The following is a 54,159-nucleotide window of genomic DNA, read 5'->3' on the forward strand; positions in this document are numbered from 1 at the left end:
CATCTGCACCGTCCACGGCCCCAACACCGGCCACGACCAGGACCAGGAGCAGCCGCACGCCGAGGCGGTCCGCGCGTGAGCCGGGCGGCCGACGGCCCGCACCCGCACCCGCTCACCCCGGCCGACCTCCCGGCCGGGGACGAGTGGCTGTCGGGCTGCGGGGAGTGCCACATCCCGATCCAGGGAGGCGCCGCGGGTCTCGCCGCGCACCGCCGCACGGTCCACGACCCCCGCCGCGACTACGGCGACCGCCGCATCCCCATCACGGTCCGCCTCGACCTCGGCTTCTGACCCGAAGGAGATCCGTCCATGCCCATGACCGAGACCGCCCGCGCGTACTACGACGCCCACACCCAGGCCCTGCGCGACCACGGCGTGATGAACGCCGCCCGCCTGTGGCCGAACCAGGCGCTGCAGTACACCACCGTCAACGGCGCCAAGTTCCTGCCGTTCCCGTCCCGCCTGCCCGCCCGGTCCGTGGCCCCGGCCGTCCGCTCCGCGCTGAAGAAGCACCTGGTGCACGAGTACGACGTCGCCGCCCGCGACGGCTCCCCGCTGCACATCGTCTACATCCGGCACGCCCCCGACACCTGGTCCGGCGGCGAGGCCGTGATCGACGTCTACGAGGTCCCGACCGCGGCTGAGTGATGGTCCTCCGTGCCGCCCCTGCCCCTGCCGACACCGGCCGGGGCCGGGACGGTCGCGGTGGTCCCTCACCAGCGCGAGCACGAGAGGAGCTGGACGTCATGGCCAAGGACTACTTCGAGGTGGACGTCCCCATACGAAACACCGAGGGCCTGCGCGGCGTGCACGTCTTCACCGGCCAGGCCGACAGCGACAGCGCCGCCATCAAGGCCGCCCACGAGGTCTACGACGCGGCCCGCGCCGCAGCAGCGGCCGGACTCGAGATCCCTCACGGGCGCCCGGACGGCTGGGGCGCCTGCGGATACCGGCCCGGCTGGGAACTGGACTGGGCCGCTGCAGAAGCAGGCCTCTGGAAGAGCCCGTACAGCTGGCTCACCCGCCAGCCCTTCGAGCTGTAGCTCTGCCCCGGGACAGACACACATCGGCGTCCAAACCAACGCGCCTGCCCCGGGCCTTCCCTCCCGTACAAGACGAGACGGAGACCCAAGTATGTCCTCCCACCACGACGTCGACCACGACCTCGCCTACCCCGAACCGCCGGCCTCCCCGCTCTGGCACCGCCACGGTCCCAAGCCTCGGCCGGTCACCCCCGGCCAGCAGCAGCGCAACTGCGAGCTGCTGCTCCGCGCCCAGCACACCCCCCGACCCCGCAACCCGCGCACCGGCAAGACCCGGACGGAGACCCGATGATGACCAGCTCCCAGACCCACTTCGCCATAGACGGCTACCTCGACGCGATCCCCGCCCCCGGCACCAGCTGGGGCACCGCAACGTTCGACCTGGTCCACTCCCCCGGCGACGCGCACCAGCTCATCCCCGACGCCCCCGACACCGTGTACGCCTGCACCACCTCCGACCCCCGCATCACCGACGCGCTGCTGCGCGAGATCCAGCCCGGCGACCTCCTCCGTGTCACCGGCACTCTCCTCCCGCCCGACACCCCGAGCGCCCCGGCCCGCCTCACCGTCGACGCCCTGGAGGTCCTGGACGCGGCCCCGCTCCCCGTGCTGCACGACCTCGTCCTCGAGCGCTGGGGCAACTACGCGACCGTCTTCGACGCCGACCGCGATAGCGTCCCGGTGTTCACCGTGGACGGGACGTGGATCGGCGAAGCCGCCAGCCCCGACGCCATCACCGACCTCATCAACGCCTACGAGAACCGCACCGCGCCATGACCACCAAGCGCTCCTCCGCCGGCGGCCTCCGCGGCTCCTGGCCTGCCGACGAGGACGCCGCCGACCAGCGTGCCCAAGGCACCGACGCCCGCGTCGTCATGGGCCTCGCCAGCGACCAGTTCCTCGTCGGCACCGACACCACCGACCTCTGACCGAGAGAGACGAACATGACCGAGACCGGCACCGAGCCCGAGACCGTCCGCTACACCGCCGACGTCGTCGCCATCACCCCGAGCCGCCACGTCCTGCTAATCGACATCCGCAACGCATTCCACTGGCTGTAGAACTCCGCCGCTAACTCGCTCAAAGGGACGGACCGCCAGGACAGCCACAATTCACCTTGCTGTAGTCAGGTTCACGGCCGTCGGCGAGCTGCTTCAAGCCGTTCTTGAAGTGACACAGCACGTCCTCGGTGTCGGCCGCGTCCAGCCGCTTCCGTAGAACTTTCGGCAGCTCGTCCATGGGTATCCGGTCCGTCCAGGGAAGCCGATTCATGATCTTCGCCAGGTGAACGGCGCCCTCGGCCGTACCGGCGTGGAGGTAGACCTCCTCGGGGACAAGCCTAGGTTCAAGACCGAATCCGAGGCGCTGGGTGAAGTCGTACACCGACAGGTCACCGATGCCGACGATGCGAGGTGATGCCTCCTTCGCCCTCTCAATCAGGCGGTAGCTTTCCGCGAACGACGTCGCCGTCTCCAGTTTCCATGCCCAGTCGCGCAGGCGATCGGAACAGTCCGGCAGCGCGTCCGGATACTTCCGGCCCTTGTTGGGTATCGGGAGCTGGTGGTCGTGGAGGCGGATGCCGTCCGGCATGAGGCCTGCACCGACGAGGGCGGCGCGTTGGGCGAACGGCTTGACCTTCGAGTACTCCTCCAACTCAGCCAGTGCATCCGCCCTGTGCACCTCGATGTAGTGCTTCGCCATGGACTTCAGGTGCTTCTTGACCCACGTGTCCACAGATCCCCCTTCTCTTCATGCCACGCCGATGGCGAGCGTAGGCGGTCCCAGCGATACGGCTGCAGCTCGCCCCGACCTATGGGCGCCGTCGGGCAGGCCGTTGGGACGGGACCGGCCCGTTTGTCTGTGGCGGGCCATTACCGCGTGCCGGTGTGGACCCCCCTCACCGACACCGTGACCGCATCCCTCAGCTTGATCACCACCAACCCCCGGGTAGGAGGCCCGGTGACCCGCCGAGGATTCCGCCGCTGCGCCTTGGCGCCCTGCCCTGCCCTGCGCTCGCCCTCGAGAACCAGGTTGTCCTCGAGGCGTCCCGCGCGATGCTCGCGGCCGTACGCGAACCTGAGCCCTGAAGCTGCCGTCGGTCTTGATCTCCCCGAAGCATCGGCATGCCACTGGTGTGATCGGCAGGACCGGCAAGACCCGCACACACGAAGGCCCCTGCTTCCCGCCGCAACGGCACGAAGTAGGGGCCTTCGTGCGTTGTCGGGCCCGTGGGAGCCCGCGATGTCTGCATCCAGGCATCGGCGCTTGACGAGGGGAGTCTGCGGTCGGATGAGTGCCTACTGATAACGGCGTTATCAGTAGGCGCCGTCGTGATCGGTGCACATATAGGTGAGAACTGGGAGCGATCCCTAGCGAGTCGGTCCCCACAGGTCCAGCTGAGTTAGTAAGGTGCCTCCATGGTCACCCAAATCCCCTCCGGAAACAGAGAGAAAGTTGTCTCCAAGCTGCCAGTCGAGCTGCGCCAGGACCTGAAGGTGAGAGCAGCCGAGCTCGGCGTGGACATCCAGGACGCCGTCACCGAAGGAATCGACGCCTGGCGTAACTCCCCCGGGACACACGAACTCATCGACACGGCCGGCTCCGTGACGTTCTCGACCTGGCTCTTCCCCGGCCAGTGGGAGGACCTTAAGGCGACTTGCGGCGAGCGTGGAATCCCCTTCGTGCAAGGGCTCGCCCAGTCGATCGCCCTGTGGCTGGAGACGCACCCCTCCCCCAAGTACAGGCCGGTCACCGGCATCCCCCGTCGCATCGTGGTGTGCAACCAGAAGGGCGGCGTCGGGAAGACCGCAATCTCTGCCGGCGTCGGCGAAGCGCTGGCGGAAGGGGAGCACTTCGTCACCGTTGCCAAGAGCACCGAGACGCTCATCGAGGAGTTCCGCGGCTTGGGGCTGCGCGTACTGCTCGTCGACTACGACCCTCAGGGCCACCTCACCAAGCAGCTCGGCCTTCAGAGCCTGCCCGCGAAGGGCCCCAGCCTGGCCAAGTTCATGGCCGGACAGATCAAGGACTCCTCGATCAGGGACCTCGTAGCGGTCGTCGAAGACGACCGCTACGGCGACCGCCTGCACGTCCTGCCGTCCTGCCCAGACGCCTTCCTGCTCGACATCATGATCGCGATGGACCGCAACCGGCAGGCGACGCTCGAGCGAGCCCTCGAGCCCCTCGAGAAGGACTACGACGTCATCGTCGTCGACTCCCCCCCGAGCCTCGGAGTCGGCATGGACGCCGCGATCTACTACGGCCGGCGCCGTGAAGGCGAATCCAAGGACCAGTCCGGCGTAATGATCATCGTGCAGGCAGAGGACTCGTCAGCAGATGCCTTCGAGCTGCTGATAGAGCAGATCGAATCCGGCAAGACGGACTGGCGGATCGACGTCGAGTACCTCGGCCTCGTCGTCAACATGTACGACGCCCGCGACGGCTACGTCGTCACCTCCTCCCTCCGGGAATGGGAATCCCTCGGCGACCCCAGAGTCCTCACCAAGGTCGCCCGCCTCAAGGAACAGCGCGAGGCCGTCCGCAACAAAGCGCCGCTTCTCTCCTACGCACCCGAGTGCGACCAGGCCATGAGCATGCGCAAGATCGTCCGGGAGATCACGTGAGTACCCGCCAGTCCGCCGCAGACCGCGTCGGGAGCTCCAGCAGCTTCGGCCGGGCAGCCCTCGCCCGCAGCACCCGCGGCCAGCTCATCGCAGCCGCAACAGGAGAGGACGCCGAAGAGGCCGTCTCCGAGGTCAGCCTGGACCGCATCAGCCCGAACCCCGACAACCCCCGCGACAGCCTTGGGGACATTGACGGGCTGGCTTCGAGCCTTGCTGAGATCGGCCTCGTCCAGGCGATCACAATCGCCAACGTCGATGCCTACCTGAGGGATCGTCCGGGCCGACAGCACGAACTTGCCGCCGGAGCCCGATACGTCGTCGTCGATGGACACCGACGCCTTGCCGCGGCCCACGCCGCCGGCCTCGAGTCGATCCGGGTCACTGTCAACGACGACCTGACCGCCACGGACGAGAAACTGCTCGAAGCCGCGTTTGTTGCCAACGCGCAGCGCGAGAATCTGACTGACCTGGAGGAGGCGCAAGCGCTCAGCCAGCTCGTTGCGCTGTACGGCTCACAGCACAAGGCGGCCAAAAGACTTGGTGTCAGCCAGCCGTACATCTCACAGAGGCTCTCCCTGCTGTCCCTGGCCCCTGACCTCCAGGCAGACCTCGAGGCCGGACGACGCAAGGTAGAGCACGTACGGGGGTTGGCCAAGCTGACCCCTGACGAGCAGCGGGCGGCAGCCAACGAACGAGCCGAAGCGGCGGGCACCCAGCCCCGCCGGCGTAGCTCCGTTCCTCCTCAAGCAGCGGCACCGACGGAGTCCACTGATAACGCCGTTATCACCGAGGCATCAGCTCCCGCACCTCACACCAGCCACGCATCTGGCAGTGTGGGTACTAGTCCGGGTTCCGGCAGTGTCGAGCGCGGCACGCCCGTGAGCGACAGCGCCGAGGCGCCTGCAGCCCCCGAGTCGGCTGATAACGGCGTTATCAGCAAGGGGGAGGGGGACGCCCACCTGGTGGACATCCGGCGGATTCCCCGGGTCCCATGGCACGACGGCCAGGCAGTCGCGGAGCTGGTGCTCGAGAAGATGGACTCGGCTCAGCGTGCGGTACTCATCGAGAAGCTCATCGAAGCACACGGTGACAAGTAGTCGAACCCAGATGGTGTCCGAGGCCCGTCTCGCCTGCGAGACGGGCCTCGACCCGTTTGGGGACGCCTTCCACGACGCGTTGTGCTCGCCGTGCCAGGGCGCATAAGGAGCCAGACCGAAGTTCAACGGCACCGCGCGCAGCGACCACGGAGCGGACGTCCCGCTCTTCGTCGCCTCCTGCAAGTTCACTAAGCAGGCCCGCGCCTTCGCTGCCTGCCACGGCTTGGTCCTCGTCGACGTGTACCTCCTCGGCTTCTGGAACAGCGGCACCGCCCTTACCGCGCTGCTCGACCTGGACATCAACCGGTCCGGAACGAACCGGAAACTGTCCCCCGACAAGTGAGCTCCTGCCGCTCAGCAGCCTGCGTCGGTGCCCTTCCACCCGTTCCCGAGCCCGCGGTGTCGGGGCTGCGATGCCGGGACGGCAGGCGTCGGGCGGGTGTTCAGCGCGGCGGCCATTTGCACGGCTGCGTGGGGGACAGGCCGACGGCAACCTGTTTGTGACCCGTGCGTACGTACCCGGCCCGTAGCCGGCCAGGGCCACCGCGAGGGAGGCCGCCGCCGTCTTGGCCGACCCTGCGCCCCCGCCGGGGGTCGTCCTCGATGGCAGGCGTCTGGCGGCGGAGTTCGCGGCGGCGGCGAGGAGCACGGCGAGGGCCTGGGCGTCAGCCGCGTTCAGCGTGACGGTTGATCGCTGCTGCCGGTCCCGAGTCGACGGCCCTGCCCGTGAGTCAGGGCGCTGATGATTGCGTGCTGCGCCGGTCGTGGGTGTTCTGACGGAGCTGCCCGGTGTGGTGGGTGAGGGTGTCGATGCGTTCGGCGAGGTGGGCGTCCTGGGGTCGCAGGTGTGCTCGGGTGGCGGCCAGGGGTTGGACCAGGCGGGCGGCGTCGTCGTCGGCGAGGGCCTGGTTCAGCTCGCCGACTGCGTGGTCGGCGCTGGCGGGGAGGCCGGTGAGGGCGGTGATCTGTCCGGCGAGGCGGCGCAGGTCGGCTGCGTTGTCGCGGGCCCAGGCAGTCACGGTGCGGTCGGCGGCGCGGGTGTCGCGGGTGGCCTGGACGCGTTCCTCGCCGGTGCTTCCGGCCGTGCCGGGGCGCAGGCGCAGGTAGCGGCGTTCGGCGGCCTGGCGGCTGGCGACGCCGAGGGGGCCGGCGAGGTCCGCCCAGCTGGCTCCGTGCCCGCGGGCGGTTTCGATCAGTTGGCTCTCCCAGCCGGCGAGTTGCTCGCGGACCTCGCGCAGCATGAGCAGCGCGGCCAGCGCCGGGTGCGGACCGGAGGCCGCGGCGGCCGGGGCTGCTGTTGTGGGCTGCTGTGCCTGTTCCACGGACCGGTTGATGGCTTCCAGGGCTGCTGCGGCGGCGTGGAAGGACACGGGTGCGGGGGGTGTGTCTGCTGGGGTCACGGCTCACTCCGTCGTCTTGTCATCCTCCAGATGACTCCTTGCTTGTCATCGTTTCGATGACATGTTACAACGGTGGCACGTTGAAAGCGCATTGGCAGTTTCTGCCTGAACCAACTGGAGGTGTTTCGCGATGTTGATGCGCACTGACCCGTTCCGCGAGATGGACCGGATCGTCCAGCAGCTGTCGGGTACGTCGGGGACGTGGTCGAAGCCCTCGGTCATGCCGATGGACGCCTACCGTGACGGCGACGCGTACGTGATCGCGTTCGACCTGCCCGGCGTGAGCACCGAGGCGATCGACATTGATGTCGAGCGGAACATGCTGACCGTCAAGGCGGAGCGCCGCCCGGCCCTGAAGGCCGACTCCGTGAAGATGGAGCTCTCCGAGCGGCCGCTGGGTGTCTTCTCTCGCCAGATCATGCTGGCCGACACCCTGGACACCGAGCACATCGAGGCGGACTACGACGCGGGCGTGCTGACCCTGCGCATCCCGATCGCCGAGCGTGCCAAGCCCCGCAAGATCAGCATCCGCGCCGACGCCGGCCCCAAGCAGATCTCCGCCTGAGGTCTGCGCAACAGCAGCCAGCAGAGGGCGGGCAAGAGCCGATCCCCCTCCGGCACCCCCCCTCCGGCACCCGCCCTCCGCCCCCTTCCTTGACCTGCTTCACCCCTCTTCCCGGAGGTGATGTCGATGTCGATGCGCAGGGAGTCGTTCCTGGCCCACGTCCAGGAACGCGGCGAGTACAAAACCCCTGAGGAAGCCGACCGCGTCGCCCGTGTCGTCTTGGCGCTGCTCGGCGCGCACCTGGTCGGCACGGTCCGGGCCGAGCTCGCCGCCCGGCTCCCCGAGACCTACGCCCTGATCCTCCTCAACCCGCTGCAGGCCGCTGAACCGCTCTCGCCTGAGCGGTTCGTGCGGGCGACCGCGGCCTGGATCGAAGGGGCCACCGAGGAGACCGCCCTGTGGGACATCGGCGCGGTCCTGTCCACCGCGGCCGCCGCCGCTGGCGATGTCCTCACCCGCGAGGTCCTCCTCCAGCTCCCGCCCGGCTACGACCTCCTCTTCGGCCACCCCCAGCCCACCTGAACGCAACCGGCCCATGGCCGGACCTTCCGCACAGAAAGGCAACCACAGCCGTGTACGACCAGCCTCGAGCGAACGCCTCCCAGCCGGCCATGACGTTCGACCAGGTGCTGGAACGCGTGCGCTACGAGGGCGCCTATCCCACCCGCGAACGCGCCGCCGAAGCCGTCCACCAGGTCCTGTCCGCCCTCGGCCGCCAGCTCACCGGCGACGAACGCGTCGACCTCGCCCAGGTGCTGCCCGTCGAAGCCGCCCTCGCCCTGACCGCCCAGATCCCCGCCACCGAGCACCTCACCGGCTGGGGCTTCGTCAAGGACCTCGCCACCCGCACCGGGGTGAGCCCGGCCGTCGCCCGCTGGGACACCGGCGCCGTCCTCGCTGTCGTCACCCGCCTGACGGGCCCCGACCTCCTCGCCCGCATCCTCGGCCAGCTCCCCGACGACTACGCCCTCCTCTTCGGCCAGGCACAGCTGCGCCGTCCCGCGCCCGCCGCCGCCTGACCGGCTGCCCGGCCCCCGAGCACAAACGAAACGGGTCCGGGACCGCTACTGCGGTCCCGGACCCGTCGCGTGAGGCGGAGTCTCAGTGCTTGAAGGTGTCCTTGATCCTCTCCTTGGCCTGGCGGGCGTCGCCCTTGGCCTGCTCAGCGCGGCCCTCGGCGGTCAGCCGCTCGTTGCCCGTCAGGCGGCCGGCGGTCTCCTTGAGCTTGCCCGTGCCCTGCTCGACCTTCGCTTCGGCCTTCTGCTCACCAGACACAGCTGATCACTCCCTGCTCCGTGGAAAGGTCTTACGGGGCCGCGTATGACCGCTGGGCCCCTTCCTAAACGAAGGGGGGCGCCATCACGGCCCCACGCACGTGGCCGGCGGGCGCGACGGTGTCAGGCTGGCTGCGTCAGCACGTGGCCGGCGTGGGGCAGTTCGTGGATGTGGGCGGCTGCTCCTTCCAGCGGCAGAAGCGGGCGCACAGGGCAGGCAGCCGGGGTGTGGTCGTGGTCGACCTTCCAGGTGGGCAGGGATGCGGCACTGCCCTGGGCGGAGACGGCGTAGAGGGTGCCGGAGCAGCCTTGGCACACCAGCGAAGCGTGGATCATCGAGAGGACCCTTCCGTCGGTGCCGACTCGGCGCGCGCTCCCATGATCGGCCTCACGTCATCAAAACGATTCTGCTGCTCCGCGGACACCACGATGCGGGGCACGCAGACGATCTTCCTGCTACCTGGACAAGGCCGGAGGAGAAAGGGAGCGGCCCCTTCGCCGTAGCCCACTGCATCGGCCGCTCAAGGGGAGGCAGATCGATCTTCGTGATCCTCTCCTCGACCCGCGCCTGCCCTTCGGCTTGCCGGTCGCGCTGTCGCCCACGTGTCGACGGGCATCCTTCGGGTCCCTGCGGGGGCACGCAGGCGTCGTCGGGGCGGGCAGGCGGGGCAGGTACGCGGAGGCTGTGGGCATGCTGTGCCTCTGGAGCGACCACCTGAGCCGGGGACCGGGCTCGGGGACGGTCTCCTGGGCTTCAACGGCTCGGTTCACCGTGGCCATGCCCGCCGGGTGAGCGATGCGCTGCAGTGGGTCTTACCGGGGCAGGAAGGCGCGCACGGTCTTGCCGCCTCCGGGAGCCTCGGTCACGTGGGTGGTGCGGGCGAGGCGGTTGACCATGGGCCAGCCGAAGCCGCCGGTGCCATGGTTCAGGTCGGGGGTACGCATGCGCGGTGCCTGCGGGCTCGGGTCGTGGACGGCCACCTCGACGCTGTCCGGGTGGGCGGCCAGCTCCAGAGTGCAGGTGCCGCCGGCGTGGCGCAGGGCGTTGGTGACGAGTTCCGAGACGACCAGGACCACGGTGTCGCCTCCGCTCCGAGCGGGGGTGCCAGGACCACGAGGAAGTCCCGGACTTCCTCGCGAGCACCGGCGATGGCGGGGAGGGGCCGCCGCAACGCGGACGCTCGTCGTGTCCATCAACTTCACCTCGGTCTCCTGGAGCGCTCCGTGCGGGGCTTGTCCGCGCGGTGCTTGTGCCCCGGCCCGGGGCGGGCAACCCGACATCGGTCGCCTCTGCGTCCTTCGGTGTCGCTGTTCGAGGACGATTACCTCGTCTTCGAATCCGCAAAAATCTATGTTGGCCGAAGTAGACATTGGAGGGTGGTGTCGTTATGGTTTCTCTCGTAGCCCGAAGAGATCGAAGGGCCCGGCAGAGATGAACTGCCGGGCAGCAGTACCCGCAGTTGCAGTGCGCAGGACGGCGCGGTGACGGAGTTTCGAAGCCAGGTTGGTTGCAGGACGGCGACGGGACTGGTGACCGGACCGGGTGGCCCGCAGTGATCAGGGGCCGCCGCAGGCAGTACCGCAGTTAACGCAGTGGCAGTACCCGCAGTAAATGCAGTTCGCAGTACCCAGCAGTGAAGTCGGTTGGTGGTACCTCGGTGAAGGCGTCGGCTGCGGGCGCGCGCACCGGGAGGTCCGGCAGTGGGGTTCTAAGCCAGAGCAGACGCACGATGGGCGACGGGGCTGGCTGCCGGAACGTGGCGCTGGGAGAGGCCACACGCAGTACCGGCAGTACACGTAGTTCGCAGTAACCGAAACCAGGCGCCATCAGGATCGCCCGGGCGGAAGTTGGAGCCCGGGTACCGCAGGACATCGATAGTGAGGTGGTCTCCGGTCAAGCAACCGCGATCCCCGCAGCCCCGACAGCATTCCGGTCGGGCCGGCGGACACAGAAGGCCGACGCAGGATCAGGGTCGGCAGATGGTGTAGCAGTTCCTTCGGGGCCCTGGTGCCATAGGCGCCAGGGCCCCTCCACGCGTTCCACGAGAGAGGTTCCATGACAGCACCCGATCCGACAGGCCCGCTCGACGGCCACCTGGACGACGACGACTACCCCGCCTACACCATGGGCCGGGCCGCCGAAATGCTCGGCACCACCCAGGGCTTCCTCCGCGCCATCGGCGAAGCCCGCCTCATCACCCCGCTCCGCTCCGCCGGCGGACACCGCCGTTACTCCCGCTATCAGCTGCGGATCGCCGCCCGGGCCCGGGAGCTCGTCGACCAGGGCACCCCGATCGAGGCCGCCTGCCGGATCGTCATCCTCGAGGACCAGCTCGAAGAGGCTCAGCGCCTCAACGCCGAATACCGCCGCGCCGCCGAGGACACGAGTCGACCGGCCGCCTCCTGAAGCGGCCTGCTGCCGCCAGAGCCAGCGCGGGGGCGCTGCCATGACGCGACCGCTCCGGCCTGGTGACAGGGTGTGTGTGCGTGTACCGTCTGGGTCAGCTGTCGTGGTTCGGATGTTGCCGTTGTGCCCACGCCGAAAGCGTGGGCATTGTGCTGTGCCGTGTCGCAGGAACCAGGGCGATCACCTCCGCCTCCCGCACGTCGCGGAGGCGTACAGCGACTGGAAGGCATGGCCATGGCTACGGGCACTGTGAAGTGGTTCAACGCGGAGAAGGGCTTCGGCTTCATCGCGCAGGACGGTGGCGGTCCGGACGTCTTCGCCCACTACTCGGCGATCAACTCCACCGGCTTCCGTGAGCTCCAGGAGGGCCAGGCCGTGACGTTCGACGTCACCCAGGGCCAGAAGGGCCCGCAGGCGGAGAACATCAACCTGGCCTGACCCTCTTAACCACCGCCCGCAGATTCGCGGCGCTCGAAGCGTCAGACGCCGCCGGCGGGCGGAGGCAGGAAGAACGAGATGGGGGCCGCGCAGCTTTCGCCGCGCGGCCCCCTGTCAATCCCCTCGGACTGTGGAGATCTTCTAAGCGGCCAGCTCCAAGGCGGAGTTGGCCCGGTGGTCGTGCTCGTAGTCGATCGGACTCTGGTAGCCGCACACGCTGTGTAGCCGGTGCGTGTTGTAGAAGCCGGTGATCCAGGTCGCAATCCTCAGCCGGGCCTCGGTGCGGGTGGCGAACGTGTGGCGGTAGGCGTACTCGACCTTGAGCACACTGTTGAACGCCTCGCTGACGGCGTTGTCGAAACACGACCCGACGCGGCCCATGGACTGGGTCACGCCCAGTCGGCGGCAGGCCCGGCGAAAGCGCCGGGAGCCGTACTCGCTGCCGCGGTCGCTGTGGAAGATCACGCCCTTCACGTCACCGCCGCGGGTGGCCGCGGCCATGTTCAAGGACGCCACGACCAGCTCGGCGTCATGGCGTGCGCCCATCGCGTAGCCGAGCAGCCGGCGCGAGAACAGGTCGATGACGGTGGCCAGGTAGAGCTTGCCCTCACCGGTGGTGATCTCGGTCATGTCGCCGCACCAGACCTGGTCCGGAGCGTCCGTGGTGAAGTCCCGCCGCACGAAGTCGGGGGCCGCCGGACGCTTGCCGGGCCGGGTCAGCCCGCGCCGTCGGCGGACCTTCCGTCCGGCCAGCCCGAGCTCGGCCATCAGACGGGCGACGGTGTTCACCGAGACCCGCCAGCCTGCGCGGACCAGGAGGCACCAGACCTTCGGGGAGCCGTAGGTGCCGCCGGAGTCCTCGAAGATCTGCCGGATCTTGTCGGTCAGCTGCCCGCGCCGGACCTCACGCGCGGTGGTGGGCTTGTCGCGCCACTTGTAGAACCAGGACTCCGACACCCCCAGGACCTGGCAGGCCAGCCGGTGCGGGATGCGGTGCTCGGTCCTCTGGTTACCGATGAACGCGGCCAGGGCGGCCGGGTCCGTCTCGGTCACTTCACCCAGAGGACCATGCATCGCTTGAGGACATCACGCTCCATCTCCAGCTCGCGTATCCGCTTGTTCTTCTCCGACATCTCCCGCCGTAGCCGCTCCAGCTCGGCGCGCTCGGCCTCGCGCATCCGCCCGCCCGGCGCGGGCTCAGTCGACCGGTCGGACGACGCCGACCCGTTGCGCCGCCACCGCGACACCCAGCTGTGCAGCGTGCCGGAGTGCACGCCGAGCTCCTCGGCGACCTCCGGGATCGGTCGGCCCGTCTCGATCACGATGCGTACAGCGCCCTCACGAAACTCAGGCGTGTATGTGCGTTGCTTGGACCCCATGAATCCCAACTTCCCCTGCAATCACGGACTCCACGCTACGAGGGGAGGGACAATCCCAACTTCCCCTGCAATCACGGACTCCACGCTACGAGGGGAGGGACAACCACGCGCCCTACCGGGAACTCGGAGCCGACCACTTCACCCGCCGCGATCCCGAACGCGCCATGCGCCGCATGATCAAGGAAGCCAACAGCCTCGGACTGACCGTCCGCTTCGATCCCATCGTGGCCTGATCCACCCAGCCACGGGGGCTATTTTCGTGTCAGGCCCTTGACAATCAATTACTTCGGGTGCTTGGAGAGGTTGTTGATGCGATTTGTGCGTTCCAGTGTCGCGGCGGTACAGGGAACGGGGGTGGTGGAGTGGTCAGTGATACAGATGGTCATACCGTCTGGTGAGACGTTGCAGTCGAGAGGTCCAACGGGCCACGGCGGGTTTCCTGCGGCGTTGGTGCATTGAGCGGGGCCGCCCTCGATGAAGACAGTGTTGTCAGGATTGCTGTTGACCGTGAAGCTCCCGGGAGCTCCTCCCGCAGCTCCATATCCTGTACGGCCAGCAAGCAGAATCACGTGTGAGCTTCCCGGCGGTGCTGTGTCCTGAGACAGGGCGAGCTGGCAAAGTTCGGGCCACTCATCGCATGTCAAAGTGACTGCCTGGGTGGAGTTGTTTCGGATGGTGTAGTTGTAGTTCGAGTCGTCGATTCCCGATGCCAGACTTACCTTGTGGCCTTGTCCGGTGGTGGCGTTGTGGCCGTATTTGATGTTGCCGCAGGCGTTGTGGTTGTGGTTGCCCTTGACTTCGATGATGCAGAAGTTGCCCCGGTCCTTGGCGTTGTCGTCGGCGTATGCGGTGGTGCCCAGGCCGGTGAGTGCGAGGAGCATGGTGGCGGCTGCGAGTGCGGGGCGCGTGTAGCGCATCCTTTTCTCCCTGTTTGGCGATAAGTGTGGCTTTTGTATCTTGTGGGGGTGTGGGTGTGTGCTGGGGGAGGCGGGCCGTGGTGTGGTTCGGTTGGGTGAACTGATGGAGTGAGCTTCTTCAGCGGCCGCCCCATAGGGTGAACGGCCCTGTGGAGCTGACCGGCCTCTGTCCTGCAGTGGTCCTCGCCTTCACGGGTCAGGCCCTCACCCGATCGGTGTCCACTCTGAAAAGGCTCAGTGGGCACTGTCACGTTGTCGGTGGTGGGGTGGGATGATCTTCGGGTTGTCCGTCTGGGGAGGGGCCCGATCGTGTCGTCCGAGGTGCCGTCGTACGCGAATCACCGCTACCCGGCCGAGGTCATCTCGCACTGCGTGTGGCTGTACTTTCGCTTCGCCCTCTCCTTCCGTGAGGTCGAGGAGATGATGCTCGAGCGCGGCATCGTCGTCTCCCACGAGAGCATCTGAACCGTCCCGTGTTCGATAGAGACTCGGTTCCATGGAAGGATCGAGTCATGGCACGCCCCTCCTCCTATCCCCTTGAGCTGCGCAAACGAGCGGTCCGCATGGTCGCCGAGGTCCGTGGTGACTATCCGAACGAGTCGACAGCGATCAAGTCAGTAGCCGAGAAGCTCGGCATCGGCTCGACCGAGACGTTGCGCAAGTCGGTCCGGCAGGACCAGATCGACTCTGGCACCCGACCCGGGGTGACCAGCGAGGAGTCCGCGCAGGTCAAGGCGATGAAGAAGGAAATTGCCGAGCTGAAACGGGCGAATGACATCCTGAAGGCGGCGGCGAGTTTCTTCGCGGCCGAGCTCGACCGGCCACATCTTCGCTCGTAACGTTCATCGACGAGCACCGGGACCGCTTCGGCGGTGTCGAGCCGATCTGCGCAACGCTCACCGAGCACGACTGCAAGATCGCCCCCTCCACCTACTACGCCCACAGGCACTGTCACCTTGTTCGGCGGTCTGGGATGATCTTCGGGTTGTGGGTGCCCGGGGAGGGGTGGGGTCCGTGTCGTCTGCGTCGCCGTCGTACAAGAACCACCGCTACCCCGTAGAGATCATTTCCCACTGCGTGTGGCTGTATTTCCGCTTCCCCCTCTCCTTCCGTGAGGTCGAGGAGATGATGCTCGAGCGGGGCGTGACCGTCTCCCACGAGACGATCCGGCGGTGGTGTCTGAAGTTCGGGCAGGCGTACGCCAACAGCCTGCGCCGGCGGCGCCCGCGGCCGGGCGACAAGTGGCACTCGGACGAAGTGTTCATCAAGATCGGCGGGGTCCAAAAGTACTTGTGGCGGGCCGTCGATGCCGACGGAAACGTCCTGGACATCCTGGTGCAGAATCGGCGGGACAAGGCTGCGGCCAGGCGTTTCTTCCGCCGGCTCCTCACCACCACCTGTCAGGTGCCCCGGGTGATCGTCACGGACAAGCTCCGGTCGTACGGGGCTGCGCACCGGGAGGTGATGTCCTCGGTGGAGCACCGTTCCCACAAGGGGTTGAACAACCGGGCGGAGAACTCCCACCAGCCCACCCGGCAGCGGGAACGCGCGATGAAAACTTCCGCACCGTCGGCGGGGCGCAAAGGTTTCTGTCGGCGTTCACCGGGATCTCACCCCACTTCCGGCCCCACCGGCATCTGATGACGGCCGGCCGGTACCGCTTCGAAATGAGCGTCCGCTTCACCATCTGGAACCAGATCACCGGCGCCGCCGACCTGTCCATGACGGCCTGAACAACAGACCGCTGGCACCTCACCACGCCCTGACGCGCCATCAAACGATCACGCCCTCGATAACGTGACAGTGCCCTGGTAGGCCTTGTCGGCCCAGCAGGGAATGCCGGCCCCGGTGAGCGCGTCGATGATGCCGTGCCCGCGGGCCGCGCGGACGTCATGCACGGCTCCGGGCAGAGCGGGTGAGGCCCACAGGAGTCTGCCGAATGGATCCGCGATGACCTGCACATTCATCCCGTGCTTCTTGTGCTTGCCCGAGTAGAAGGGCCGGTCGACGGCGATCCGGTCGATCGGCAGCAGCGTCCCGTCCAACAGCACGAACGCCTTCATCGACGCCGCCCTGACCACCTCGGCCAGCGTCGGAGCCAGCGCCGCCAGAACCTCGACCGCCTCGGCGATGTAACGCAATGCGGTGGTCGTACCGACCCCGAAACCAGCCGCGAGCTGCGCATACGAATGCCCGTTGCGGAGGTGGGCGAGGGTGAGCAAGGCCTGTCGGCCCGCACTCAGGCGCCGCCACCGGGTGCCAAGAACGCGGCGGTGTTCCCTCAGGCGGGCGGCGAGGAAGCGGACGGCAGAGCTGGACACGTCGACGCCCGACGGGTAGACAAGCACACGAAGCCCCTGGTGGAGACGGATTTCTTGGTCGAAACCCATCTACCAGGGGCTTCACCTGCCTGTCAGCCCAACTACCCGACTCGACCAGCAGGTTGGAAAAGGCTCAGTGCCTGACAACACACGCCACAAGCCTGACAGCGACACCCCTGCCCCCAGGCCGGATCGCCAAGACGATCAACGCCTACGAAAATCTTGGAAGACACGGCAGCTGTAGTTCCGTGATCGTTGGGTCATCGTCGCTGGTCACGTCGTTTCGGCGGCTGTGATGTTGTTCCAGCGACGGTGGGCCTCGGCTGCCTGGAACTGATGGTGACGGCGCCAGGTGGACCAGTGCAGCAGGTGGTCGCGATCGCGGCGGGGCTGGGGCAGCGCGGTGATCCGTAGTAGGCGCAGGAGTTCGCGGGCGCTGGCCGGGACGAGTTTGGTGTCTGTGGTTCCGGCTGCGTTCACAGTGGTGCGGGCGCGGGTGATCGCGAGGACGGCGGTGGCGAGCATGCTGATCAGGGTCCAGCGCATCCAGGAGTTCCAGCAGGTGGTCTGGCCCTGGTCGAGGCCGCAGATGCCCTTGGCGAGCTGGAAGTCTTCTTCCACTCGCCATCGGCAGCACACCACGTCCACAAGATCGGCCAGGGTGACGGGGCGGGCCGAGTGGCAGCGGTAGAAGGAGAGCTCGCGGGTATAGCGGTGGCGGCGCACGAGCACAAAGGAGCGCCCCGGCTCTTGGTCGTCGGGGGTGTCGTCGGGGTGGATGTCGAGCATGGCCCAGTCGTAGTGGCGGTCGCCTTTCAGGCCTTGGCCGGTGCGTAGGCGCATCCAGTTCTTCCTCGGGACGCGGGTGGCCAGGTCGGTGACGCTCATGCGGCCGATGGCTGTGTCCACTCGGTGGTCGCAGCGGACGGCGAGGGCATAGTCGAAACCGAGGGCGCGGGCAGTAAGTCGCAGTTCGCGACTGCCGTAGACCTCGTCGCCGGCCAGCCACCGGGCCGGTATGCCCAGGCCCCGGGCGCGGGTGAGCATGTCGGCGGCGAGCTGGGGCTTGGTGGCGAAGGCGAGGTCGTCGGGGACATGGGTGAGCAGCCGGCGTTCCTCGTCCGCGGTCCACTCCCTGCTGAAGTACAAGGTCCGGTCGATGGGGGCGTGTCCGTGCCGGCTTGCGTAGGTGAGGTGGACGGCGACCTGGCACAGACCGATGCCGCCGAGGGCCCCGGAGTACTGGTGGGCTGCCCCGACGCAGTCGGTGGAGGACTTCTCATCGCCGGTCTCGTCCACGATCAACACCGCGTCCGGGGCAGCGAGTTCACCTGCTGTCCAGGCTGCGATCCGGTCCCGGGCGGTGTCATGGTCGACCATCGCGCGGGACAGGAAGTGCTGCAGCCGATGGGGACCACGGTGCCCCAGCGCCTCGGCCAGGGTCCAGCAGTTGCGGGTGTCCAGCTCCATGAGCAGCGCCTCGCACATCTCCCCGGCCAGAGCACGCGGCCCCGGGCGCTCGAAGCAGTCCGCGATCTGCCCGCACGCCGCCCCAAGCACCGTCGCCCATGCCAGCTCGGCTACCGTGGCTTCCACGGCCACCTGATCCTGTCGAGTCTTCACAAACCGCCATGATCATGGTGGCCGCACCCATGCCTACAAGCACCCCCACCACCGCTGACCAGCACCGACGCAACAGCGATCAAGAACTACAGCTGCCGTGGAAGAGCCGTTCTTCTTACAGTCCCTTCCCTCACGGTGAGCACACAACGTACGCACCAATTCGGGCTGCGTTAGACCCGTCATTTCGCACCAACACGGTCCATCCGGTAGGTGGGGTACCAACCGAAGGACGGCTGTGGAGGATAGCCACTTGGGTGATTGTCCCGTCGATTACAGGCGAAACTTGAAAGCCGCCACCTGTAGCAACTTCACCTGCGAAACAGTCCGCCACGACGATCAGCGAATCTCCAGGGATGACATTCTCGAAGCGAGGCGTGGTGCGTGTCGTGTTCACTCCCGCCGGGCCAGCTGGTCCTGCTGGTCCCACCGCACCGGTCGCACCGGCCGGGCCTTGGGCTCCTGTAGCGCCCGCTGCTCCGGCTGGTCCGGCTGGTCCCACCGCACCGGTCGCACCCGCCGGGCCTTGGGCTCCTGTAGCGCCCGCTGCTCCGGCTGGTCCGGCTGGTCCCACCGCACCGGTCGCACCCGCCGGGCCAGGTGCACCCGCCGGGCCAGCGGGGCCAGGTGCACCCGCCGGGCCAGCGGGGCCAGGTGCACCCGCAGGACCAGCGGGGCCAGGTGCACCCGCAGGACCAGTTTCTCCGTGGCGGCAATCGCCCTCGGGACCGCCTTCAGCATGTGGGTCGTTGTAGCAAGGGTCGGGATGCACTGCCGCCTTCAGGCGTGCCGCAGTTCCGTGCTCTCCCGCCTGCGCGTGCGCCGAATGCAAGCCGCCCAAGGAAACGGACGCCAGTACGCTGACGACCACGCACGCTTCAAACCAACGGGCTCTCGCCCGGCGACAATCCTGCACCTGCCGGCCCCTTCATTACTTGGATCCAACCGGATATGGCAGCCGATTACATACCTCGGAAACCTTCCCCTTACTTCTTACAAAGCATTTATCACTCGATTACGTCAGCTACTGAACGTCTTGGTGCTGATGCCCCTATGGATGTCAAGGGGTGGTTGGGGCGGGGGTCGATGGTCCGGTGGGCTTGGTGGTCGGGATGAGGAGTCGGTAGATCTCTCGTGCGACGTAGCGTTTGAGGCATCGGATGATCTCCCGCTTGGTCTTGCCCTCGGCTGTGCGTCGTTGCAGGTAGTCCTGGGTGCGTGGGTCCCAGCGCAGGCGGGAGAGCACGGCGCGGTAGAGCGCGGCGTTGGCTTGGCGGTCGCCGCCGCGGTTGAGCCGGCGGCGTTGGGTCTTGCCGGAGGACTGCTCTACGGGGCTGACCCCGCACAGAGCGGCGAACGCGGCCTCACTGTTCAGGCTTGACCAGGCCGTCGATCTCCCCGGTCAGGTGCTGGATACGGCGGGCGAGCGGCCTGAGGGTATGGCGGGCTGCGCCGGCCCGGCCGGTGGTGTCGAGGTCCTCCAGCTGGGCGCATCGTCTGATGAGGAGGGGGTTGGCCAGGTCGGCGAGGTCTTCGCGCAGGGTGGCGTCTGCGCAGATCAGGACGCTTTTGAGTTGGTTGATGGCCTGGGCCGGGCCTTGACCGCGGACCCTTTCGCGAGTTTGAACATGCGCAGGGTCTCAACGGGGCCGTCGCTGGTCTTCGCGGTGGCGGTAGCGCGTCCGGACAGGACCTCCCAGCACACAGCACACCCAGGCAACAACCAACGCGCCGGAAGCATAAACACACCTACCGCGCTGCTCAGAACAACCGCCGCGCACGATCGTTGAAAGGGCTGCCTTTCCCTGAGGCGCTCAGGGCCCCGCTCAGCCGTGTCCTTGCAGCGGGGCCCCGAGCTACGGGGCCAGGGGGGCCAGCCCCGGACTCCCCGCTTTTTGACCCTCAGTCCCTCCAGTCCCTTGGAGGGCCTCAGCGTCCATCTGAAACGGGTGAATGCCCAGGTCAGGACACACGTACCAGACCGGTCACAGCCACCGCAGCGACCAGTCGGCTGAACCAGTGACCGACCCCGAGACCGGTGACCGCAGAAGACACTCCGCCACCAATAACCGAACATACGGCATAGATCCCGTACTTATTGACATGTAGCCCTTCCGAGAGGCTGCACATCGGACCGGCCCCGCACCGTGCCGTCCGTTCGGGCGGGGCCGGCTCCCCGGTACCGCCACGCACAGGCCCGGGCGCCCCTGGCGGCACACCGGAAGGATCAACACACCTTCCCTACCGCCCGCAACCATCACTCCCGCACCGTCGTTTGACCTGCCGACTCACCCCCGAGGCACCCCGGGGCCCTGCCCGTCTTCCATCTCAACAGCAGCGCCCCGGGCACGGGCCGCAGCACCCGGCCCACCCGCTCCCCAGCCGCACCGGCAATCCGTACGCCGCATCCCGGCCGCGACGGAGCGAGACCCCGGGGACCGCCCGCACAGCGGCCCCCGGGACAACACCCGGCCAGCCACCCTCCACACTCCCGGACCGGCGGCCGACCCGGTGCCCACGGCACCGGACACCCGGCCCCAAACTCGACGGCCGCCAGACAGGCAGCCCTCCACGCCCCACTGGCGCTCGTACTCGGCCTGTCCGGCCGCGAGCTGGACGGCGCTGCCGTCCCCCTGGGCCCGGTGCCCGGCACTCCGCCCCGCCCACGCGCCTGGAAGCAAGCCGGGAGCACTCCGGGTGCTTACGCCCGTCGGGCTGTTGCGTGGGGGCTGAGGCGCTGCGGGAGCGGTCCGGCGGACAGGTCCCTGCGCAGGGTTTCGGGTACGGCCCGGACCTGTAGACGCCTGCCGTGCAGGCGTGCCTCGAGGCGGGCGGCGAGGAAGGCGTTCAGCGCGGCCCGGTCACACGAGGTGGTCTCGGAGAGATCCACCACCGTCAACGGCCACTCGGCAGCCGCTGCACACAGCACACTGCGCAGCCCGGCCGCGTCCGCGGGGCCCACGTCCCCACGGACCGCGATCCGTATCACGGACCTTGAAGCTCCACTAATGATCGTCAGCTGCACCAGAACCACCTCCCGACCCGAACCAGACATCAGCCTAAATAGTAGATAAGTTAACATTTCACCCAGAAATGGTTCCTCCGGTCAGAGGCATCCGACCCCCACCCACCAGGACCTTCGCCTCCCCGGCCACAAACCCTGACCACCTACCTCAGTGACTGATTGAGAACCCGATCCCTCGTAAGTTTCGTGCCTTGAGGGGCCCCGCGTTTTCCGGACAGCTGCTAATTAGCAAATTCAGGCTGCGAGCTGCTGGTTCAGGTACTCGTCGTGGACCTCTCGTGGGGTCCGGTACCCGAGTCCCGAGTGACGGCGCTTCGTATTGTAGCGGACCTCTATGTAGCGGGCGATGTCGCGGTAGGCGTGTTCTCGGGTGGGGTATACGGTCCGGTGGACACGTTCATTTTTCAGGGTCGCGAAGAATGATTCCGCCATGGCATTGTCGTAGCAGATCCCGGTCCGGCCAACGGATTGCCGGATTCTTAGCCCGGTCAGTGTATTGGCGAACTGGGTCGAGGTGTAATTGCTGCCGCGGTCCGAGTGAAAGATGGCGTCTTCGGCGAGTGGGTGGTTGCGTGCTGCCATTTTGATGGCTGCTTCGATAAGTGGGGTCTTGTAGTTGTCGTCCATGGCCCACCCGATGACGGCTTTGGTGTGGCAGTCGATGACGGTGGCGAGGAATACCCAGCCTTCCCAGGTTGGAATGTATGTGATGTCGCCGACCATTTTGCGGCCGGGTGCGTCGGCGGTGAAGTCGCGGTTCACGAGGTCAGGGATCGGGCCGGCGGAGCCGTCGTTCTCGGTGAGGCTGTGGCGCCACGGTCGTGGCTGACACGCCTGGAGGTCCAGTTCCCGCATGAGGTCACGCACGAGCTCGGGTCCGCAGGGGACGCCCCACGCGGACAGGTCGGCGTGGACCCGACGGTAGCCGTAGGTTTCGTCAGAATCCTCGAACGACTTGGTGATCAGCAATTTCAGATCCTCCCGTCGCCGGGCAGTCGCTGAAATCGGCCTGCTCCGCCATTCGTAGAAGCCGGAGCGGGATACTTCCAGCCAGTCGCACATCTTGGCAACCGGCACCGTGTCTTCAGTGTTCGTGGTAAATATTGCGTACTCTGCATCGATGAACTCGAACTTGTCGCTCACCGAGGGTCCTTGGCGAAGTACGCTGCAACTTTTTCCAGGAAAGCGACTTTCTGTCGCAGCTCGCGCAATTCTCGTTCCTGCTCCCGCAGGCGGGCGCGCTCGTCGAGCGTGAGTTCCGGCTCCTCGCCATCATGCTCACGACGGTATGCGTTGACCCAGTTTCCCAGAGTTCCTTCAACGAGTCCGAGTTCCCGGGCGACCTGGGCGACCGGACGCGACGTCTCGATCACCATCTTCACGGCCTCTTCCCGATACTCCGGGCTAAATTTCCTGCGTTTCTGCGACAACCGACTTCCCTTTCCGAGTGGTCCCACCGTAGTGGGACCACTGTCCGGAAGGTTCGGGGCGCCTCATAGAGCCGTCCGTCCTGGACACGGAAGTCGATGGCCAGGATCTTGGTGTCGTCATCCAGGCCGGTCACCTTACCGATCGCCTGGGTCTTGGAGGGCTGGTCGACAGGGAACTCGACCAGCCGCATGTCGGTGGTCAGACCCAGAGCGACCGGAGCACGCTCCATCGGCGGCTTCGGGTTCGCTGAAGCAGCAGCCGGCATGACGACGGCAGCAGCGAGAGCGGCAGCAGCAACGGCAGTGGCGATACGCAGGTTCACGACAGATCCTCTTGCAGGGCGGGCGGAAACGACGCGTCGCAGCCTGACCCAACCCCGCCCCGGCTGCCACGAGACTCGCGCAGACCCCTCACGATCAGACCACCCCGTCACCCACCCAGACCCCACAGATCCTCAGAAGGGGCATCGCTCTGGCACAGGGGTGTCATCCGATCAGAACCGGTCTTCAAGCCCCCGGGGAGGCGTTGTCACATTGTTGGCAGCATGATCGTTTGGTGGCGCGTCAGGGCCTGGTGGGGTATCGCCGACCCGTTGCTCAGGCCGTGGCAAGCACGCGGGTGGTGCCGGTGATGTGGTTCCAGATGGTGAAGCGGATGCTCATTTCGAGGCGGTGGCGGCCGGCGGTCATCAGGTGGCGGTGGGGTCTGAAGTGGGTGAGATTCCGGTGAACGCGGACAGGAACCGCTGGGCTCCGCCGACGGTGCGGAAGCCTTTCATCGCGCGTTCGCGTTGCCTGGTGGGCTGGTGGGAGTTCTCCGCCCGGTTGTTCAAGCCCTTGTGGGAGCGGTGCTCGACCGAGGGCATCACCTCACGGTGCGCAGCCCTGTAGGAGCGGAGTTTGTCGGTGATGATCACCCGGGGCACCTGGCCGGTGGTGGTGAGGAGTCGGCGGAAGAAACGCCTGGCCGCCGGCTTGTCGCGCCGGTTCTGGACGAGGATGTCGAGGACGTTGCCGTCGGCGTCCACAGCCCGCCACAAGTACTTTTGGACCCCGCGGATCTTGATGAAGACCTCGTCGAGATGCCATTTATCGCCCGGCTTCGGGCGCCGCCGGCGCAGGGTGTTGGCGTAGGCCTGGCCGAACTTCAGGCACCACCGGCGGATGGTCTCGTAGGAGACGATCACGCCCCGCTCGAGCATCATCTCCTCCACCTCACGAAGGAGAGCGGGAAGCGGAAATACAGCCACACGCAATGCGCGATGATCTCCGGCGGTAGCGGTGACTCGCGTACGACGGCGTGCTCGACGCCACGAGCGGCCCCCTCCCCGGACGGACAGTCCGAAGATCATCCCAGACCCCCACCGACAACGTGACAGTGCCATCGCGGGTAGCGCAGGGCCGGATTTCGGTCACAGATACGGGGCGGGCGCCTGTGGCGGGTGGGATCTGCCTGGTCAGCCGCTCGTGTTGGACTGGACCAAGACCGGCGCCAGGCAGACCCCGGAGCACGGGCACCACGACTGATCAGCCCAAACGATCGTTCGGTCAGCTCCCTGTCCGGATCCCGACCGGCATGGCTGCGGGGGTGCCCCATGGTGTGACAGGGTGCCTCGCACCGGCAGTACCTGTCGGCGGCGGCCCAAACCTGGCGGGGGCCGCCGGCCCTCCGGCCCGTCCTGACCACCAACCCATCCCCCGGGCAACAGGACGGGCACGGCCGGCACACCCGCCGCACCCCTGGGGACACACCCCCGAACGGCAGCCCACGCGCGAAAGCCCCGCCTGGGTAGGGCAGGGCCCGTTCACGCGACGACCAGACACTCATGTGGGGGGCGTCACACACAAGAGTGTTGCACTCACAAAGCCCGGCGACTACACGACGGCAACTACTTTCGACCTAAGCCTGCGTCAAATCCTCCTCAAGGTGCCGGCAAAGGCCTGAAGGACACCCTGAGGCAGCCCCTGCCGACACCCAGCGAGCCCCCGGTCGTAGAAGCCCACCACCCCACACAACGACCACCCACCCACGTCACGAAACCCAACCCCCGCAACACCGCTCACGTTCCGCATACCGACAGACGCGAAAAGCTCCGAAGACCATCCGACCCCCGCCCCGATGTGACAGTGCCCCCTGGAGTTGCAGGGCCGAAGGGCAGAACGCCACCACCCATCTCAGTGAGCCACAGCCCAAACGAGACAGCGCAGCCGCCTACGCTCGTTCTCCGGACATGAACAAGCAGATCAAGCGCGCCGCCAACATCGCGGCCGCGACCACCGTCATCTTCCTGACCGCCGCCGCCATGCCCGCGCATGCCGCGGGTAACGGCCCCGTCAACAACGGCCTGAGCTTCCTACGGGAGTCCGCAGAAGCCATCATCACCTTCGCCAAGCAAGTCCTCGCCTAAGCCGGGCCCCAGTACCCGATTCCGGGCTCATGACCCAGCGGTCATCAGCCCGGAACCCGGATCGCCCAGCCTGGCGGAGAGGCTGCACGGGCTCTGAGCGGGCCGTCTGGGGCCATAGGCCGATCGGGCAGTGGCTGTAATTGTCGTCGTCCGGGCGCGCTGAGCGCGGAGAGGGCCGCACAGCTGACCGCGATTGACCGCGACTGGAACCCGGTATGGCCGATCGACTGGCAGCGCCACTACACGGGCGTGCGCGCCCTGGTGATGGACGGAGGGGCCGCGGTGGACGAGATCACCCCGGGGGTCACGTCCACGGCGCAGACGTCAGGCGGTGGTGGCTGGCTAAACAGCACTAGACATGGGACGAGCTGACCGAGGAGCAGCAGGGCCAGCTGACTTCCCTCGGGGTGGACGCACCAGAGCCGGCCCTGCCTGCTCCGAGGGCCGGTGGCCGGACGGCGGCATGGAAACGCGTTGTCATGGCGGCGCGTGCCTACCTGGCCCGCGAGGGCACTCTGCCGGGTGTCTCCCGCGGCCACGTCGAACGGGTAGTGCACGACGGCCAGGAGCACGAGGTGACGCTGGGTGTGTGGCTGACCAACGCGCGAACACTTCGCGCGAAGTTGCCCGGCGACCGGGTCAGAGTACTCGCCGAACTCCGGGTGATTTGAGGACCGGACCCGCGCAGCCGGGCAGGGCATCCGGAACATGTGAGAGCCCCGTACGCCATGCGTACGGGGCTCCGCCGTCAGTGCCGAACCATCGGCGTGCTCTCTCCGCTCAGGCCGACGGCCGAATTTTCCGCGGAAAATTCGGCGGTCCTGATCCTAGGAGTCTGCCTGCGGGTTCACGTTCAGCAGGCGGTCGAGCACTGTCTCGCGTCGCTCTTCTTCGATCATGCTGAACAGGCATTCCAACAGGATCTCGCGTTGCTCCTCGTGCATCTTCTCGGCCACCAACTCCGCGACTCTTCGGCCGTCACTCCATGGGACGCGAGGAAGCTTGCGGATATCAACCAAGATCTTTTCGTCGCCCAGCTCGTCCTGCGCCGCTGCGGCAGGTTCCGGGCGCTGCTCCGGCACGGACCGGCGACCGGAATCTTCCGCGGAAAATTCCGGTCCTGTCTCACCCTGGGCCAGCGTGGCCGGGCCGGGATGCTGCTCCGGTAGGGAGCGCGGATCCGAATTTTCCGCGGAAAATTTGCGCTCGGCTCGCGGCAGCACGGGCAGGGTCGCTGCCTTCCGTGCTGCTGACTTGGTGGTGTCCTCCTGAAGGAGCTTGGTCAGTGCTTTGCGCTGCTCGGCCAAGGACATGTCCTCGATGCCCTTTACTGCCCCGAGGCGGCGAGCGTCTCGGATGGCGAGGCCTTCCGCTCCACGAGCCTTGGCCCGTACGGCCTCACGCAGTTCCGGGTGGATCTTGAGGAGGTTCTTTCGGTGGCTGATCCATGACTCCGACCAGCCTTCGGCGCGGGCCGCTTCTTTATCGGTGGCGTACGTGCTGACGATGTCCATGACGACACGGGCCTCCTCGATGGGGTCGAGGTCGGTCCGGCCGGCGTTCTCCTCGTATGCCGCGCGGAGCACCGCCGCTCGGGAGGTAGCGAGGGTGTCGTCTGTGACGACGAGCAGTTCGTCCGGCACTGTCACGTTATCGAGGGCGTGATCGTTTGATGGCGCGTCAGGGCGTGGTGGGGGTGCTGGCCGGTCCGTTGTTCAGGCTGTGGCGGGCATGCCGGCGGCGCCGGTGACCTGGTTCCAGATCGTGAAGCGGACCCTCAGTTCGAAGCGGTACCGGCCGGCTGCCATGAGGTGTCGGTGGGGGCGGAAGTGGGGTGAGATCCCGGTGAACGCCGACAGGAACCGCTGCGCCCCGCCGACACTGCGAAACCCTGTCATCGCCCGTTCACTCTGCCTTGTCGGCTGGTGGGAGTTCTCCGCCCGGTTGTTCAAACCCTTGTGGGAACGGTGCTCCACCGAGGGCATCACCTCACGATGCGCAGCACCGTACGAGCGGAGCTTGTCCGTAACGACCACCCTGGGCACCTGACAGGTGGCGGTGAGGAGCCGACGGAAGAACCTGCTGGCCGCCGGCTTGTCACGACGGCTCTGGACCAGGATGTCGAGGACGTTGCCATCCTGGTCCACGGCCCGCCACAAGTACTGCTGCACCCCGCCGATCTTGACGAAGACCTCGTCCAGGTGCCATTTATCGCCCGCCGCGGGCGCCGTCGGCGCAGGCTGTTCGCGTACGTCTGGCCGAACTTCAGGCACCACCGGCGGATGCTCTCGTGGGAGACGACGACGCCCCGGTCGAGCATCATCTCCTCCACCTCACGGAAGGAGAGCGGGAAACGGAAATACAGCCACACACAGTGGGAAATGATCTCCACCGGGTAGCATCTAATTGACACCGGGAAAGACGGCATGGGGGACTGCGTCAGCATCGTCGCCCTATGGAATAGGCAGCCGGATGGCTCCTACAGTGACATGCGAGGATATCACGGGTGGGGTGGAATTGTTAATGTCAATCTACATAGTCTATTTAATGGCGTCCCACTGAATGCGCGAGTTATCTCTTTCCTTGGTCCGCTCTCCAGTCAGAGCAAGGGAAGTCAGGAGCATTCTAGGGTTAAGGAAGCGGTCGACGCTTTTGGTTTCAGTACGGAAATTTACGAGGATTGCCCCCGTGGGGTTGTGAACCGTTGGGGCATTGTGACCTGTTGGTAAGTTGGCGCACCCAATTCACCGGGCTAATTCATAGTCGGGCACTGAGCCTTTTCCAACCTCAGCTTGAGCTGGCCAGATGCAGGGCAGGGCGATTGCAAAGTCCGTTGATCGTGCGTTGACGCAGGTCAGTTGAGTCCGAGGACGGCCAGTGGTCGCTCGTAGGGGCGGAGGGCTGTCGTGCGGAGTCCGGCGGCGATGTTGGTGTGGCCGGCGGTGCGGAGCTGGGTGATGGCGAAGCTGCGCAGGGTGGCCATGTTCTCCGGGCCGTGCCCGGTGCGGATCTTCGAGGCGTCCTCGCGGAAAGCGGTGTCCCTCACGAAGTGGAGCCTGTTCTCGATCACCCAGTGCGCCCTCAAGATCTTCCCGATGCGTTCTGGGGAGGTGCTGTCACGTTGTCGGTGGCGGGGTGGAATGATCTTCGGGTTGTCCGTCTGGGGAGGGACCGATCGTGTCGTCGAGTGCGCCGTCGTACGCGAACCACCGCTACCCGGCCGAGGTCATCGCGCACTGCGTGTGGCTGTACTTCCGCTTCCCGCTCTCCTTCCGTGAGGTCGAAGAGATGATGCTCGAGCGGGGCGTGACCGTCTCCCACGAGACCCTCCGCCGGTGGTGTCTGAAGTTCGGCCAGGCCTACGCCAACAGCCTGCGCCGCAGGCGCCCGCAGCCAGGCGACAAATGGCACCTCGACGAGGTCTTCGTCAAGATCCGCGGGGTGCGGAAGTACTTGTGGCGGGCCGTCGACCAGAACGGCAACGTCCTCGACATCCTGCTCCAGAACCGGCGCGACAAGCCGGCGGCCAGGCGTTTCTTCCGCCGGCTCCTCACCACCACCGGCCAGGTGCCCCGGGTGATCATCACCGACAAGCTCCGGTCCTACGGGGCTGCGCACCGTGAGGTGATGCCCTCGGTGGAACACCGCGCGCACAAGGGGTTGAACAACCGGGCGGAGAACTCCCACCGGCCCACCAGACAGCGCGAACGCGCGATGAAAGGCTTCCGCACCGTCGGCGGAGCCCAGCGGTTCCTGTCCGCGTTCACCGGGATCTCACCCCACTTCAGACCCCACCGCCACCTCATGACCGCCGGACGGTACCGCTTCGAAATGAGAGTCCGCTTCACCATCTGGACCACATCACCGGCACCACCGGCACGCCCGCCACGGCCTGAACAGCAGACCGCTGGCCCACCACCACGCCCTGACGCGCCATCAAACAATCACGCCACCGACAACGTGACAGTGCCCCGGCTGACCAGCACGTTCCCGTCCCTGCGAGCAGCATCTTCCCGCCGGAGCCGTGGAACCCGGCGCCCACCCGACGCGACAGCCGGGCCACCAGACTGCCCACTACCAGCCCGAACAATCGAAACGGCCCGCCGAAGAAACCGACGGACCGCCACGAAAGATCGAGGCTAGAACCGCATCAGCAGGGCCACAAGCGTTCTTATAACGACGAGATAGCAAGAAGAGAGACGAAAACTAGCCACGTGTGCTCGCTTGACGTTCCGGAGCTGCGGAGGTGTTGCGCAAGCTGCTCGATGACCACGGACCCCGCCTGAGATCCCCAGTTGGGTTGCCGAGGCACACCATCGCACCGGGCTGCTCTGAAGCCGGATGGCTGTCCGCAAGCGGTCATGCGGGGGGATCGGAACATCGGAGACCGATGGACAGGATCCTGTGGCAGGGCAGCTCAGGGTGCTGCGCGTGCGCAGTCGGCGGGCAGCGTCTCAGTGGCGGGATTTCGCTGCTGGGATTGGCCAGGCGAAAGTTGCCTACTGCACGGTAATCAAGCCGCGGTCGGGTGGGGCCTACCCCTACGAGCTGCGGCTCCCGTTTCCGCTCCGGCGGAACCTTCCACAGCTAGACGAGGTAGATCGTGCGCACCGCTTTCAAGTCCCTGACCACCCTCGCGGCGGCCGTGGCCGCCATCGGAGTCCTTGGCCTCCAGTCCGCCCAAGCGGAGCCCTCCCACCAGACCTTCACGGCGACCGGCGCGAACCCCAAAGCTGCCCTCGCAGCGGCCCGCCAGCAGATGGCGGACTCCGTGGCGCACGGTACCTTCAGCACCTGCACCGAGACCGACTCCACCTCGAGCTGGGTCAAGGTTCCCGGCCGCCCTGCGAACGGCACGGCCACCGTCCACGCCTACTGCCAGTAAACCCCCGGCCCCGTCACCACGGACATAGCCCGTGGGCTTGGACGGCGGGCCTCCTGTTTGAACTCGAGGAGGGCGGAAAATCTCCGCCCACAGGATGGAGCACGAGATGGGTACCACCTTCAAGATCACAGGCATCATCGTCGCTGCGGTCGCCGCCGCCACCGCGGGACTTAGTGCGGCCCAGGCAGCCCCCTCCCACAACCAGCACTCCGCAGCAGCAAGGGCATTCACACCCTGCACTCAGATCCAGCACGAGGTCGACGAGTGGCTTGCGGGAAACATCTACTACTTCGCCGACCCCCGCCCTCAGTGGCTGGAAGAGGCCCACAAGAACGGTTGCATCATCCACGGCCTCGACTGAACACGCGACCGTTCCCGCTGTCTGGTTTCACCTGCCGCGAGAGGATGCCACACAAGGCTCCCCGCGTAACCGGAGAAAGAGGCGGGGGTGCTGCCCATCTTCCATCTCAACGGCAGCGCCCCCGGGCACGGGCCGCAGCACCCGGCCCACCCGCTCCCCAGCCACCACCGGCAATCCGTACGCCGCATCCCGGCCGCGACGGAGCGAGACCCCGGGGACCGCCCGCACAGCGGCCCCCGGGGCAACACCCGGCCGGCCACCCTCCGTACTCCCGGGGCCGGCGAACCCCGTCCAAGACACCCGGGCCGGTGACCGGCCGGGTGCCCACGGGACCGGACACCCGGCCCCAAACTCGACGGCCGCCGGACAGGCAGCCCTCCACGCGCCACTGGCGCTCGTACTCGGCCTGTCCGGCCGCGAGCTGGACGGCGCTGCCAACCTCCCGGGCCCGGTGCCCGGCACTCCGCCCCGCCCACACGCCTGGAAGCAGACCGGGAGCACCTCCGGGTGCCTACGCCCGTCGGGCTGTTTCAGCGGGGTCGACGCGGCGCGGGAGCGGTCCGGCGGACAGGTCCCTGCGCAGGCCTTCGGGCACGGCCCGGACCTGTAGACGCCTGCCGTGCAGGCGTGCCTCGAGGCGGGCGGCGAGGAAGGCGTTCAGCGCGGCCCGGTCACACGAGGTGGTCTCGGAGAGATCCACCACCGTCAACGGCCACTCGGCAGCCGCTGCACACAGCACACTGCGCAGCCCGGCCGCGTCCGCGGGGCCCACGTACCCACGGACCGCGATCCGTATCGCGGACCTTGAAGCTCCACTGGTGATCGTCAGCTGCACCAGAACCACCTCCCGACCCGAACCAGATATCCACCTAAATAGTAGATAAGTTAACATTTCACCCAGAAATGGTTCTTCCGGTCAGAGGCATCCGACCCCCACCCCCCAGGACCTTCGACCCCGGCCACAAACCCTGACCACCTACCTCAGAAGCGGGCTCAGCCCGGCGGAAGCGGCCCTCGCCCTCGCCGCGGAGCGCGACGCGCCCGCCGCGTCCAGACGGCCCCCGAAAGAGCCGCCGACGTGGTAGATCGAACGCGGGATCGGCACCGGCCGGCCTGCGACCCGCGTGCACACCGGGAACCTGCTGGGACACCGGCCACCGCTGCACACCCGCCACACCCGAACAGATACGGCGGCTGCTGACCGAAGGCGTACCCGCCTGCCTCCACTGCCGCCCGGACACCGCCCTGGGCGTGCTGGAGTGAGCGGCTACCGGCAGGGTGGAGGGATGAGCCCAGCTCTGCGCGTGATCGTCTACCCGCCCGACGAACAGGGCGGGCGCCGTGTCCGCTGCGACGGCGAAATCCTCGGCCGGGCCCTCGGCCCCGCCGACCTCCTCGAATTCCTGCGGCGCGCCGGCCTCGACCCGGACATCGTCCGCCTGGACGACCCTCTGCTCATCGAGTGGCGCGGCGGCGGGCCGACCGTATGGTCCCAGGAGACCGGCGGAACCTGATCGGAGCACGCTTGGGGCGGCCCGGCGGTACTGCCCCCGATCGAAGCGGGCACCAGGCCTGACCCACGCACGCCATATCGGCGCGGGCTGCACCCGACTCTATCCACGCCGGTGCCGCAAAGGATCAGGTGGTGGTGCCGCCGATTTCTCGAGCCAGGGCAGCTCCGCCGGAGCCGTGCCAGGCCGGGGAGTCAGTAGGCAATGTCGATGTAGTCGATGTCGGTGAACTCAACCAGGAGCCCTTGTGCGCGGCGGCCGCCGTCCTGGAAGTAGGCCTCTTGGAGGCCTTCGGCCGCGAGTCGCTGAAGGTCGGCTTCGGTTGCGCCTGCGTCGTGGGCGGACAGCAGCCGGCCGGCGAGCTCCGGCGGGAGGTGCTGGGTGATCCGGCGCATGCGTCCGTCGTCGGTGGACCCGGGGGCCGCAGTGAACCCGAACCGGGCCCGGGTCTCGACCATCAGCCCGGTCTGCTTCGCTGCCTGGGCGCGGGCGCGTTTGCGGACCAGGGGCTGCCAGCGGCGGCGCACCTCGGCCGCCATACGGTCAGCGAGCTGGGCTTTGGGCTGCTTGATCTGGTCTTTCACGTACCGCTCGACCGTGCGCTGTGACACGCCCAGCAGGGCGGCCACTTGCTTGGTGGAGCCTTTGTGCTGCTTGACGAGGTAGCGCATCTGCGCGCCCGCCGACTTGGGGATCGGGCGGGTGCTGTGTGCCTGCCCCGCCCGCTCCAGACTGTCCCCGACGATGCCCATGTGCCTCTCCGATGATGAGGACCGGTGGTCGGCCCGTGAAACTGGACGAATGACTGAACGCCGCGCTCTGGGCACTGGCCCGCGCCCCGCAACTCCCCCTGCACAAGCCGCCGTCGGCCGCCGCACACGCCTGGCCGCCGAAGCGGCGGAAGGCCCGGCCGCGGACCAGTCGACGGCCTCGCCCCGGTCCGTCGGCCGACGGCAACTCGGCACAGGACCGACCGCGCACTGAACCGCGTCACGGGCACCACCCGCAACAGGAGCCCATTGAAGCCCCGCTGAGCGCCCCTCAGGATCAGCGGCAGACGGGGAGGTCGACGCCGGGCCGAAGGGCGCTCAGCGGGGCATACAGCAGCTAGAACGGAGGCTCCGTATCCTGGGCGTGCCCGTCCGTGGGCCAGGCACCGACAGGCCGGGCGGCCACAGCAGCAAGATCCGCCGCCTGAGCCTCCCCGCGCCGCTCTGCCTTCCACACCCTCATACGGCGCCGGACCTCCTCCTCCAGAGGCGACCCGTACGCGCCCGTGGCCACCAGGGCCGCCCGCACCCGCTGCTCCTCGGCTGCCTGCCGACCGCGCCCCGCCGCCTCGGCATACCGCCCGGCACCATCCCTCGGGCCGGGAACATCGGCACCGACGCTCACCAGCTCGGGGTGCTGCGCCGCCAACTCCTCCCGCAGCCGGGCGGTTTCCAAGGCCTCGGCCGCCCGCGCCGCCCGAACGGCATCACGCCGCACGTTCTCCTCCGCCGCCTCGTCATAGACGGCATCGATTTCCGCCTGGCGACGCACCGCAGCCTCAGCCGACAACCGCTCACGCTCGGCGCGCTGCTCAGCCAGGACCCAGTGCGCGTGAGCGGTCTGAATGCGCTCGGTCTCCCGGTACCGGCACTGCTGGCACTCAGCGCCCGTGTCGAGCAACACGCCCATCTCGCAGGCAGGCAGCTCGCAGGCCTGCTCAAACAGGAGCTCCGCCAGGTAGCCGGCCGGCCGCTGGATCGCGTCCGCCCCCCGGTAGCCCTTGGCCGCCCGGACAGGTCCGCCGACCCGGTGCCACTTCCCCAAGATGCGGGTGGCGGCGTGTGCAGGCGTACGCGGGTACATCTGGAAGGGGCTGGGCTGGGCGTCGGGGTTGTGGCCCAGGAACTCCCGCACCGCCCGCCTCAGCGTCTTGATTCGAGAAGCCGCGGACCCCAACCCCGAGCCCGTCCAGGAGGGCGTAGACCTCTTCCTCCCCCGCCACGGGAACCAGCTCACTGACCCGCTGCGCTGGCCGCCTCCCCTTCTCCTTGCTGCTGACCTCCTCCGGAGTCGCGGCGGAGCCGCCCGGCACGGCCGGACTTTCCTCGCCCGCAGCCTCGCACCCACCCGCACACGCCAAACCACCCGCACTGTGGCCTACGGCCCCCCCAGGTCAGCAGTAGTTGAAGAAGCAGAAGTACAAGAACAGCAGTCCGGCGCAGCTTCGCCCAGGTCAGCCCCAAGATCGTGGTCGGAATTCCGACCAGACAGGCCCTGGTCGGAATTCCGACCAGCCGTGTTCTGGGCGCGCTCGGCATCCCGCTCGGCGGCCTCGCGGGCGACGCGAACGGCCTCGGGACGGATGTGTGAGAGCTTCTCCTCCGTGTTGGCCCACCTGGGCGTGAACCCGTTCGCGGGCTGATCGTGGATCTTGATCCTCAGCGGGCGCCCCTGGGCCTTCCCACCGGAGGAGGTAGTGAGCGGCTTGTCCTCGGGAGTCGTGACCAGCCCTGCGGCCGACAGGTGCCGAAGTAGCTCACGGATCCGGGGCTACCAGCCAACAGAACCACTCCGCTACCTCAGTCGATCACGGCGCCACGCGCAGGAGAGCCGCCCCAGCTGCCGCCACCCAGAGGCAACGAGCACCGCTCTGCCTACCGTCAACACCATCAAGCGCGGCCCAATTCGCGCGAAACACGACAATAGCCCCCGTGGCGATGCGTTCCCGTCGCGGCGGACGCTCGCCCGGATCGCGTTGTGTGAAGTCAAGACGGTGCAGCGGCGGTTGGCTTCTCTCGGCGAGCGGGGTCTGATCCTGCTCGGGGACCAGGCTGCCGCAGATCCCTGCCGCCTGGTACGGGCCCGAACGCCTGACGCGCGTGAACCGGGACCGGGCCCAGCGCGGTCTGCCACCCCTGGCCGAACAGACCTCGACACCGGCTTCCTGTCGGCTACGACCGGTACTCGTCGTGGAACTGCTCGAACACGACCTCGTAGCCGTCCACGTCCTGGCCCACGAAGACGCGGGCCCAAGCCGTATCCTCCGGTTCACTCAGCACGGGGAGCCCCTCGCGCCGCCACAGGTCATACGCGGTGTCCAGATCCGGCGTCGGGAGGGCCAGCGCGAAACCGAGCCCGAGGGGGCCGGCCTTGACCGCCTGTTCGTCCTCCGGCCGGTTGTACTCGTGGGCGTACATGTCCGACAAGATCAGCCAGGTGTGACCGAAGGTCAGGTAGCGCAGATTCGGCTGCTCGTCATTGGGAATCTCACGGAATCCCAGCCGGAGGTAGAGATCACCGGAAGCTCGCAGATCCCGGACCCGTAACCCCACCTTGACCTGCTTGGCGCCCATCATCTTCCGGCTCCCCTCCCAGATTCTCGGAAACAGCGATGGTAAGCCATTCCTGACGTGAACCTGCCGTGGAGCGACCCTCCAATGTAGTGGAGTTCCGTTCAATCGGCCTTTCGCCAGCTTCTGGTCTCTGGAGAATCGGCTCACCTTCCCGCTCTGACGTGCTCCACCACAGCGAAGGTGAACCCCGACTACCCCACCATCTACGAACACAACGCAGCTCGGGTAAGGGCGTTCCTGATCTCTTCCGGCCCCGAAGCGCTCGGCCGGATGCCGGAGCACCGTTACCCGTTGTGGGAGTCCATGGTGATTCCGTGGGCCTGCCCGAGCGGGTCGCTCATTCCTCCTGCACCACTTCACTCATGTTCGAAGTGGATGACGTCGCCCTGCTCCAGCGCGGCCTGTTCGATGAGATCGATGCGGACTGGGAGAACGCCCAGCACCCCTATGGGCGCGCCTTCCACGACATCTGGTCCACCCTGCGAAGACGCATGCCCGAGGGTGTGTACCAGCGGTACCGCGCGGACTGGCAGAACTGGTTCGCCGGAGCTCAGCGGGAGAACGAGTTCCGCGCCACCGGACAGATCCCTGATCTGGAGACCTACCTCGCGGTGCGCCGCAGCAACGTAGGGCTGCGGCCATACATCACCTGCCTCGAGTACGTCCCGGACCTTGACCTCACCGACGACCGGCAGCAGGACGAGTATGCGGCCACCCTCCTTGCCCACGGCAGGACCCTTCAAGAGGCCTTCGATCAGTCCGCGGCCATGGTCGAGAGGGCCGACGCCAGGCTGACGGACGCTGTTGCCGCTCTCCGTCGGCGCTATGCGTCGGCCGGTCCCAAAGGGCGGGAGACCAGCGCCTACCTGGACGGCATCGGATCGTTCTGCACCGGGAACTACCGGTGGTCGTGCGAGACGTCCCGCTACAACGGAACCGGCTACGGCTGGAACGGGCTGCGTACCAGTGTCGTGACCCTCCATCCGGAGCACATCATCATCGCTGCCCCTTGAAGGCCGCTCCACCAGGCGAACCTTCGGTGAGGAAGTCGACATCTCCTGGGCTGTGCGCGCCGGTCGGCTCCAGGTCAGGGGGTTCGGCGGGGCTTGGGGGGCGGGGGTGGTGAGGTTCGGTGGTGGGCGGCGGACTGGGCGCGGCGGCTGTGGTGTGCGGCTATGCCGTGGTCGGCGGGGTCGCAGGCGAGCAGGAGCGGGGTGAGGCGCTGGATCCTGCGGTCCAGGGTGAGGGCCAGGCGGGAGCGTTCCCGGTTTCGGATCGCTGCGAGGGTCTGTGTGCTGGTGTGCAGGTGGTCGGCGAGGAAGCGGGTGGGCCAGCCGTGTTCGGCGAGGGTTTGCAGGCTGGTGGCGGCCCTGTCCGCTTCGGCGAGGCCGGGGAGTCGCCGTTCGGGTCGGCGGACGGTGTCCGGCGGGATGCCGAGGATGGCTTCCGCGGTGGTGCGGTGGATGCGGGCCGGCCGTGCTTCGGCCGGGCGCAGCAGGCGCCGTACGAGGGTGACGGCGACGCCGGACATCTCGGCGATGTCCGCTGCCGACAGGCCCGCCCTGTGCAGTCGGCGTGCGGCCGCGGCGGCATCGGTCGAGGGGACGCGGGCGGGGCGGCCTGCCATGAGCTCGCGGGTGCGCCGGGTGCGGTCCCGGCGTGCCGCGGCCCTGCATTCCTGGCGCGGGCACCCGTAGTCGGCGCAGGTGGGGCTGCCGTGCCTGACTCGGGAACGCAGTGGTCTTTTGCGGTTGGCGTCGGCGGTGGGGGTCTGTGGGTTCATGCCGGTTCGATTGTGCCGGTTCGCGGCCCTGTCCGCCTCGCACCTTCGGCCAGATCTGCCGTGGCGGGGCACCGTGGCAGGGTCAGTACGAGGCGGGCGCCCGGGGTGCGGGGTGGCTGGGCTGTGAGGGTTCCGCCGTGGGCCGCGGCGATGTCGCGGGCGATGGCCAGGCCCAGGCCGGTTCCTCCGGCGTCGCGGCTGCGGGACTCGTCGAGCCGGGTGAAGCGGGTGAAGACGCGTTCCCGGTCGGCGGGGGCGATGCCCGATCCGTCGTCGCACACCTCGGCAACGACCGTATCGCCGGTGGCGGCGACCGTCACCGTGATGCGTGCGGCGGCGTGTCGTTGGGCGTTGTCCAGGAGGTTGTCGATGATGCGGGCGAGGTGGCCGCGGTCGCCCCGGACCGGGGCCGGGGTGGATGCGTCGAGGACGACGGGGAGTTGTCCTCCGGGCCGCCTGCGCAGTGTCTCGGCGGTGAGGTCGGCGAGGTCGAAGGGCGCCTGGTCGGGGCGCCGGCCGGCGTCGAGGCGGGCGAGCAGCAGCAGGTCGTCGACGAGCGCCTGTACGCGTACGACGTCGTCGAGCAGGTCGGAGCCGTGCAACAGCTCGGGGTGGGCGATCGCCACCTCCACGTGGGCGCGCAGGGCGGCGATCGGGTTCCGCAGTTCGTGAGAGGCGTCCGCGACGAAGCGTCGCTGGCGGTCCATGGCCTGCTGGAGTTGGTCCAGGGTGTGGTTCATGGTGGTGGCCATGCGGGCGACCTCGTCGTGCGAGGCGGGCACCGGGACCCGGCGCCCCAGGTCCCGTTCGGTGATCTCGGCCACCTCCGCGCGGATGGCCTCGACCGGGCGCAGGGCACGGGCGGTGTTGCGCCAGGTGACGGTGGCGACCAGGGCGAGCAGCAGCGGGATGCCGGGGATCATGGAGCTCAGGATCAGCCGGTAGGTGAACTCGGCGGTCTGCAGGGACGTGCCCGCGTACACGGTGGCGGCGTTGCCTTCCGACTCGGTGCGGACGGCCACCACCCGGTACGGGCGCTCTGCGGTGACGGTGTCCACGCGCATGCTGCGGGCGGCGACGGCGCGGCCGGCCGACGGCTGGAATGCGGCGATCGGGGGGCGGCCGGTGAGGTTCTCGCTCGCGGCGAGGATCCTTCCGTGGTCGGTGACGACCTGCAGGAGGCTGTCCTCACCGCCGGGTACGGAGAGCCGCTGCACGAGCGTCCCGTCGCGGGTGTCCCTGGCGATGGCCTCGGCCCGGGTTCTGGCGGTCTTCTCGGCGGTCTCGACCAGGCCGTGCCGGGTCACGGTGAGCAGCCCCGCGCAGGCCGCGCCCAGGGCGATGAACACGATCGTCAGGGCGCCGACGGTCGTCTTGACGCGGACGGAGGCGTGAGGGAAGCGGGGTGGTCTCATGAGGCCGGACCCAGGGTGGCGCCCTTGGCCGGGACGAGGCGATAGCCCAGCCCCCGGGAGGTGTGGAGGAGTTTGTCCGCCCGTCCCGCGAAGGGGTGGTCGATCTTGCGGCGGAGTGCGCTGATGTGGACCTCGACCAGGTTGGGGTCGCTGTCGGCCGGCAGGTCCCAGACTTCCTCGAGCAGGGCGCCCTTGGACACGGTGACGCCGGGGCGACGGGCGAGCACTTCCAGGACGTCGAACTCCCTGGCGGTGAGGGCCAGCTCGGAACCAAGGCGTGTGCAGCGGCGCGTCTGCGGCTCCAGGAGCAGGTCGCCCACTTCCACCGTCCGCGGTTTGGCCTGGCCGCCGCGGCGCAGCAGGGCACGCAGCCGGGCCTGCAGCACCAGGTACGAGAACGGTTTGGTCAGGTAGTCGTCGGCGCCCGTGTCCAGTCCTTCGGCGACGTCGTATTCGCTGTCCCTGGCCGTGAGCATCAGGATCGGCGTCCACAGTCCGGCGGCCCTGATCGTCGAGCACACCCGGTGTCCGTCGAGGCCCGGGAGCATCACGTCCAGGATCACGACGTCGTATTCGCGCTCCAGCGCGAGTCTCAGGCCTTCGTTGCCGTCGTACGCGACGTCGACTTCGAGACCCTCGGCTTCGAAACCGCGGCGCAGCACCTTGGTCAGCGAGATCTCGTCTTCGACGAGCAGCATGCGGCTCATTAGTGGGATTTTAGTTGTTTTGGGTGGCGGTCCATGGACACGGATGACCTCAGCGGGGAACGTGCCGGGACCAGTCGTACTCGTCCTTGCCGAAGTCGTGCGATCGTTCGCGGACTTCCCCCTGTGACGGCGCCCGGGTGGCGCTGTCCCCGCCGCCGGTCCGGCTGTCCGAGGAGCGCCTGCGCTCATCGCCGTCGTCCTGCTCCTTGTCGTGGCGGACCGCTGCCCCCGACGTGGCGTCGACATCGATCTCGTGGCGGATGCTGCCGTCGCGGACGTCGATCTGCCACAGGGGGCGGCTCTCGGTGCCCTGGATCGACACTTCGGAGACGTAGCCCTTGCCCGCCGCCTTGAGGGCGGTGGCCGCGGCGTCGGTCCGCGGGACGGTGGCCGCCGCCAGCTTGCCGAGGGCGATCTTCAGGTACGAGCGGGCCTGCTCGGGCATCTGGTCGGCCCGGCTGCCGAGCAGTGCGCCGGTCGTGGCATCGACGGCGACGTTGTGCACGCGCGGTTCGGAGGTCATGACGTCGACCTCCCAGACCCCGTCGTCCAGTTCGACGTCGGTGGCCTTGCCTCCGGGCACCGACTTCTCGGCCGTCTCGACCGCCGCGCTCCACGACGTCTGGGTGCCGCCCTGCTCCACCGGAGCGTTGCCCGTGGGGTCGGTCCCCTTCCCGGCCTCCGCGGCCGCGTCGGCGGAGGCCGCGCTGCCGGCGGAGCGCGCCTTGTCGATTCCGGCGTCGGTGCCCGTGGAGCAGGACGCCGAGGACAGTGCGAGCACTCCGGTCAGGGCCGAAGCCACGAGCAGGCGGTGGCGGCGGGCTGCGGTCAGGGGACGGCGCTTCATGGTGGGTGGGCTCCTTCGTCGTTGCCTGCCGACGGCGCCGTGCGTGGCGCCACCGATGCCCTGAACGATCCCAACCTCTCCTGAGCCGTCCCTGAAGAATGCTGAAGCCGATTTCAGGAACCCGCCGGGCGCGGGCCCGCGCGGGCGGAGCGCGGGCGGAGCGCGGGCGGAGCGCGGGCGGAGCGCGGGCGGAGCGCGGGCGGAGCGCGGCGTTCAGTGCTTGGCCGTCAGCAGGGTCACCGTCATTCCGGACAGCCTGAAGGTCCGTTCCGGCTCGTAGTGGCTGCGCAGTGCCTCGGACTTGCCCGCCGGCATCGGTGGTTCGCGTGTGACCGGGTCGAGGGTGAACGCGTCCGAGTTCTCTGCGGCGGTGTGCTCGAGGAAGACGTCCCGCGGCATTCTGTCGGCGAGATGGTAGGCCAGGCCGAGGTCGGGCAGCCACATGCCCCGTGCCCCGTACGCGATCGCGTCCCCCGGCAGTTGGCGGGCGTCGATGACGGCCGCCGCGTCGGCGTACGCGGTCCAGCTCGCGGGGTGGTCGGCTCGCGGCGGTCCGGCGCAGGGAGACCTGGTCGGTCAGCCCCGCCAGGGCGGCGGCCACCACCGCCACGGCCGCGACCGTCCGCCGCCGCACCCGGGCGAGCGCGGAGCCGGCCAGCAGGGACCAGGCCACTGTGGTGGCAGGACGGGCAGCAAGGTGAACGCCGTCAGCGCGGCTGCCGCCCGGCGCTGCCGCCGCCCCGGCAGGATCCACGCGACCGCGGCCAGCAGCGGTAGGAGGACGGCGGCGAGCGGGGAGCACAACAGCTGCGCGCCCCACCAGGTGCCTTGTGCGGAGCGGTCGTCGAAGCCGATCAGGGTGGCGGCGGACGACGGACGGATCCAGGCGATCTGCCGTCCCTGCCGGCTGGGGCCCAGCCACAGCAGAGGGGCCAGGGCGGCGAGGCTTCCGGCGAGCTCGTCCCGCCACAGTTCGGGCCGGGTGATCCCGGTCGAGCGTGCTGTTCCGTCGTCCGTTCGGATGGACCGACCGGTTCCTTCGGGGACACTTCCGCGGACTCGCGGTACAGGCACGGTCAACGTCCGGCGCGACGGATCCACTTACAGCCGCCCCGCGGCTCCGTACTGGTGATCATGATGGGAGCGGCGCCCGACCCGTGCGTCCCGTCGTCGGCGTACTGCGCCCCGGCCTCAATCCAGGCCCTGGCCCTGACCGGGGGCCCTGACCCGTGTGCCCGCACACCGAGGGGGTGTCCCTCATGACCGCCCGTACCACCGACAGCGGCCTGACCGAACTCGTCAGGGCCGCCGCGCAACGTCTGCTGACGGCTGACCAGGTCGCCGCGGCCAAGTGGATTTCGGGCGCCCCCATCGACGATCCCGACCGGGAGCAAGAGGTCCTGGACGCGATGGACGCCGAGGCCGTGCGGCTCGGGATCGACCGGCACCTGGTCCAGAGGATCTTCCGGGACCAGATCGAGGCGAGCAAGTGCGTACAGCACCACCTCCACGACCGCTGGCGTACCCACTCCGCCGAAGGCCCCGCCATGGCACCGGATCTGGGCGCGGTCCGCGAGGAGATCAACCGCCTCAACACCTGCCTGCTCCTGACGGGGAGGGACGCCCAGGCGCTGCTGTCCGGCCCCCGTTGCGCCGCCCGCCGCGAGCACGCCCGGCTGGCCGTTGCGCGCGATCTTCGGCTGCCCCCGGTTCACACGCGGGCTCTCCACCGGGCGCTGACCAGTCTCTGCATCGCACATGTCTGACCGGGTCACCGGCGAGGTGAGCAGAGGCCCGGAGAGCTGCCTTCCCGAAGCCGGGAAGCGGGCAGCGGGCTGATCGGGACCGCACACGCCGCGGCCGGTGCGGTCCCGATCAGTGGGGGCGAGAGGTTACGTCAGACGAGGTCGGTCCGTGCCTCGGGGGGCGGTGTCACGCAGCGGCCCCGGCCTTACGGCGGCGGGCGAGGAAGGCTCCGCCTCCGAGCAGCGCCGCGGCGGCTCCACTGGCGGCGAGAACCACGGTTCCGCCCGACATCGGAGTCGGGATTTCGTCGACGGCGCCCGTGATGGTCCAGTCGAACTCGCCGGTCTCCGTCTTCTCCGAGGAGTCGGCGTTCACGCAGACGACCTCGAAGTGCATCTTGTACACGCCGGGCTTCGTCGGGGTCCCGTACACGGTGGCGAAGGAGAGGTCCTTCGGGGGGGTGTTGTACTTCATTCCTTCCGGAAGGTTCGGAAACTTCACCCCGTCATAGGTCTTCTGCTTGGTGCCGGCCGGGCAGGAGAACCCCACGATCTGCACCTCGTTGCCTATGTATTTCCCCACAGGATCCGTACGGTCTTCGACACGCACCACCGGCTTGGAGCCACTGCCGGGGCCGTCTGAGTTGGCGAGGGCGGTGCCGCCCATTACGCCGTTCAGCAACAGGCCCGTGGAGCCCAGCAGGACGCTTCCTGCCAGTATCCGATTCTTCACTGCTTCTCCTTATGCCGGATGTTCGTTGCTCAATAAAGAGAGCATTCCCCACATCTCGGAAACGGAGGAGAAAGTGCCATAGAACTGCCAGAAGTGGACACCGGTCGGTCGGGCGGGGCAGCTTGGCGGAACCATCGCACCATACGTCTTCGTATGGATAATCCGCCCAGGGCAGGCAGCGACACAAGGCCTTGGAGTCCAGTCTAGACCTTTTAGATCCGTCTCGCCCGGGGGCATTTCTGCACCGCTGGATTGGCCGGAGAATCACCCGGCATTATCGGCCGACAATTGCTCGGGGGTTCGCCAAGTTTTCCGGAACCGAATTCCGAGGAATTGTGGGAGCTGCTGCAGCGAGGGGGCGGCGTTCGCAGGCATCGCGCCGGTCGTCATCTGCTGCCGGCGCTCGAAGGTGAACGGCATACCGGCTCGGCGGCTGCCGGAAGACGGCTCTCATGAGCGAATCGGCTGAGCCGGCTCCAATTGGGCGTCGCCGGATGCGTTGTTCGTTGGTTCGAGAACGGCGGAACCCTCGACCCGGGAAACGGGTCGAGGGCGTCGTCACCGGGGCGGCACGGGCGTCCGAGGTGCGCGGGGCGTGCGGGGGGGGGATCAGGCTCCGTGGCCGTGGCCCTTGCAGCCGCAGCCGGGGGTCTGGGCGCGGGGCAGGCCGTCGGTGAACGTGCTCTGGGAGAGCACCGCGAGGACGGTGGCGGCTTCGGTGCCGTGGTTGGTCAGGGTGATCTCCTTGCCCGCGGGGAGCATGGCGAAGGTGCCCGGGCCGACGGTCCTGGCGCCGCAGCCGCAGGAGGCTTCCACCGAGCCGCTCACACCGGTCAGCAGGAGCTCCGAGGTGCCGTGGGAGTGGGCGGGGATCGTGCCGCCCGCGGGTACGTGGATGCGGACGGCCGCGAGCTCGCGGAACGGACCGCCCTCCGGGTCCAGGCGCAGCACCTCGGTCTCGGTGGCGCCGGGGGCAGCGGTGACGGTCATGCCGAACATGTGCGGGTTCCTAACGGATCGTGAGGTGCGGGCGGGGCGCGGGAGTTCGGGCCGACGCCGCGGCCGCAGCGTCAGCGGGGCCCGTACCAGGCCGTTCCGGTCATGTGCCGAATGTAGTCGAGGCGGATCGTCGCGATCGCTGCGAAAGGTCCCCAAGCGGCGGGCCTTTCGGCAGGGCGCCTCAGGGCACTCCGTTGGCCGTGATGGGCCACTGGCACCAGCCCGCCGTGACGGAGGCGCCGGCGATGGCCGAGCCGGGGGCCCGCCCGGTCCAGCCTGACGGCCGGGGCGAGGAGATTCGGGTCCGGATATCTTGCCGAATTGTCTCGGCCGTCTTTCCGCAGTGCATGGCCAGATCTTTGTAAGGTCTCGCCCGCCACATTGCGGCCGGCGCTCTCGGAAAGCGGAGGTCGGGATCTCATATGTGAATGTTGCGGGAGGGATTCCGGATGATTCTCTTTTCGATGAGGATCGGGTGTCCCGGAATCAGCCCGCCCGCCAGGCGGAATCGGCCATTTCGTTCGTTTTCTGCGCGGGGGAAGTCCGCGCGGTGCTGTTCTGTACGCCACTGACGGCCGTCCGGACTAAGGAGAAATGCTTTGAGGACACGTTTGCTCGCGCTCGCATCCGCACTGTCGGTCAGCGCCCTCATGGCACTGGCCCCTCCGTCGCCGGCCGCTCAGCCGCAGGACGGCGCGAAGGAGGCCGGTTCAGCGCTCCGGGCCCTCGACGGGCGCGCCGGAGCGACGATCGGACCCGTCTACTTCCGCAATGACCGGACCGGCAGGTGCATGGACATCCCCGGCGTCGGTGGCGCGGGCAACGGCACTCCGGTCAACCAGTACAGCTGCGATACGTCGACCGCGGACAACCAGCGCTTCTACCTCGACCACTGGGGGGGCACCCCGCAAGGACTGGCGACGTTCACCATCCGCAGCGTCAAGGCCGTCGGCATGTGCGTCGACCCGCCGGGCGAAGGCAATCCGGGAGTGAACGCGCCCCTGCAGATGTGGACGTGCATACCCGGTTCGTGGGACAACCAGCGCTTCTACCTCCAGCCCCTGCCCAGCGGACGCGAATGGATCCGGCACGAGGTCAGCGGCCTGTGCCTGGACGTCGCGGGGCTGAACGCGGGCAATGACGCGCGGTTGCAGTTGTACTACTGCACGGACGGGCCCGCCGACGACCACAACTGGTCCACGCACCTGCTGTAGCCGGCGCCCCGGGCGGGGCGCCGTGCCTCACAGGGCGCGGGGTTGGCCGATCAGCGGGGTGCGGACCGGGGTGGCGAGGCCTACGAACAGGACCAGTTGGTGGCCGCCCGGGTTGGTCTGCACGGGGTCCAGTTCCCAGTTGTTGGCCAGCCAGACGTTGCCGGACGGGTCGATCTGGACGCCGGTGTTGCGGACCAGACCGTCGCTGCCGTAGCCGGCGGTCGCGGGTGAGATCGGCTGGCCGGTGCGGTGGCCGGGCGGGCAGGCCGCCGTCCGTACGCCGCACAGGCGGGTGACCCTCTGGCCGGAGAAGTCGGCCACCCAGACCGTGTCGGAGCCGTCGACGGCGATCCCCCAGGGCAGGGTCAGGCTGCCCGCGGTGAAGGGGCCGGCCGCCGGGGTACCGTCCGGGTGGATCAGGGTGACGGAGGCGCCGTCCGCGGCGGGGCCGCCCGCCGGGCCCACCGCATCGGCGAGCTGCTGCGCGGTGCCGTCCTCGCAGGGCACGGGGACGGCGCCGCTGTTCGACACCCACTGGTTGCCCTCGCTGTCGGAGGCGATGCCGAGCGGGCGGCGCAGCCCGCCGCCGGTGACCGTACGCTCCAGGCTGCCGTCGGGGGCGAACACCGCCACGCTGTCGCTGCCGTTGCCGGTGACCCAGGCGCGGCCGCGGCCGTCCAGGGACACGCCGAAGGGCTTGACGAGGGCGCCGCCGCCGACCGGGATGTTCCGGGCCCGCTCGGGCCGGCCGCCGGGGATGCGGGTGACGCTGCGGCTGCCGCAGTTGGCCACCCAGAGCGTGCCGTCGGGTGCGGCGAGGGCGCCCTGCGGCTGGACGTACCCGCCCTGGCGCCACCCCTGCGGCGGTGACAGGGCCCGGCCGTGGGCGTCGAACTGGGAGACGCTGCGGAACAGGGGGTCCGGGTCCAGGGCGCAGCCGCGGCCCTGGAAGCCGAAGTTCGTCGCCCACAGGTCGCCGTCGGGTCCGAACGCGACCCCGTACCCGGCTCCGTACAGGCCCCCGCCCTCGTACGGGGCGCCCGCGGCGTCCCGCCCGTCGGGGCGCAGCCGCAGCAGCTGGCGGCCTCCGCAGACGGGTTGCCGGGGGTCGGCGCCGTAGGTGTAGTTGTTGACGATCCAGGCGTCGCCGCCGCGGTCGAAGGCGATGTTGCCCGGTCCGTCGATCTCCCGGCCGTTGCCCTCGTAGCGCAGGGCGAGCGTCCAGGCGGTGGGGGCGGTGTCGAGCGCGGGCGTGTACGTCGGGTGGCGGCGGGCCAGTTCGAACAGCCGGGCGGGGTGGGTGCCGGGGGCGCGGGCGATGTCGGCGACGGCCTGGAGGGTGTTTTGGGGGCGGGGCCCGCCGGACGGGCGGGCGGTGTCGAGGAGGTCGGTGCAGCCGCGGGTGCTCAGGGTGCAGGCGGCGAGCGCGTCGGCCAGCGAGTTGAAGGTGCGCAGGGTCGAGGTCTGCGCACCGTTCGGCGGGGCCGCCAGGAAGGCCGAGACCCCGCCGGTGGTCACGTCGGCCAGGTTGTGGGACACGTGCGCGGCGTTGCGGGGGCCCGGCCAGGGGCCGGCGACGCCGCCGTCCCGGGTGAACTGGGCGAGTGCGAAGCCGGCGGCCACGGTGGTCCGCTCGGTGACCGTGATGCGGCGGGGCCGTCCGTTTCCGGCGTCCGGGGCTCCGGTGAGCACCGCGGCCAGCCGTACGGGCTCCGGCCGGTGGGCGCGCCGCCGGTCGTCGGCGGGCGGGGTGTCGGCGGTCAGGTAGACCACGGCGCCGGGGGCGCGGGGCGGGGTGTGGGTGAGGTGGAAGCGGCCCCGGTCGTCGGTGCGGGCGGTGCCGAGCCGGCGCGGGGCCTCGCCCCAGCCGGTGCCCGCCTCGTACACGGTGACCAGGGCGCCGGGCACCGGGCCGGCGGCGCCGCGGACGACGCCGTCCCGGCGGACGTCGGGGACGCCTGCGGGGTGCGGGTCGCCGGCCGCGGCGACGGCAGGGGCGAACGCCGCGGCCACGGCGAGCAGGGCCGCCGTCAGGGCGGCACGGCTGTGGGCACGGCGCATGCGGACGCGCATCGGCATGGTGTTCCTCCGCCTCCGGGACACGGTCCACGCCAGCACACACCGGCGGACCGCGCCCCGTACGGGACCGCCCCGCCGCGGGCGGCCGGTTCGCCCGTACGGGCCGGGCGGGTTCGCCCGTACGGACCGTGGGGTTCGGCCGTACGGACGGGGTGCGGGGCCGTCACAGCGGGGTGGTGGGGTCCCGGTGGGAGACGCATGCGGCGATGCGGAAGCCCGGTGGGGGGTGGGGGGTGTGGCAGGTCCAGTGGGTGGGGTGGGGGACGTGGGGGGACAGTTGGAGGGCAGCGCGTCCGTTGCCGTCCGGGCGGAAGGTGATCTGGTGGAAGGGGAGGCGGATGCCTGCGCCGACGGCCTTGGCGTAGGACTCCTTCAGGGTCCACAGCTGTACGACCGCGTCGCGGCGCCGGGGGGCGGGGAGCCGTTCCACGGCCGTGCGTTCCTCCGGGGAGAGGCATCGGGCCATGAGCCGTCTGACGTTTTCCGGGTCGCTCAGGGCGTCGCAGGTCTGGATGTCGATGCCGACCGGGCGGCGGCCGGGGGCGAGGCCGAGGAGGCAGAGGCCGCCCGAGTGGGAGAGGCTGAACTCGACGTCGAGGCCGAACCGGGGGTGGATCGCGGGCTTGCCGTTGCGGGCGAGGTCGAACTCCCAGTCCTGCGGCGGGACGGGGGCGAGGCGGGAGAGTTCGGTGCGCAGCAGCCAGCGGGCGTACTGGAACTGCCTGCGGTCCGTGTCGAAGCGGTAGGTGTCGGCCCGGTGCAGTTCGGCGGGGGACATCACGGCCCGCCAGGTGTCCTCGGGGGGTGCGTCCGCGTCGTCGCGTCCGGCGGGGATGTCGGCCCGGCCCATCGCGGTGATCAGGCCGGGGATGCGGGGGGCGGCGAGCCGGTGTGCGTCCGGTACGGCGGGTGGTGCGGCGGGTGGTGCGGTGGGGGGTGCGGTGGGGGGTGCTGTGGGGGGCATCGTCTGCTCTCCGTGTGCGTCGGGCGGCGCCGGCGGAAGGCGGGCGAGTGGAGCACGGCCGCGGTGACGATCCGCGGCCGTGCTCCTGGGCCGTCGTACTCGGGTCAGGCGTCGAGGCCCAGTACGTCGGGCTGCTTGGCCAGTTCGCGCAGGGTGGCGCGGGGGTCCGGGAGCAGGCGGCGCGTGGTGAGGTCCAGCAGCCCGATCACGCAGTCGATCCGGGCGGCCGAGATCCCGTCGGGCGTGAGGAAGCGCTGGGTGAGCTCGACGAGCTTGCCCTGTCCTCCGCTGATGGCGCAGCCCACGTCGACCTCGTCGCCGGCGCGCAGTTCGCGCTGGAAGCGGACGGAGGCCTTGAGGAGGACCGGGCCGATGCCCGCGTCGGACAGGACGTCCGGGGTGAGGCCGGCGGCCTGCAGGAACTGCCAGCGGGCGTGCTCCGCGTACTGCATGTACACGGCCTGGTTGAGATGGCCCTGCCGGTCGGTCTCGTAGGCCCGCGTCTGGACGCGGACGCTGAACGGTTGTCCCATGCCGGCCGCCCTCAGGCCCCGACCGGGTCGTCGAAGACGATCCGCCAGGTGCCGTCGGGCTGCTGGCGGGACACCACGGTGCCCTTGCCCCGGAGGTCGAGGGGCTTGCCGTCCTCGTGGGTTCCGACGAGGTGCCAGTCGGCGTGCGTCATCGCGATGTCGCCGGCGCGCAGGGCGCTGGTCATGGTGATCTCGGCGCTCTTGATGGCGGCGAACATCGGGGTCAGGGCCTTGGAAACGGCTTCGAGGCCGATCTCCTGGGCGCCGTCCGGCGGCTGTACGAGGATGCCGTCCGGCTCGTACAGGTCGAGCATGGCCTGCTGGTCGTTGGTGTTGAAGGCCTCGGCGATGAGGCCGGGTATGTCTTCCGGGCGTTGTGCCGGCATGGAGGGTCTCCTTGCTGGTGGGACTGGGCGGGCCGGTCGGTCGGCGCGGTGGGTCAGCCGAAGATGCCCTGGCCCGGCGTGAGGATCGCGGCGGGGTCGTAGTGGCGCTTCAGGTCGCTCAGCGAGGCCCACCGCGACCCGTAGTGGGCCCGCCAGTCGGCGCGGGTCAGCGAGGGCACCGAGCCGACGAGGTAGCGCTTGCCCCCGAGGCTCACCGCGCGGTCGTAGAAGCGGCGGTTCTGGGACAGCAGGCCGGGGACGTCCGGGTGGTTGGGGGCCGGGATCCGGATGAGGCTGACCTCGAAGAACTCGTTCGTCCGGCGCTTGGGGAGGACGAAGTTCGGCCGGGTGAGGGAGCGGGCGTCCATCGGGGAGATCCGGACCGGGCCGGGGCCCATCTGGGTGGCCGTCAGCTCGCCGAGCACGGTGTCGAGGTAGGCCGGGGTCTTCTCGGCGCCGACGAACACCATCAGCCACGGCTTCTGGCTGCCCCAGAAGCCGGCGGCCTTGAGGGCCGCCCAGTTCGGGTCGAAGCGCAGCAGCCAGTCGCGGAACGGCAGGTCGGCGGACGGGCCGGCGGTGGCCTGCGGCGAGAGCACGGCCTGCACGGCGGCGACGTCGGGCTGGGCGGGCGCCGAGTAGAAGATGCCGAGCGCCAGCCGGTAGGTCCAGCCGCCGCCGGGCTTGGGCTCGGCGTAGCCGTTCTGGTCGTTGACCACGCCGGCCCGCATGACGGCCAGCGAGTCCCGCAGGAACGCGTCCCGGTCGGTGTAGGTGAACTCGAGCGAGCGGGCGGTGGTCTGCGCCGGGATCAGCTTGATGCCGGCCCGGACGATGACGGCGTACTGCCCGCCGCCGACGAGGACGGCCTCGAACAGCGCGCGGCGGTTGGTGCGGGAGCAGGTGACCAGCTCGCCGGTGCCGGTGACGACCTGGAGCCACTCCACGTTGTCGGCCTGCGAGCCGTAGCGCTGGCTGGTGCCGCCGAGGCCGCCGACGCTGAGGGTGCCGCCGATCGACAGGTGGGCGAAGTCGTTGTAGACGGGCGGCGCCTGGCCCGTTTCGAGGGCCTGGAGCGCCAGCGTCGACCAGGTGGCTCCGGCGTCGACGTCGGCGATGCCCTGCGCGATGCCGTGGATCCGGCTGAGCGGCTTGAGGTCGATGGCGATGCCGCCCTCGACCAGGGCCTGCCCGTAGTGCGAGTGCGAGTGGCGGCCCTCGGTGCCGGTGCCGCTCTGGCCGTTGACGGCCACGGGGATGCGGTTGTTGCGGGCGTAGCGGACGACCTTCTGGATGTCGTTCACCGAGCCGGGGGTGAGGACGGCCTGGGGCTGCCGCGTGAACAGGTGGCCGAAGTCCTCGGTGAACGCGGACGCGTCCGCGGGGAGGAGGAGTGTGCCGTCGAGGGCGGGGACCTGGCGGAGGCCGGGCGTGGAACTGGGGGCGGCGGCCCACGCTCGGGCGCCGGGGTCCCACCCCGCGATCGCCGCGCCCGCTCCGACAACGACCAGTCCGGACAGGATCTTCCGGCGTGAGAGCTCGGTATGCATGCCTCGTTGGTACGCCCGCGAGCGCAAGGGGAGCGCAAGCGCGGCCCGGCGCAGTGGCAGGGCCGCCGACCCGTTTCAGTGCGCCAGTGCCACGCCCTGTGCCGCGCCCGGTGCCGAGCCCAGTGCCGCGCTGCGGTGCTCTTGCGGGCTGACGCCGTAGACCCGCTTGAACGCCGAGCTGAGGGCGAACCCGCTGCCGTATCCGACCTGGCGCGCCACGACGTTCAGTGTGGCGTCGGACTGGCGCAGCAGGTCGGCGGCCAGGGCCAGGCGCCATTCGGTCAGGTAGGTCATGGGCGGTGTGCCGACGGTGTTGCGGAAGCACTCGGCGAGCGTCGCCCGTGGCACGCCGACCTCGGAGGCGACCCGTGCCAGCGTCCAGTCGTTCGCCGGGTCCTCGTGGAAGAGGCGCAGTGCCTCGCCGGCCACCGGGTGGGTGTGGGCCCGGTACCAGGCGGGTGCCTCGGTCTCGGGGCGGTCGAACCAGACCCGCAGGACCGAGATGAGCAGCAGGTCGAGCAGGCGGTCGAGTACGACGCCCTGGGCGGGGCCCTGTTTGGTGACCTCGCCGGCCAGTACCGGGATGAGCGTGGAGTCCCACGTGTCGTCGGAGACGACCAGCAGGGGCGGCAGTACGTCGAGCAGGCGCTGGCCGACGGCGCCGACCTCCTCGTACACGCCGAGCACCATCTGCACCGACCCTTCGGGGTTGCTGCCCCAGGTGCGCACGCCCAGCGACATGCGCTCGCGCAGCTCGACGCCCTCGGGGGTGACGCACTGCTGGCCGGGGTGGACGATGACCTGCGGCGGGGTCGCCGGTTCGTCGCTCATCACGTAGGGGTCCGGTCCGCGGAAGATGGCGACGTCGCCGGGGCGCAGCCGGACCGGCTCGCCGTGGTCGGGGTCGACGTACGCCTCGCCGCTGAGCATGACGGCGAGGCAGAGCGGTGATCTGTCCTGGACCCGGATCGACCACGGGGGGTCCAGGAGGATGCGGAGGAGGAATGCGCCGCTGGCCCGCGGCCCTTCGAGTAACCCTGAGAGTGCGTCCACCCGCACCACACTAGACGACTGGACATGGATGCTGGCACCTCAACCATGGACCGTCCAGATTGCCGGCGTTCAGACTTCAGGCATGACAACTGACAAGCACACGACGTTGGTTCTCGGCGGTACCGGCCGGGTCGGCCGCCGGGTAGTGAAGGGGCTCACCGACCGGGGCGTGGACGTGCGCGTCGCCTCCCGCACCGGTACGCCTCCGTTCGACTGGGAGGACCCCTCGACCTGGGCCGGCGTCTTCACCGGTGTCCAGTCCGCCTACCTGATGTACTACCCCGAGGTCGAGTGGCCGGGCGCCTCCGACGCCATCGGCACGGTCGCCCGGCTGGCGGTCGACGCCGGGGTCCGGCGCCTGGTCCTGCTGTCCGCCCGCAACCAGGAAGAGGCCGTCCGCTGCGAGGAGGCCGTGACCGGCCTCCCGGTCGAGTGGACGATCGTCGCCCCGGCCTCCTTCAACCAGAACTTCGACGAGGGCGTGTTCCTCGAGCCGCTGCGCCAGGGCGTACTGGCCCTTCCCGCGGGTGACAACGCCGACCCGTTCGTCGACGCCAACGACATCGCCGACGTCGCGGTGGCGGCGCTGACCGAGTCCGGCCACGCGGGTCAGCGTTACGAGCTGACCGGTCCCCGCCTGTGGACCTTCGCGGAAGGCGTGGAGGAGATCGCCCGGGCGACGGGACGCACCCTGCGCTACGAGCCGATCACCCGGGAGCAGTTCGCCGACGCCATCGTCGCCGACGGCGCCCCGCGCGATTTCGCCGACCCGCTGGCCACGCTCATCTCGGAGTTCTTCGACGGCCGCAACAGCTCGCTGGCCGACGGGGTCGAGCGCGCCCTGCACCGCAAGCCGCGCGACTTCGCGGACTGGGTGGCCGAGATCGCCCCGACCGGTGTGTGGGACGCCGCCTAGGTCGGCGGTTCCCACGGGTGCCCGGTCTGAGCACGGGGCGGGGGAGTCCCGGTCGTGCGCCTCGGCGCACCGCGGACTCCCCCGCCCGTGCCCTCTCCCCCGCACGGCACCGTTTCGCCAAACCCTCCGGATCCCGGGAGAGACGATGCACAACAACGCAACCGCGCAACCGTACGGGGGCCGCTGGTGAGCCTGCGCAGAACGGGCGTCCTCGTCGCCGCCACGCTCACCTCGGGACTGACCGCGGGGCTGTTCGCCTCGGTCTCCTACGCGGTGATGCCCGCGCTGGCCCGCAGCGACGACCGGACCTTCGTCGAGTTCATGCAGAACATCAACGAGGTGATCCTCAACCCGGTGTTCATGCCCGTCTTCCTCGGCGGGCTGGCCTGCGCCGTCGCGGCGGCGGTCACGCACCGGCGCACCGCCGACAAGGCGTTGCGCGCCTGGATCCTCGTCGGGGCCGCCGGCTACCTGGCGATGTTCGCGGTCACCGCCGGCGTGCACGTGCCCCTGAACTACGAACTGGCCGCGGCCGGCGACCCCGGGCGCATCCAGGACCTCGCCGCCCTGCGCGACGCCGTCGAGGACAAGTGGGTCGCCTGGAACACCGTGCGCGCCCTCGCCAACGTGGTGTCCTTCGCCGGGTTCTCCTGGGCCCTGGTGCTGCTCGGCCGCTCCGAGGACCGCTCCGGGGCCCCCGGGCTCCGCGAGCGCGTCACGGCGTCCTGACCACGCGCCGGCACGGCCCGCGGGGGCGGGCCTTGCGGTGATGTTGCGGGGGCGCCCCCACGATGCCGGTGATGAAACTTACCCGGCTCTGGACATCGTTCGCCCGGCAGGTGGACGCCCGCCCCCACGCCACGGCCCTCGTGGCGTGGGGCCGGCACATCTCCTACGGCGAACTGGCCGACCTCGTGACCGAGGCCTCGGCCCGCCTCGAACGGCTCGACACGACCGGCGGCGAACCGATCGGCGTGCCCGCCACCAAGACCCCCCGGACCATCGCACTCGTGCTGGCCTGCCTGCGGGCGGGCCTCCCGGTGGTCCTTCCCTCGGCCACGCTGCCCGAGGCCACGCTGCAGCGCCTCCTGGACCGGGCCGGCTGCCGGCACGTCCTGCGTGCCGACGACCCCGGCCCCGCCGGCACCGGCGCGGCGCCCGCCCCCGCCACCCCCGCCCGGGCCGGCTCCCCACGGCCCTCACGGCCCACACGGCCCCGACGACATCGCCTTCGTGCTGACGACGTCGGGGTCGACGGGACTGCCCAAGCTGGTGCCGCTCACCGCGGGCGCCGTCGAGCGCTTCGCCGACTGGGCCGCCGAACGGTTCGACCTGGGCCCGGGGGCCTCCACCCTCAACTACGCCCCGCTCAACTTCGACCTCTGCTTCCTGGACGTCTGGGCCACGCTCCACCACGGCGGCCAGGTCGTCCTGGTCGACCCGGACGCCGCGACCAACGGGCGCCACCTGCTCGACGCCATCGACGACAACGCGGTGACCGTCGTACAGGCCGTGCCGATGGCCCACCAGCTGCTGGCCGACGCCGCGGACGACGCGGCCCGGCGGCTCACCTCGGTCCGCCACGCCCTGTTCACCGGCGACCACATGCCCGCCCGGTGCCTGGCCCGGCTGCCCGCGGTGTTCCCCCACAGCCGCTTCTACAACGTCTACGGCTGCACGGAGACGAACGACAGCTTCGTGTACGAGGTGGACCGGGACGCGCTGCCGGCCGACGGCGTTCCGCTCGGCACTGCGCTGCCCGGCGTCGAGGCGGTCGTCCTCGACGAGGACGGCGCCGTGGTGACGGGGCCGGGACGGGGCGAGCTGGTCGTCGCCACGCCGTTTCAGTCCGCCGGCTACCTCGGCGCCGACCCGGCCGCGCCCAGCCCGTTCACGGACACCCCGGCCGCCCTTCCGCCGGGTGCCGCGGCCCGCTTCTACCGCACCGGCGACATCGTGCGCCGCGACGGGGCCGGCGTCCTGCACCTGGAAGGGCGCAACGACTTCCAGGTCAAGGTGCGCGGCACCCGGGTGAACACCGCGGTCGTCGAGCAGGTGCTGCTCGACCACGAGGAGGTGGCCGAGGCCGTGGTCCTCGCCGTCCCCGACCCCGTCGCGGGCCATCTGCTGCACGCGGTGCTGCGCCGGGTGCCGGGGGCGGGCGTGGGGACGCTCGGCCTGCGCGAG

At 69.2% G+C, this 54,159-nt stretch carries 59 protein-coding genes and 10 pseudogenes (1 of these 69 only partly in view); 32 read left to right on the top strand and 37 right to left on the bottom strand.

Annotated features, from left to right (window positions below):
• Positions 1-75: 75 nt before the first annotated feature.
• The 6 genes from ACTVZO_RS43165 (at position 76) to ACTVZO_RS43190 (ending at position 1,972) form a co-directional block, all read left to right on the top strand.
• Positions 76-291 carry a hypothetical protein gene (locus ACTVZO_RS43165; protein WP_443304065.1) on the top strand — a complete coding sequence of 72 codons (216 nt, stop codon included), beginning with the start codon at positions 76-78 and terminating at the stop codon, positions 289-291.
• An 18-nt stretch (positions 292-309) separates the two neighbouring features.
• The gene (locus tag ACTVZO_RS43170) at positions 310-648 is read left to right on the top strand and encodes a hypothetical protein (RefSeq protein ID WP_443304066.1); all 339 of its coding nucleotides are present in this window, start codon (positions 310-312) and stop codon (positions 646-648) included.
• Positions 649-746: 98 nt separating this feature from the next.
• Positions 747-1,043: a hypothetical protein gene (locus ACTVZO_RS43175; protein ID WP_443304067.1), complete on the top strand. Its 297-nt coding sequence runs from the start codon at positions 747-749 to the stop codon at positions 1,041-1,043.
• Between the two features lie 91 nt (positions 1,044-1,134).
• Positions 1,135-1,335, top strand: a complete 201-nt coding sequence (locus ACTVZO_RS43180) for a hypothetical protein (RefSeq protein WP_443304068.1) — start codon at positions 1,135-1,137, stop codon at positions 1,333-1,335.
• Entirely contained in the window at positions 1,332-1,820 is a 489-nt protein-coding gene (locus ACTVZO_RS43185; protein ID WP_443304069.1) for a hypothetical protein, read from the top strand. Before ACTVZO_RS43180 ends, ACTVZO_RS43185 begins: the two co-directional genes overlap by 4 nt.
• A complete protein-coding gene (locus ACTVZO_RS43190) occupies positions 1,817-1,972 on the top strand; it encodes a hypothetical protein (RefSeq protein WP_443304070.1) in 156 nt (51 codons plus the stop codon). The genes ACTVZO_RS43185 and ACTVZO_RS43190 overlap by 4 nt, the downstream gene beginning before the upstream one ends.
• Before the next feature lie 151 nt (positions 1,973-2,123).
• On the opposite strand, the gene ACTVZO_RS43195 is transcribed toward ACTVZO_RS43190, so the two are convergent.
• Positions 2,124-2,777: a hypothetical protein gene (locus tag ACTVZO_RS43195; RefSeq protein ID WP_443304071.1), complete on the bottom strand. Its 654-nt coding sequence runs from the start codon at positions 2,775-2,777 to the stop codon at positions 2,124-2,126.
• A 683-nt stretch (positions 2,778-3,460) separates the two neighbouring features.
• Between ACTVZO_RS43195 and ACTVZO_RS43200 the strand changes: the two genes are divergently transcribed.
• Both ACTVZO_RS43200 and ACTVZO_RS43205 read left to right on the top strand, forming a co-directional pair.
• Positions 3,461-4,666, top strand: a complete 1,206-nt coding sequence (locus ACTVZO_RS43200) for a ParA family protein (protein WP_443304072.1) — start codon at positions 3,461-3,463, stop codon at positions 4,664-4,666.
• Positions 4,663-5,763, top strand: a complete 1,101-nt coding sequence (locus tag ACTVZO_RS43205) for a ParB/RepB/Spo0J family partition protein (RefSeq protein WP_443304073.1) — start codon at positions 4,663-4,665, stop codon at positions 5,761-5,763. Before ACTVZO_RS43200 ends, ACTVZO_RS43205 begins: the two co-directional genes overlap by 4 nt.
• Positions 5,764-6,494: 731 nt before the next feature.
• On the opposite strand, the gene ACTVZO_RS43210 is transcribed toward ACTVZO_RS43205, so the two are convergent.
• Entirely contained in the window at positions 6,495-7,163 is a 669-nt protein-coding gene (locus ACTVZO_RS43210; protein WP_443304074.1) for an HSP18 transcriptional regulator, read from the bottom strand.
• Between the two features lie 130 nt (positions 7,164-7,293).
• Here ACTVZO_RS43210 and ACTVZO_RS43215 point away from each other — a divergent pair, with 130 nt between their 5' ends.
• From ACTVZO_RS43215 to ACTVZO_RS43225, 3 genes are all read left to right on the top strand, one after another.
• Positions 7,294-7,728: an Hsp20/alpha crystallin family protein gene (locus tag ACTVZO_RS43215; RefSeq protein WP_443304075.1), complete on the top strand. Its 435-nt coding sequence runs from the start codon at positions 7,294-7,296 to the stop codon at positions 7,726-7,728.
• A gap of 126 nt (positions 7,729-7,854) precedes the next feature.
• The gene (locus ACTVZO_RS43220) at positions 7,855-8,250 is read left to right on the top strand and encodes a DUF2267 domain-containing protein (protein ID WP_443304076.1); all 396 of its coding nucleotides are present in this window, start codon (positions 7,855-7,857) and stop codon (positions 8,248-8,250) included.
• Between the two features lie 89 nt (positions 8,251-8,339).
• The gene (locus ACTVZO_RS43225; protein WP_443304077.1) at positions 8,340-8,747 is read left to right on the top strand and encodes a DUF2267 domain-containing protein; all 408 of its coding nucleotides are present in this window, start codon (positions 8,340-8,342) and stop codon (positions 8,745-8,747) included.
• Between the two features lie 82 nt (positions 8,748-8,829).
• On the opposite strand, the gene ACTVZO_RS43230 is transcribed toward ACTVZO_RS43225, so the two are convergent.
• The 3 genes from ACTVZO_RS43230 to ACTVZO_RS43240 form a co-directional block, all read right to left on the bottom strand.
• Positions 8,830-9,003: a CsbD family protein gene (locus ACTVZO_RS43230; RefSeq protein ID WP_443304078.1), complete on the bottom strand. Its 174-nt coding sequence runs from the start codon at positions 9,001-9,003 to the stop codon at positions 8,830-8,832.
• Between the two features lie 122 nt (positions 9,004-9,125).
• Positions 9,126-9,338, bottom strand: coding sequence for a hypothetical protein (locus ACTVZO_RS43235; RefSeq protein ID WP_443304079.1), 213 nt, complete (start codon positions 9,336-9,338; stop codon positions 9,126-9,128).
• A 477-nt stretch (positions 9,339-9,815) separates the two neighbouring features.
• Positions 9,816-10,079: an ATP-binding protein gene (locus ACTVZO_RS43240; protein WP_443304080.1), complete on the bottom strand. Its 264-nt coding sequence runs from the start codon at positions 10,077-10,079 to the stop codon at positions 9,816-9,818.
• A 979-nt stretch (positions 10,080-11,058) separates the two neighbouring features.
• On the opposite strand from ACTVZO_RS43240, the gene ACTVZO_RS43245 reads away from it, so the two are divergent.
• Positions 11,059-11,409 (top strand): MerR family transcriptional regulator, encoded by a 351-nt coding sequence (locus ACTVZO_RS43245; RefSeq protein ID WP_443304081.1) that lies wholly within the window; start codon positions 11,059-11,061, stop codon positions 11,407-11,409.
• A 234-nt stretch (positions 11,410-11,643) separates the two neighbouring features.
• Positions 11,644-11,847 carry a cold-shock protein gene (locus tag ACTVZO_RS43250; RefSeq protein WP_030052720.1) on the top strand — a complete coding sequence of 68 codons (204 nt, stop codon included), beginning with the start codon at positions 11,644-11,646 and terminating at the stop codon, positions 11,845-11,847.
• A gap of 141 nt (positions 11,848-11,988) precedes the next feature.
• On the opposite strand, the gene ACTVZO_RS43255 is transcribed toward ACTVZO_RS43250, so the two are convergent.
• The 3 genes from ACTVZO_RS43255 to ACTVZO_RS43265 form a co-directional block, all read right to left on the bottom strand.
• On the bottom strand, positions 11,989-12,900 hold the full coding sequence (locus ACTVZO_RS43255; RefSeq protein ID WP_443300102.1) for an IS3 family transposase: 912 nt from the start codon (positions 12,898-12,900) through the stop codon (positions 11,989-11,991).
• Entirely contained in the window at positions 12,897-13,226 is a 330-nt protein-coding gene (locus ACTVZO_RS43260; protein WP_443300103.1) for a transposase, read from the bottom strand. The genes ACTVZO_RS43255 and ACTVZO_RS43260 overlap by 4 nt, the downstream gene beginning before the upstream one ends.
• A 281-nt stretch (positions 13,227-13,507) precedes the next feature.
• Positions 13,508-14,143, bottom strand: a complete 636-nt coding sequence (locus ACTVZO_RS43265; RefSeq protein WP_443304082.1) for a hypothetical protein — start codon at positions 14,141-14,143, stop codon at positions 13,508-13,510.
• Between the two features lie 309 nt (positions 14,144-14,452).
• Here ACTVZO_RS43265 and ACTVZO_RS43270 point away from each other — a divergent pair.
• From ACTVZO_RS43270 to ACTVZO_RS43280, 3 pseudogenes are all read left to right on the top strand, one after another.
• Positions 14,453-14,605: pseudogene (locus ACTVZO_RS43270) on the top strand (IS6 family transposase); the annotation flags it as partial.
• Between the two features lie 101 nt (positions 14,606-14,706).
• Positions 14,707-15,089: pseudogene (locus ACTVZO_RS43275) on the top strand (transposase); the annotation flags it as partial.
• 41 nt (positions 15,090-15,130) lie between these two features.
• Positions 15,131-15,876 (top strand): annotated as a pseudogene (locus ACTVZO_RS43280) (IS6 family transposase).
• Between the two features lie 72 nt (positions 15,877-15,948).
• Here the strand turns inward: ACTVZO_RS43280 and ACTVZO_RS43285 are convergent.
• The 8 genes and pseudogenes from ACTVZO_RS43285 to ACTVZO_RS43320 all read right to left on the bottom strand — a co-directional run.
• Positions 15,949-16,491: pseudogene (locus tag ACTVZO_RS43285) on the bottom strand (transposase family protein); the annotation flags it as partial.
• Positions 16,492-16,737: 246 nt separating this feature from the next.
• Complete coding sequence (locus ACTVZO_RS43290) at positions 16,738-18,087, bottom strand: IS701 family transposase (RefSeq protein ID WP_443296326.1); 1,350 nt, start codon at positions 18,085-18,087, stop codon at positions 16,738-16,740.
• A 390-nt stretch (positions 18,088-18,477) separates the two neighbouring features.
• Entirely contained in the window at positions 18,478-18,825 is a 348-nt protein-coding gene (locus ACTVZO_RS43295; RefSeq protein ID WP_443304083.1) for a hypothetical protein, read from the bottom strand.
• A gap of 319 nt (positions 18,826-19,144) precedes the next feature.
• Positions 19,145-19,459, bottom strand: a pseudogene (locus ACTVZO_RS43300) (transposase); the annotation flags it as partial.
• Between the two features lie 1,326 nt (positions 19,460-20,785).
• Positions 20,786-21,073, bottom strand: a complete 288-nt coding sequence (locus ACTVZO_RS43305) for an STAS domain-containing protein (RefSeq protein ID WP_443304084.1) — start codon at positions 21,071-21,073, stop codon at positions 20,786-20,788.
• 270 nt (positions 21,074-21,343) lie between these two features.
• Positions 21,344-22,539 (bottom strand): IS3 family transposase gene (locus ACTVZO_RS43310; RefSeq protein ID WP_443296327.1). Its coding sequence is split into 2 segments (ribosomal slippage): positions 21,344-22,287 and positions 22,287-22,539, totalling 1,197 coding nucleotides; the frame shifts between segments, so codons are not numbered across the junction.
• Positions 22,488-22,862 (bottom strand): hypothetical protein, encoded by a 375-nt coding sequence (locus ACTVZO_RS43315; protein WP_443304085.1) that lies wholly within the window; start codon positions 22,860-22,862, stop codon positions 22,488-22,490. The genes ACTVZO_RS43310 and ACTVZO_RS43315 overlap by 52 nt, the downstream gene beginning before the upstream one ends.
• 274 nt (positions 22,863-23,136) lie before the next feature.
• Positions 23,137-23,806 (bottom strand): annotated as a pseudogene (locus ACTVZO_RS43320) (IS6 family transposase).
• A 964-nt stretch (positions 23,807-24,770) separates the two neighbouring features.
• On the opposite strand from ACTVZO_RS43320, the gene ACTVZO_RS43325 reads away from it, so the two are divergent.
• A complete protein-coding gene (locus tag ACTVZO_RS43325; protein ID WP_443304087.1) occupies positions 24,771-24,947 on the top strand; it encodes a hypothetical protein in 177 nt (58 codons plus the stop codon).
• Between the two features lie 407 nt (positions 24,948-25,354).
• Positions 25,355-25,618: a helicase associated domain-containing protein gene (locus ACTVZO_RS43330; RefSeq protein ID WP_443304088.1), complete on the top strand. Its 264-nt coding sequence runs from the start codon at positions 25,355-25,357 to the stop codon at positions 25,616-25,618.
• A 156-nt stretch (positions 25,619-25,774) separates the two neighbouring features.
• On the opposite strand, the gene ACTVZO_RS43335 is transcribed toward ACTVZO_RS43330, so the two are convergent.
• From ACTVZO_RS43335 to ACTVZO_RS43345, 3 genes and pseudogenes are all read right to left on the bottom strand, one after another.
• Entirely contained in the window at positions 25,775-26,590 is an 816-nt protein-coding gene (locus tag ACTVZO_RS43335) for a hypothetical protein (RefSeq protein WP_443304089.1), read from the bottom strand.
• 72 nt (positions 26,591-26,662) lie between these two features.
• A pseudogene (locus tag ACTVZO_RS43340) lies at positions 26,663-27,375 on the bottom strand (IS6 family transposase).
• A 426-nt stretch (positions 27,376-27,801) separates the two neighbouring features.
• On the bottom strand, positions 27,802-28,092 hold the full coding sequence (locus ACTVZO_RS43345) for a transposase (protein WP_443304436.1): 291 nt from the start codon (positions 28,090-28,092) through the stop codon (positions 27,802-27,804).
• A 29-nt stretch (positions 28,093-28,121) separates the two neighbouring features.
• Between ACTVZO_RS43345 and ACTVZO_RS43350 the strand changes: the two are divergent.
• The 3 genes and pseudogenes from ACTVZO_RS43350 to ACTVZO_RS43360 all read left to right on the top strand — a co-directional run.
• A pseudogene (locus ACTVZO_RS43350) lies at positions 28,122-28,802 on the top strand (IS6 family transposase); the annotation flags it as partial.
• Positions 28,803-29,550: 748 nt separating this feature from the next.
• Positions 29,551-29,832: a hypothetical protein gene (locus ACTVZO_RS43355; protein ID WP_443304090.1), complete on the top strand. Its 282-nt coding sequence runs from the start codon at positions 29,551-29,553 to the stop codon at positions 29,830-29,832.
• A 106-nt stretch (positions 29,833-29,938) separates the two neighbouring features.
• On the top strand, positions 29,939-30,193 hold the full coding sequence (locus tag ACTVZO_RS43360) for a hypothetical protein (RefSeq protein WP_443304091.1): 255 nt from the start codon (positions 29,939-29,941) through the stop codon (positions 30,191-30,193).
• 511 nt (positions 30,194-30,704) lie between these two features.
• On the opposite strand, the gene ACTVZO_RS43365 is transcribed toward ACTVZO_RS43360, so the two are convergent.
• Complete coding sequence (locus ACTVZO_RS43365) at positions 30,705-31,028, bottom strand: STAS domain-containing protein (RefSeq protein WP_443304092.1); 324 nt, start codon at positions 31,026-31,028, stop codon at positions 30,705-30,707.
• Positions 31,029-31,378: 350 nt separating this feature from the next.
• On the opposite strand from ACTVZO_RS43365, the gene ACTVZO_RS43370 reads away from it, so the two are divergent.
• Together ACTVZO_RS43370 and ACTVZO_RS43375 are read left to right on the top strand one after the other, a co-directional pair.
• Positions 31,379-31,456 carry a DUF6233 domain-containing protein gene (locus ACTVZO_RS43370; protein ID WP_443304437.1) on the top strand — a complete coding sequence of 26 codons (78 nt, stop codon included), beginning with the start codon at positions 31,379-31,381 and terminating at the stop codon, positions 31,454-31,456.
• A gap of 23 nt (positions 31,457-31,479) precedes the next feature.
• Complete coding sequence (locus tag ACTVZO_RS43375; protein ID WP_443304093.1) at positions 31,480-31,707, top strand: hypothetical protein; 228 nt, start codon at positions 31,480-31,482, stop codon at positions 31,705-31,707.
• Between the two features lie 191 nt (positions 31,708-31,898).
• On the opposite strand, the gene tpg is transcribed toward ACTVZO_RS43375, so the two are convergent.
• Complete coding sequence (gene tpg / locus ACTVZO_RS43380; RefSeq protein ID WP_443304094.1) at positions 31,899-32,456, bottom strand: telomere-protecting terminal protein Tpg; 558 nt, start codon at positions 32,454-32,456, stop codon at positions 31,899-31,901.
• Positions 32,457-32,811: 355 nt separating this feature from the next.
• Positions 32,812-33,609, bottom strand: a complete 798-nt coding sequence (locus tag ACTVZO_RS43385) for a hypothetical protein (RefSeq protein ID WP_443304095.1) — start codon at positions 33,607-33,609, stop codon at positions 32,812-32,814.
• A 333-nt stretch (positions 33,610-33,942) separates the two neighbouring features.
• Here ACTVZO_RS43385 and ACTVZO_RS43390 point away from each other — a divergent pair, with 333 nt between their 5' ends.
• The gene (locus tag ACTVZO_RS43390) at positions 33,943-34,065 is read left to right on the top strand and encodes a hypothetical protein (protein ID WP_443304096.1); all 123 of its coding nucleotides are present in this window, start codon (positions 33,943-33,945) and stop codon (positions 34,063-34,065) included.
• Positions 34,066-34,195: 130 nt separating this feature from the next.
• Positions 34,196-34,498 (top strand): annotated as a pseudogene (locus ACTVZO_RS43395) (hypothetical protein); the annotation flags it as partial.
• Positions 34,499-34,646: 148 nt separating this feature from the next.
• On the opposite strand, the gene ACTVZO_RS43400 reads toward ACTVZO_RS43395, so the two are convergent.
• Positions 34,647-35,051, bottom strand: coding sequence for a VOC family protein (locus tag ACTVZO_RS43400; protein ID WP_443304097.1), 405 nt, complete (start codon positions 35,049-35,051; stop codon positions 34,647-34,649).
• Positions 35,052-35,362: 311 nt separating this feature from the next.
• Between ACTVZO_RS43400 and ACTVZO_RS43405 the strand changes: the two genes are divergently transcribed.
• Positions 35,363-36,061: a terpene synthase family protein gene (locus ACTVZO_RS43405; RefSeq protein WP_443304098.1), complete on the top strand. Its 699-nt coding sequence runs from the start codon at positions 35,363-35,365 to the stop codon at positions 36,059-36,061.
• A 74-nt stretch (positions 36,062-36,135) separates the two neighbouring features.
• Here ACTVZO_RS43405 and ACTVZO_RS43410 read toward each other — a convergent pair whose 3' ends face one another.
• The 6 genes from ACTVZO_RS43410 to ACTVZO_RS43435 form a co-directional block, all read right to left on the bottom strand.
• On the bottom strand, positions 36,136-36,831 hold the full coding sequence (locus ACTVZO_RS43410; RefSeq protein WP_443304099.1) for a hypothetical protein: 696 nt from the start codon (positions 36,829-36,831) through the stop codon (positions 36,136-36,138).
• Positions 36,828-38,246, bottom strand: coding sequence for a sensor histidine kinase (locus tag ACTVZO_RS43415; RefSeq protein WP_443304100.1), 1,419 nt, complete (start codon positions 38,244-38,246; stop codon positions 36,828-36,830). The genes ACTVZO_RS43410 and ACTVZO_RS43415 overlap by 4 nt, the downstream gene beginning before the upstream one ends.
• A complete protein-coding gene (locus tag ACTVZO_RS43420; RefSeq protein WP_443304101.1) occupies positions 38,243-38,953 on the bottom strand; it encodes a response regulator transcription factor in 711 nt (236 codons plus the stop codon). Before ACTVZO_RS43420 ends, ACTVZO_RS43415 begins: the two co-directional genes overlap by 4 nt.
• A gap of 49 nt (positions 38,954-39,002) precedes the next feature.
• The gene (locus tag ACTVZO_RS43425; RefSeq protein WP_443304102.1) at positions 39,003-39,800 is read right to left on the bottom strand and encodes a PepSY domain-containing protein; all 798 of its coding nucleotides are present in this window, start codon (positions 39,798-39,800) and stop codon (positions 39,003-39,005) included.
• A 213-nt stretch (positions 39,801-40,013) separates the two neighbouring features.
• On the bottom strand, positions 40,014-40,244 hold the full coding sequence (locus tag ACTVZO_RS43430) for a hypothetical protein (RefSeq protein WP_443304103.1): 231 nt from the start codon (positions 40,242-40,244) through the stop codon (positions 40,014-40,016).
• 132 nt (positions 40,245-40,376) lie between these two features.
• Positions 40,377-40,874, bottom strand: coding sequence for a hypothetical protein (locus ACTVZO_RS43435; RefSeq protein WP_443304104.1), 498 nt, complete (start codon positions 40,872-40,874; stop codon positions 40,377-40,379).
• 185 nt (positions 40,875-41,059) lie between these two features.
• On the opposite strand from ACTVZO_RS43435, the gene ACTVZO_RS43440 reads away from it, so the two are divergent.
• The gene (locus ACTVZO_RS43440) at positions 41,060-41,566 is read left to right on the top strand and encodes a chorismate mutase (RefSeq protein WP_443304105.1); all 507 of its coding nucleotides are present in this window, start codon (positions 41,060-41,062) and stop codon (positions 41,564-41,566) included.
• Positions 41,567-41,732: 166 nt separating this feature from the next.
• Here the strand turns inward: ACTVZO_RS43440 and ACTVZO_RS43445 are convergent, their stop codons facing one another.
• Positions 41,733-42,278: a hypothetical protein gene (locus ACTVZO_RS43445; RefSeq protein ID WP_443304106.1), complete on the bottom strand. Its 546-nt coding sequence runs from the start codon at positions 42,276-42,278 to the stop codon at positions 41,733-41,735.
• A 609-nt stretch (positions 42,279-42,887) separates the two neighbouring features.
• Entirely contained in the window at positions 42,888-43,277 is a 390-nt protein-coding gene (locus ACTVZO_RS43450; protein WP_443304107.1) for a cupin domain-containing protein, read from the bottom strand.
• Positions 43,278-43,876: 599 nt separating this feature from the next.
• On the opposite strand from ACTVZO_RS43450, the gene ACTVZO_RS43455 reads away from it, so the two are divergent.
• Positions 43,877-44,491 (top strand): RICIN domain-containing protein, encoded by a 615-nt coding sequence (locus ACTVZO_RS43455; protein ID WP_443304108.1) that lies wholly within the window; start codon positions 43,877-43,879, stop codon positions 44,489-44,491.
• 27 nt (positions 44,492-44,518) lie between these two features.
• On the opposite strand, the gene ACTVZO_RS43460 is transcribed toward ACTVZO_RS43455, so the two are convergent.
• The 6 genes from ACTVZO_RS43460 to ACTVZO_RS43485 all read right to left on the bottom strand — a co-directional run bounded on the left by ACTVZO_RS43460 (position 44,519) and on the right by ACTVZO_RS43485 (position 51,056).
• Entirely contained in the window at positions 44,519-46,570 is a 2,052-nt protein-coding gene (locus ACTVZO_RS43460) for a hypothetical protein (RefSeq protein ID WP_443304109.1), read from the bottom strand.
• A 163-nt stretch (positions 46,571-46,733) separates the two neighbouring features.
• A complete protein-coding gene (locus tag ACTVZO_RS43465; RefSeq protein WP_443304110.1) occupies positions 46,734-47,534 on the bottom strand; it encodes a 4'-phosphopantetheinyl transferase family protein in 801 nt (266 codons plus the stop codon).
• 104 nt (positions 47,535-47,638) lie between these two features.
• Entirely contained in the window at positions 47,639-48,067 is a 429-nt protein-coding gene (locus ACTVZO_RS43470) for an acyl-CoA thioesterase (protein ID WP_443304111.1), read from the bottom strand.
• A gap of 11 nt (positions 48,068-48,078) precedes the next feature.
• Positions 48,079-48,453, bottom strand: coding sequence for a YybH family protein (locus ACTVZO_RS43475; RefSeq protein WP_443304112.1), 375 nt, complete (start codon positions 48,451-48,453; stop codon positions 48,079-48,081).
• A 53-nt stretch (positions 48,454-48,506) separates the two neighbouring features.
• Complete coding sequence (locus ACTVZO_RS43480) at positions 48,507-50,003, bottom strand: FAD-binding protein (protein WP_443304113.1); 1,497 nt, start codon at positions 50,001-50,003, stop codon at positions 48,507-48,509.
• Positions 50,004-50,078: 75 nt separating this feature from the next.
• Positions 50,079-51,056: an AraC family transcriptional regulator gene (locus tag ACTVZO_RS43485; protein ID WP_443304114.1), complete on the bottom strand. Its 978-nt coding sequence runs from the start codon at positions 51,054-51,056 to the stop codon at positions 50,079-50,081.
• An 82-nt stretch (positions 51,057-51,138) separates the two neighbouring features.
• On the opposite strand from ACTVZO_RS43485, the gene ACTVZO_RS43490 reads away from it, so the two are divergent.
• The 4 genes and pseudogenes from ACTVZO_RS43490 to ACTVZO_RS43505 all read left to right on the top strand — a co-directional run.
• Entirely contained in the window at positions 51,139-51,972 is an 834-nt protein-coding gene (locus ACTVZO_RS43490) for an NmrA family transcriptional regulator (protein ID WP_443304115.1), read from the top strand.
• A 186-nt stretch (positions 51,973-52,158) separates the two neighbouring features.
• On the top strand, positions 52,159-52,701 hold the full coding sequence (locus tag ACTVZO_RS43495; protein WP_443304116.1) for an anthrone oxygenase family protein: 543 nt from the start codon (positions 52,159-52,161) through the stop codon (positions 52,699-52,701).
• 71 nt (positions 52,702-52,772) lie between these two features.
• Positions 52,773-53,033, top strand: a pseudogene (locus ACTVZO_RS43500) (AMP-binding protein); the annotation flags it as partial.
• Positions 53,034-53,205: 172 nt separating this feature from the next.
• Positions 53,206-54,159: the 5' portion of an AMP-binding protein gene (locus ACTVZO_RS43505; protein WP_443304117.1), read on the top strand. 168 nt of this gene lie beyond the right edge of the window; 954 of the gene's 1,122 nt are visible here — the first part of the coding sequence; its start codon is at positions 53,206-53,208; its stop codon lies off the right edge, out of view.

Origin of the sequence: Streptomyces sp. IBSNAI002 (assembly GCF_052244475.1) — a bacterium.
GTDB lineage: Bacteria > Actinomycetota > Actinomycetes > Streptomycetales > Streptomycetaceae > Streptomyces.

Bases quoted from the DNA above. Each gene is read 5' to 3' on its own strand.
- ACTVZO_RS43245 (WP_443304081.1), top strand. From the start codon at position 11,059: ATGACAGCACCCGATCCGACAGGCCCGCTCGACGGCCACCTGGACGAC.
- ACTVZO_RS43450 (WP_443304107.1), bottom strand. From the start codon at position 43,277: ATGTTCGGCATGACCGTCACCGCTGCCCCCGGCGCCACCGAGACCGAG.
- tpg (WP_443304094.1), bottom strand. From the start codon at position 32,456: ATGGGCATCGTCGGGGACAGTCTGGAGCGGGCGGGGCAGGCACACAGC.
- ACTVZO_RS43295 (WP_443304083.1), bottom strand. From the start codon at position 18,825: ATGCTGAAGGCGGTCCCGAGGGCGATTGCCGCCACGGAGAAACTGGTC.
- ACTVZO_RS43490 (WP_443304115.1), top strand. From the start codon at position 51,139: ATGACAACTGACAAGCACACGACGTTGGTTCTCGGCGGTACCGGCCGG.
- ACTVZO_RS43415 (WP_443304100.1), bottom strand. From the start codon at position 38,246: ATGAGACCACCCCGCTTCCCTCACGCCTCCGTCCGCGTCAAGACGACC.
- ACTVZO_RS43360 (WP_443304091.1), top strand. From the start codon at position 29,939: ATGGGTACCACCTTCAAGATCACAGGCATCATCGTCGCTGCGGTCGCC.
- ACTVZO_RS43475 (WP_443304112.1), bottom strand. From the start codon at position 48,453: ATGCCGGCACAACGCCCGGAAGACATACCCGGCCTCATCGCCGAGGCC.
- ACTVZO_RS43190 (WP_443304070.1), top strand. From the start codon at position 1,817: ATGACCACCAAGCGCTCCTCCGCCGGCGGCCTCCGCGGCTCCTGGCCT.
- ACTVZO_RS43425 (WP_443304102.1), bottom strand. From the start codon at position 39,800: ATGAAGCGCCGTCCCCTGACCGCAGCCCGCCGCCACCGCCTGCTCGTG.
- ACTVZO_RS43175 (WP_443304067.1), top strand. From the start codon at position 747: ATGGCCAAGGACTACTTCGAGGTGGACGTCCCCATACGAAACACCGAG.
- ACTVZO_RS43480 (WP_443304113.1), bottom strand. From the start codon at position 50,003: ATGCATACCGAGCTCTCACGCCGGAAGATCCTGTCCGGACTGGTCGTT.
- ACTVZO_RS43460 (WP_443304109.1), bottom strand. From the start codon at position 46,570: ATGCCGATGCGCGTCCGCATGCGCCGTGCCCACAGCCGTGCCGCCCTG.
- ACTVZO_RS43260 (WP_443300103.1), bottom strand. From the start codon at position 13,226: ATGGGGTCCAAGCAACGCACATACACGCCTGAGTTTCGTGAGGGCGCT.
- ACTVZO_RS43215 (WP_443304075.1), top strand. From the start codon at position 7,294: ATGTTGATGCGCACTGACCCGTTCCGCGAGATGGACCGGATCGTCCAG.
- ACTVZO_RS43465 (WP_443304110.1), bottom strand. From the start codon at position 47,534: ATGCCCCCCACAGCACCCCCCACCGCACCCCCCACCGCACCACCCGCC.
- ACTVZO_RS43220 (WP_443304076.1), top strand. From the start codon at position 7,855: ATGTCGATGCGCAGGGAGTCGTTCCTGGCCCACGTCCAGGAACGCGGC.
- ACTVZO_RS43170 (WP_443304066.1), top strand. From the start codon at position 310: ATGCCCATGACCGAGACCGCCCGCGCGTACTACGACGCCCACACCCAG.
- ACTVZO_RS43410 (WP_443304099.1), bottom strand. From the start codon at position 36,831: ATGAACCCACAGACCCCCACCGCCGACGCCAACCGCAAAAGACCACTG.
- ACTVZO_RS43440 (WP_443304105.1), top strand. From the start codon at position 41,060: ATGACCGCCCGTACCACCGACAGCGGCCTGACCGAACTCGTCAGGGCC.
- ACTVZO_RS43200 (WP_443304072.1), top strand. From the start codon at position 3,461: ATGGTCACCCAAATCCCCTCCGGAAACAGAGAGAAAGTTGTCTCCAAG.
- ACTVZO_RS43325 (WP_443304087.1), top strand. From the start codon at position 24,771: ATGAACAAGCAGATCAAGCGCGCCGCCAACATCGCGGCCGCGACCACC.
- ACTVZO_RS43375 (WP_443304093.1), top strand. From the start codon at position 31,480: ATGAGCCCAGCTCTGCGCGTGATCGTCTACCCGCCCGACGAACAGGGC.
- ACTVZO_RS43430 (WP_443304103.1), bottom strand. From the start codon at position 40,244: ATGTGGCTGCCCGACCTCGGCCTGGCCTACCATCTCGCCGACAGAATG.
- ACTVZO_RS43185 (WP_443304069.1), top strand. From the start codon at position 1,332: ATGATGACCAGCTCCCAGACCCACTTCGCCATAGACGGCTACCTCGAC.
- ACTVZO_RS43235 (WP_443304079.1), bottom strand. From the start codon at position 9,338: ATGATCCACGCTTCGCTGGTGTGCCAAGGCTGCTCCGGCACCCTCTAC.
- ACTVZO_RS43265 (WP_443304082.1), bottom strand. From the start codon at position 14,143: ATGCGCTACACGCGCCCCGCACTCGCAGCCGCCACCATGCTCCTCGCA.
- ACTVZO_RS43420 (WP_443304101.1), bottom strand. From the start codon at position 38,953: ATGAGCCGCATGCTGCTCGTCGAAGACGAGATCTCGCTGACCAAGGTG.
- ACTVZO_RS43225 (WP_443304077.1), top strand. From the start codon at position 8,340: ATGACGTTCGACCAGGTGCTGGAACGCGTGCGCTACGAGGGCGCCTAT.
- ACTVZO_RS43470 (WP_443304111.1), bottom strand. From the start codon at position 48,067: ATGGGACAACCGTTCAGCGTCCGCGTCCAGACGCGGGCCTACGAGACC.
- ACTVZO_RS43400 (WP_443304097.1), bottom strand. From the start codon at position 35,051: ATGATGGGCGCCAAGCAGGTCAAGGTGGGGTTACGGGTCCGGGATCTG.
- ACTVZO_RS43180 (WP_443304068.1), top strand. From the start codon at position 1,135: ATGTCCTCCCACCACGACGTCGACCACGACCTCGCCTACCCCGAACCG.
- ACTVZO_RS43250 (WP_030052720.1), top strand. From the start codon at position 11,644: ATGGCTACGGGCACTGTGAAGTGGTTCAACGCGGAGAAGGGCTTCGGC.